We start from the raw sequence: 47,826 nt of genomic DNA on the forward strand, positions 1-47,826 counted from the left end.
AAATCGTTGAAGAATTTGCGAACACTTTAACATTAGGTCTTCGTCTTTACGGTAACATTTATGCAGGTGAGATTCTACTTGGCTTAATCGCAGGTTTAGCATCATCAGGTGCTGTTGGATTCATCGGAGCAATTGTTCCAATGATGGCATGGCAAGGTTTCTCTATTTTCATCGGCTTTATCCAAGCCTTTATCTTCACAATGTTAACAATGGTATACATGGCTCATAAAGTGAGCGATGACCATTAATATAAAGCATATATCTTATGCTTGAACCAAAAAAAACAAACAATTCCAAGGAGGAAATTTTCAAATGGGTTTATTAGCAGCAGCAATCGCAATCGGTCTAGGTGCACTTGGTGCAGGTATCGGTAACGGTCTTATCGTTTCAAAAACAGTAGAAGGTATCGCTCGCCAACCAGAAGCTCGTGGCGTTCTTCAAACTACAATGTTCATCGGGGTAGCATTAGTTGAAGCCCTACCAATCATCGCAGTAGTAATCGCATTCATCGTAATGAACAAATAATTCAGTTGTACACTGAATTCTAGTGGCGAAGCAGGAATCTCCAGATGAAACTTCGCCATTCATTTTGGAACTGATAAAAGCTATGTGTAAATATAGCTTTTTAAAATAGGTAGTTTTTCAAGTAATTAAATTATTATGTTGAAGTTAAAGCTCTTGAAGGGAGTGAAACAATCGTGTTTTTAGATTATCTTGTACTAGGCAGCGCTGAGCCAGGTTTCAATGGTGGCGATATCGCCGCAACATTAGTTATCTTCTTAGTGTTAATGCTATTACTTAAAAAGTTCGCTTGGGGTCCACTTATGGGCATCATGCAACAACGTGAAGAATTAGTAGCTAGTGAAATCGAAGCAGCTGAAAAAGCCCGCAAAGATTCTCACCAATATTTAGAAGAACAAAAGAGCCTTCTTAAAGAAGCTCGTACGGAAGCACAATCGATTGTTGAAGGCGCTAAGAAGCAAGGCGAAACGCAAAAAGAAGAAATTCTTACTGCAGCTCGCAATGAAGCAAACCGCTTAAAAGAATCGGCTTTACGTGAAATTGAGTCTGAAAAAGAAAAAGCTATTGCAGCTGTACGTGATGAAGTCGTTTCATTATCTGTACTTGCAGCATCTAAAGTCCTTAGCAAAGAGATTTCTGAGGCAGACAACCGTGCTCTAATTGAAGAGACGATTGCGAAGGCAGGGGAAGCTCGATGAGTAATTCAACTGTAGCAAAACGTTACGCACAAGCGCTTTTTCAATTAGCGCAACAAAAAAACATTCTTGCTGAAGTTGGAGCAAACTTAAACGAGCTAACAAAGGTTGTCAAAGAATCTCCTGATTTTTTAACACTTTTAAATGCTCCTAAGTTCTCTATCGAACGTAAGAAACAAATGGTAGCAGAAATCTTTGCAGGTGCAACTCCAGAGGTTGTACACACAGTTCAACTACTTGTTGAGAAAAAACGTGTAAACGAAGTGAAGCTTATTGCTAACGCATATGCTGAGCTTGCTGCACAGGCACAAGGTACTGCAGATGCAACAGTATTCTCTACTCGTGCACTTTCTGCTGAAGAAAGCGCTAATATTTCTACAACATTTGCGAAACTTGTAGGGAAACAATCATTAAACATTACAAACGAAATTGATCCATCACTTCTTGGTGGTATTCGTGTTCAAATCGGTAATCATATTTATGATAGCTCAGTAGCGAACAAGCTTGAGCGCCTAAAACGTGAATTAATCGGTTAATAATTTAGAAATGTGAGAGGTGACATACATGGGCATCAAGGCTGAAGAAATCAGCAGTCTGATTAAACAACAGATTGAGAATTATGAATCTGAACTTAAAGTAAGCGAAGTTGGTACAGTTATCCGTATTGGTGACGGTATCGCTCTTGCTCATGGCCTCGACAACGCCATGGCTGGAGAACTTCTAGAGTTCTCTAACGGTGTTATGGGTATGGCTCAAAACCTAGAAGAAGGTAACGTTGGTATCGTAATCTTAGGTCCATACGCTGACATCAAAGAAGGCGATGAAGTTCGTCGTACAGGTCGTATCATGGAAGTACCAGTTGGTGAAGAACTAATTGGCCGTGTTGTAAACCCACTTGGTCAACCAGTGGATGGACAAGGTCCAATCAACACAACAAAATCTCGTCCAATCGAAAGTCCAGCTTTCGGTGTAATGGCTCGTAAATCAGTACACGAACCACTACAAACTGGTATCAAAGCAATTGACGCTTTAGTACCAATCGGTCGTGGTCAACGTGAGTTAATCATCGGTGACCGTCAAGTAGGTAAAACATCTGTAGCAATCGATACAATCTTAAACCAAACTGGTGAAAATATGATTTGTATCTATGTTGCCATCGGTCAAAAAGAATCAACTGTACGTGGTGTAGTTGAAACGTTACGTAAGCACGGTGCATTAGATTATACAATCGTTGTAACTGCTGCTGCATCTCAACCAGCTCCATTACTATACTTAGCACCATTTGCTGGTGTTTCTATGGCAGAAGAATTCATGTTACAAGGTAAGCACGTATTAATCGTGTATGATGATCTTTCTAAACAAGCATCAGCTTACCGTGAACTTTCACTTCTTCTACGCCGTCCTCCAGGTCGTGAAGCATACCCTGGTGACGTTTTCTACTTACACAGCCGCTTACTTGAACGTGCTGCGAAGTTAAATGAAACATATCAAAATGGTTCTATTACAGCTCTTCCATTCGTTGAGACACAAGCTGGGGATATCTCTGCATACATCCCAACTAACGTAATCTCAATCACTGATGGACAAATCTTCTTACAATCTGACTTATTCAACTCAGGTGTACGTCCAGCGATTAACGCCGGTCTTTCTGTATCACGTGTAGGTGGATCTGCTCAAATTAAAGCGATGAAAAAAGTTGCGGGTACACTACGTCTTGACTTAGCTGCATTCCGTGAACTTGAATCATTTGCTCAATTCGGTTCTGATTTAGATAAAATCACACTGGCTAAACTTGAGCGTGGTAAACGTACGGTTGAAGTTCTTAAACAAGACCTAAACAAACCACTTAAAGTTGAAAAGCAAGTTGCTATCCTTTATGCATTAACTAAAGGTCACTTAGATGATATTCCAGTACAAGATATCGTTCGCTTTGAAGGTGAATTCTTAAGCTGGTTAGAAACAAACCACACAAACGTTTTAGATCACGTTCGTACTACAAAAGAACTTGCTCCTGATGCTGATTATGTAGCAGCTTTAACTGAGTTCAAAAAAACTTTCGCTAAATCAGAATAAGTTCGAGCTAGTCACTTGATTAAAAAACAAAAGGTGGTGAAATACCAGTGGTAAACTTACGCGAAATAAAAGGTCGTATTAATTCTACAAAGAGTACGAAACAAATTACGAAAGCGATGCAGATGGTTTCTTCTTCCAAGTTACGTCGTGCAGAGCAAAACGCTAAAGCGTACGTTCCTTACATGGAAAAAATCCAGGACGTAGTAGGCGCAATCGCTTCAGGGACAAAAGACAGTGGACATCCAATGTTAACTGCTCGTCCTGTTAAGAAAACAGCTTACTTAGTCATTGGTTCTGACCGTGGTCTTGCAGGTGCTTACAACTCAAGTATTCTACGTCAAGTACAACGTACAATTGACGAGCGTCATAAATCAAAAGACGAATACGTTATTTTAGCGGTAGGTCGTGTTGTTCGTGACTACTTTGTGAAACGTGATCATAATGTCGTCAGCGATGTTGTCGGTCTTCCGGACCAACCATCATTTGCTGATATTAAAGAAATCGCTCGTAAAGCTGTTGGTATGTTCACTGATGGTACGTATGATGAACTTTATATGTACTACAATCACTTTGTCAGCGCTATTGCTAGCGAAGTGACAGAGAAAAAACTTCTTCCATTAACGGATCTTGCACCTGCTAGCAGTAATGCTTCTTACGAATTTGAGCCATCTGGTGAAGCAATTCTTGAAGTGTTACTTCCACAATACGCGGAAAGCTTAGTTTACGGCGCATTATTAGATGGAAAAGCAAGTGAACATGCTTCTCGTATGACGGCTATGAAAAATGCAACTGATAACGCATCTGATCTTATTTCAGATCTTTCATTGCAATATAACCGTGCGCGTCAAGCGGCGATTACACAAGAAATTACAGAAATCGTTGGTGGAGCTGCAGCCTTAGAATAGGCCCAGCTTCCCAATGTCGTATAAGAATACGATAGGAGGATACACAGTAATGAATAAAGGACATGTTATTCAAGTAATGGGACCAGTTGTTGACGTAAAATTTAACAATGGCCAATTACCAGCAATCTATAACTCACTAACAGTTAAGATTGAACGTCCTAATGAAGAACCAACAATTCTTGCATTAGAAGTTGCTCTTCATTTAGGTGATGATTCTGTTCGTACAATTGCAATGTCATCTACTGATGGCTTACAACGTGGAGCAGAAGTAACAGACTCAGGAAAAGCTATCTCAGTACCAGTTGGTGAAGTTACTTTAGGTCGTGTATTCAACGTACTTGGAGAAGTAATCGACTTAGGTGAAGAGATTCCAGCTGATGTTCGTCGTGATTCAATTCACCGCGAAGCACCATCTTTCGATGAACTTTCAACTACAGTTGAAATTCTTGAAACAGGTATCAAAGTAGTAGACTTATTAGCACCATATATTAAAGGTGGTAAAATCGGTCTATTCGGTGGTGCCGGTGTAGGTAAAACTGTATTAATCCAAGAATTAATCAACAACATCGCACAAGAGCACTCAGGTATCTCTGTATTCGCTGGTGTAGGTGAGCGTACTCGTGAAGGGAACGACTTATTCTTCGAGATGAGCGATTCAGGCGTTATCAAGCAAACAGCGATGGTATTCGGTCAAATGAACGAACCACCAGGTGCACGTATGCGTGTAGCTTTAACTGGTCTTACAATGGCAGAATACTTCCGTGATGAGCAAGGTGCTGACGTACTTTTATTCATCGACAATATCTTCCGTTTCACACAAGCAGGTTCTGAGGTTTCTGCCCTATTAGGTCGTATGCCTTCTGCGGTAGGTTACCAACCAACACTTGCAACTGAAATGGGTAAATTACAAGAACGTATCACATCTACTAACAAAGGTTCTGTAACTTCTATTCAAGCGATCTATGTACCAGCCGATGACTATACTGACCCGGCTCCAGCTACAACTTTCGCCCATTTAGATGCAACTACTAACCTTGAGCGTAAATTATCAGAAATGGGTATCTACCCTGCGGTTGACCCATTAGCTTCGACTTCTCGTGCTTTATCACCAGAAATCGTAGGCGCTGAGCACTACGCAATCGCTACTGGTGTACAACGTACAATCCAACGTTACCGTGAATTACAAGATATCATTGCTATCTTAGGTATGGATGAATTATCTGATGAAGATAAACAAACAGTAGAACGTGCTCGTCGTATTCAATTCTTCTTATCTCAAAACTTCCACGTTGCGGAACAATTTACTGGTCAAAAAGGTTCTTATGTACCTGTTAAAGAAACTGTTCGCTCATTCAAGGAAATCCTTGATGGCAAATGGGATCACCTACCAGAAGATGCTTTCCGTCTAGTTGGTTCTATTGATGAAGTAGTTGAAAAAGCGAAAAGCATGGGCGTAGAGGTTTAATACTAGGGACGAGGAGGAAAAAATATGAAGACAGTTCTAGTCAATATTGTCACTCCCGACGGCCCAGTATACGATTCTGAAGTATCAATGGTAATCGCTAAAACAACTTCAGGTGAAATCGGTGTTCTTGCAGGCCATATTCCTATGGTTGCTCCACTTGCAATTGGTGCAGTGAAGCTTAAAAAAGAAAACGGTTCAACTGAGCTGGTAGCTTTAAGTGGTGGTTTCATTGAAGTTCGCCCTGAAAAAATCTCAATTTTAGCACCATCTGCTGAAATTGCTGAAAGCATAGATGTTAAACGTGCTAAAGAAGCCGTTAAACGTGCTGAAGGTCGTCTTCAAGGTAAACAAGATAACATTGATTTCAAACGTGCTGACCTAGCATTAAAACGTGCGTTGAATCGTATCAACGTTCATGAGGGTAATATCTAATTCAAATTTTAACGGGCAGATTCAACATCTGTCCGTTTTTTAACATTTTATATATACTGTTTGAGAGTATCGCTAGAGGAATTAATATGGAGGAAACAATATGGAAATATATGAGGCAATAGGGCAGGAAGCTTTAATAGGGATTTTATCGCATATATTTTTTATCGCTATTACTTTTTATGCGCTACAAGCGTTTATGCTAGATAAAATCTTTAAGAAGAATAAAGTTTTTCAAATCCAATTAATTTATATTTTATTGAGTATTGCGATAGGATCAGCCGTTTCTAACTTCTTTCTGCAAATTTCAAACTGGTCAGGGAAGCTTCCGTATTTATTTTAATAGCCCCTAATTACTGTCTTGATGTTAGTAATGGAATCTACATGTTTCACAGGGCTTTATAACAAAATTTATGTGGTCCTTTGAAATATGTATAAATAAGTTTTAAGAAATCCATAGATTTTGTTTTTTGTTCACATATCTTTGGGTTTATATTAGAAATTTACGCTTTTCTTCCGTGTTATTGGTCATTCACAAAAAAAAAAATCATGCGTACAATAAATAAATAGCAAAATATCAATAAATGACGTAAAATAGTGATTTGGATGCTTGAACGAGCGTAAGAAAAGTTGTACTATAAAGTTGTTTGTTTACTGAATATGACATTATACTTCTTTTTAAAATAAAATTTTGATAGATTAATAGATTGAATTCGGAGGGACATAGGGTGGAAAAAATAATAGTGACTGGCGGCCAAAAGCTACAGGGGAAAGTGCGCGTAGAGGGCGCAAAAAATGCGGTGTTACCAATCCTAGCAGCGGCTTTACTTGCCTCTAAAGGAGAAAATGTAATTAAAGAAGTCCCTAACTTAGCAGATGTCTTTACTATAAATGAAGTACTAAAAAGTCTAAATGCGGCAGTTACATATATACCTGAGGACAATACAGTATATATAGATACAACAAAAGAACTTTCTAGTGAAGCTCAATTTGAATTTGTCAGTAAAATGCGTGCATCGATTTTAGTGATGGGTTCTTTACTTGCTCGAAATGGCTATGCTCGTGTTGCTTTACCAGGGGGATGTGCAATCGGTTCCCGTCCAATTGAGTTACATTTAAAGGGCTTTGAAGCTATGGGAGCAAAAATCTCTTTTGGTCATGGATATGTAGAGGCGAAGGCAGAAGGACGTTTAAAAGGAGCAAATGTGTATTTAGACTTCCCTAGTGTTGGGGCAACAGAAAATATCATGACAGCTGCAGCCTTAGCGCAAGGAACAACTGTAATTGAAAATGCAGCGAAAGAGCCTGAAATTGTAGACCTTGCCAACTTCATTAATAGTATGGGTGGTCGTGTTATCGGTGCAGGTACGAATACGATTCGTATCGAAGGAGTCGATACATTATATGGAACAGAACATCATATTATTCCTGACCGTATTGAAGCTGGCACATTTATGGTTGCAGCAGCAATTACAAAAGGGGATGTAACGATTGAAAATGCTGTTCCTGAGCATATGACAGCATTAATTGCAAAGATGCGTGAAATGGGTGTAGAAATAACTGAGCTAGATGAAGGAATCCGTGTACGTGCTCCTAAAACATTAAAAGCTGTTGATATTAAAACTATGCCACATCCAGGTTTCCCGACAGATATGCAATCTCAAATGATGGCTTTGATGTTAACGGCTGAAGGTACGAGTATTATTACGGAAACGGTTTTTGAAAATCGTTTTATGCATGTTGAGGAGTTCCGTCGTATGAATGCCGGTGCTAAAATAGAAGGACGTTCTGTGTTTATCGAAGGGCCAGTAAACCTTCAGGGTGCTGAAGTAATGGCGACTGATTTACGAGCTGCGGCTGCACTAATTTTAGCAGGTCTTGTATCTGAAGGTGTGACTAGAGTTACAAAGCTTCATCACTTAGATCGCGGTTATGTCGATTTCCATGGCAAGCTGGCTGCACTTGGCGCACAGATTGAACGTGTACCACTTGAGGAAGTTGTCATTGAAGAGAAATCAACTGTTGAATTACCAACAAACTAAATAGATTTATAAACCCTTTGCTTAGGAGCAGAGGGTTTTTTCTTTGTTAAGGAAACTGTAGATTTTTTGCCTGTTGTTGGATGTAAATGAGCGCTTTGGCACGTTTGTTCTATATTAACGGAACGATTTCGAGATTTATCGGAACGATTTTATATTTTATTGGAAAGATTCTAATATTTATCGGAATGATTTTTGTTTCTATCGGAACAATTTTTAGTCATGACAAAACCATCTGTTGCTGTCGCTACGCTTTCGCACAAAAACCATCTGTTGTGTTTATATCGAGGCTTACTTCGCTAACGGCCACATATTTTGAAGAGTTCCAGCATATTATTCCTTATGAAAAAATGGATAATGAGTATAGGCATAATTTGTTTGATTGGAGCATTATATATGCTTCCTGTGGCATTTAGTGAGAGACGTACGGCTGAGGATTCGCCTTCAACAGCAGAGCAAGCTTGTGAAATATTCATAGAAGTGGAGGGACAACAGGAGAAAATCCCTTTAGAAACGTATGTGACTGGTGTAGTAGCTGCAGAAATGCCTGTGTCATTCAAAAAAGAAGCTTTAAAGGCGCAGGCTATTGCAGCAAGGACATACGCGTTGAAATCGACAAATTACGGTAAAATAGCTATCGCTCCTACTGTTGCTAGACAAGTTTTTTACGATAAGGAGCAAAGAAAAGCGAATTGGACTAGCAATTTCCCGGGGAATGAAAAGAAAATTGTCGAAGCTATTAACGAAACGAAAGGACAAGTTCTTCTATATAATAATGAATTAATTACGGCAATGTTTCACTCTACTAGCAATGGGAAAACAGAAAGTGCCTACGATTTTAGTGGCAATGATGTACCTTATTTACAAAGCGTTGCGAGTATGTCGGATCAATCATCACCAAAGTTTTCAGCGTTGAAAGAATGGACATTATCTGAATGGAATGCACAGTGGCCAATTAAATGGCAAGCAAGTGATTTCAATCGTGTTCAGTTCTTTTTAAATGATACAGGACGTGTTGAACGCATGCAGTTAGGTAAGAATGTGTGGTCAGGGCGAGAAGTTCGAACACTTTTGCAAATACCGTCAACGGATTTTAAAATTTCATATAATGCCACCGCTGGAAAAGTGCAAGTGAGCACGAAAGGATACGGGCATGGGGTGGGAATGAGTCAATATGGAGCAGAGGCTTTGGCAAGTGATGGGAAAACTGCTGCCGAAATTTTACACTATTATTATCAAGATATTGAAATAAAAAAGATAGATGCATGTTTAAAATAACTTCTAGTTGTTCACACTGCAATTAGAGGTGATGAAAATGAGAGAGGATAAAAATAGTAAAACTTCTCAAAATCAAGATGAAAAAGTTCAATTACAGAAGAAACCATGGTTTTGGCCAGCAGTTTACGCTGGTGGCGCTCTAATGCTAGCAGGTTTGTTACTTGGTTACAATAGTCTCGTATCAAAAGTAGAAGAGGCTCCGTTACCAAATGTAGCAGAAGTAGATTCAGGTCCTGTAGTTGAAACAAATGCAAAAACAGAAACAATGAAGTACCCATTCAAGGAAGCGAATCTTAGTAAGATTCAAGTTTCACAAGAGTTTTATGAAGTAGAGGCTAATGCAGAGTCGCGTGAAAAAGCACTAATGGTATTTAATCAAACATTTACGACATCTTCCGGTATTACTCTTTCTATGAATGGTGAAGAATTCGAAGTACTTGCTGCTTTAAGTGGTAAAGTAAAACAAGTAAAACTTGATGCATTTACAGGCAATAAAATTGTTATTGAGCATGCAGATGGTAAGGAAACACATTATAGCTCAGTAAAAGACATTGCTGTCAAAGAAGGCGATGAAGTAACACAAGGTCAAGTACTTGGAAAAGCGACTGACAATGAGTGGAACCAATCAGCTGGCGTTAACTTGCATTTTGAAGTACTAGAAAACGGGAAATATATTAATCCGAAGAAATTACTAGCCTTTTAATTTATTTCAGTAGAAGTCTCTCACCTCTATAGGTGGGGGACTTCTGCTGGTTTAAGCCACTTTTCAGCGGGTATCCGAACCGTGGCTTAATTGATGATAGGAAAATTCGTAGATTTCAAATATAGTAAATGATAATTTTACATTGAGAGAAACGAATACAAAAAAAATGCATAAAAAATCGGTATTTTATCGTGAAAATGTAAAACGTGTTCTGAATAGCTTTGTCCTCACATAAGGTGAAGAAATGCGCAGACGTGCATCTGATGCCATTTGTGAAATTGTGTGGAAAGGACGAAGAACGTGCACGAGCACATTCGGAAGCGCTGCATACGCCTCGGTGAATTATTGATTGAGACGCGTGAGACTGTGCGTGTCCTCGCGAAAATGACAGGTTATTCAAAAAGTACGGTACACAAAGATTTAACAGAGCGACTGCCAACAATTCATGAAGCATTAGCTGAGCAAGTAAAGGAAATACTCGCCTACCATAAGGCCGTACGTCATATTCGTGGAGGAGAGGCAACGAAAAACAAGTGGAAAGAAAGAGCGAGTCATGAATGATTCGTTCTTTTTTTGATGCAATGGACAAGCTAGATACATATTTCCTCGTAAAAGGCTACTCACAATAGTGTGTGATTGATTTCCGTTCAGAATGGGCTCGTCGGGCTAACACGATGTTAGTCATGAAGGCGTTATCACAGGACGTGATGCTGTTAGCCTTCGTTCCTCTATCGCTGATCTCCAAGGAGTCACCCACGTCTCCACTTCAATTAACTTATTCAACATAAATACGTTTAAAAAATGGCATCTCAAACTTTCGATTATGAACTAAATAAAAAAATACTAAAACGATTTCTTCTTTTCAATAAGTGTTCATATAATTGAAAGAATGCAGTTCTATTCACTAAAATTAGGTGTAATTACCAATAGGATATGATAAAATATTCTAGATAAACAGATAAAAATGAACGTTATGTAGTTGGAAATGGCGGGAAGGAGAAATTATAAAATGTTTTCGAAAGATATTGGCATTGACTTAGGAACCGCGAACGTATTAATACACGTTAAAGGTAAAGGAATCGTCTTAAATGAACCATCTGTTGTGGCGATTGATAAAAAAACAAATAAAGTATTAGCGGTGGGGGAAGAGGCTCGCCAAATGGTAGGGCGTACACCGGGTAATATTACTGCAATTCGTCCACTACGAGATGGAGTCATTGCAGATTTTGATGTTACAGAAGCCATGCTAAAACATTTCATCAACAAATTAAACGTCAAAGGATTTTTAGCTAAGCCACGTATTTTAATTTGCTGTCCAACAAACATTACTAGTGTTGAGCAAAAAGCTATCCGTGAAGCTGCAGAAAAATCAGGTGGAAAAAAAGTATACTTAGAAGAAGAACCAAAAGTTGCAGCTATTGGAGCAGGCATGGATATATTCCAACCTAGCGGCAATATGGTAGTTGATATTGGCGGCGGAACAACAGATATTGCAGTCCTATCAATGGGTGATATTGTTACGAGTGAGTCCATTAAAGTAGCAGGAGACATTTTTGATAATGATATTTTACAATATATTAAAAAAGAATATAAATTGCTAATTGGTGAACGTACTGCAGAAGCCATAAAAATTACTATCGGTACAGTCTTTAAAGGTAGCCGCAACGATTCAATGGACATTCGTGGCCGAGACATGGTGACAGGTCTACCACGTACAATAACGATTCACTCAGAGGAGATTGAACGTGCATTACATGAATCGGTTGCTATGATCGTCCAATCTGCAAAAAATGTTTTAGAAAAAACACCACCAGAGTTATCAGCTGATATAATTGATCGTGGGGTCATTATTACTGGCGGTGGTGCATTACTGCACGGTATGGACCAGCTATTAATCGAAGAGTTAAAGGTACCTGTGTTCATTGCAGAGCACCCTATGGATTGTGTAGCAATTGGTACAGGCATTATGCTTGAAAATATTGATCGAGTGCCCGCATCCTTATAAAAATACAATGAGGTGATTCCTTTGTTTAAAGGGTTTTATACAGTTGCAACTGGTATGATTGCACAACAAAGACGAACAGAATTACTAACCAATAATTTATCAAATGCGAATACACCAGGATTTAAAGCAGACCAATCAACAATTCGCTCATTTCCAGACATGCTCATGTCAAGTGTAGGAAAAACAAATGCATCTGCAAAGGAGCAAGCAGGCTCTCAATATATGAGCCAAGTTGGCGCATTAAATACAGGGATTTATATGCAAGAAACATTACCAAATTACATACAAGGCCAAATCTATAGCACTGATTTCCCGACAGATATGGCTTTGATCGATGGAAACTTACCGCAAAATGAAGATGGCACTAATGGATCTATTTTCTTCCGTTTAGCACATCCAGATGGTGGAGAAGCATATACACGCAACGGGAATTTTACATTAGATGGTCAAGGCTATTTAGTTAATCCACAGGGACTGTATGTGCTATCAGATAGAGGTCAGCGTATCCAGCTACCAAATGATGATTTCCGCTTAGATGAGAATGGGGCAATTTATGTTAATAATCAACAAGTAGCCCGTGTTGGCGTATCATTTGCAGCGAATCCGAACATGCTAAGTAAACAGGATAATGGCTTAATGCGAACAGAAAATGGTCAGAACTTACCGACAGCTTACGGTGCTAATGGCGTATCCTTTACATTGCGTCAAAATTATCTAGAGGGCTCAAACGTAGATTCTAGTCGTACAATGACTGATTTAATGACAGCATATCGCGCTTTCGAAGCTAACCAAAAAGTGTTACAGGCTTATGATCGCAGCATGGAAAAGGCTGCCAACGAAATCGGAAAAGTATAATAGGCGAACTGGAGGCGTTTGAACATGCTACGTACAATGATGACAGCAACAAACACAATGGGGCAATTACAAAATAAACTAGATACTATTAGTAATAACATTGCCAATAGCAATACAGTCGGTTATAAAACACAAGAAGCTACATTTAATGAACTGCTGTATCAGCAATTTAATAATGATAAGCAAGACCGTGCTGACCGACAATCACCTGTTGGTATCCGTTATGGCTCAGGTGCCATGCTTGGACAAATCCAATCAAATCAAAAGCAAGGCTCTTTACAAACAACAAATCGCGACCTTGATTTAGCTTTTACAAAATCAAAGCAATATTTCAATATTTTGATGCCAGAAGGTGAAAATGGCACAAAAACAGTGTATACTCGTCAAGGTGACTTTTATTTATCACCATTAAATAATGGAACAGTAATGGTTGTAACTGCAGATGGATATCCATTGGCAAACTCAGCAGGACAAGCTATTACATTACCGGATAATGTAAAAAGTTTTGCTATTAGTAATGGGGGCGTATTAGAGGCATCCTATCCAAACGGAGATATTATTCGTACTGATTTAGCAGTGACAGAGTTCCAAAAGCCACAGCTAATGGAGAAAATTTCTGGCTCCTATGTTGGATTGCCGAATAACCTAGCTCAGCTTGGCTATACACAAGCTGAAGTTGTCACTGAATTACAAGGAGCAAATCGTCAGCAAATTGGCATGCAGAGCGGTTCGCTAGAAATGTCGAATGTAGATCTTTCAAAGGAAATGACGGATTTAATTCAGACGCAGCGTTCTTATCAATTCAATGCAAGAGCTGTAACTTTAGCTGACCAAATGCTGGGGCTCATTAATGGTATTCGATAGTAAATCCGTTATTACTGTTTAGTAAGTAATGAAGAGGAGTACAATCTATGACAGACGATTCAAGTCGAGGTTCTATGCAAACAAAAGAAACCGATACGCCACCAGAAGAGAAGGAACACGGCTCAAATGGAGAGCAACGAGAGGTTCGATGGGTGCAAATACGGCTGATTCCGATTTGGCTACGCGTTGTACTTATTATCATCTTAGTTGTAGTTGCAGCAGTTTTAGGTGCAATGTTTGGCTATAGTGTAATTGGACAAGGTAAAGCCATGGACGTTTTCAAACCAGAAACATGGCAGCATATATTTGATATTATGAATGGTAAAGAATAAAATTATTCTTTACCATACTTTGTGTTTACATATAATATCTTCATTCAGTAGGTGTTGAACATCTACTGAATGAAGATATAGCCTCCGGACGCATTGTTTATCTGTAGCGAAAGGAAAGCGACAGCTACAATTACGCCAAGGCGAAATTGATATAAGGGGGAAAAGAAATGTTAACAGCAGAGCAAATTCAAGCAATTTTACCACATCGTTATCCTTTTTTATTCGTTGATCGTATCGTTGAATTAGAAGAAGGTAAGCGTGCAGTCGGTTTAAAAAATGTCTCTATGAACGAGGACTTTTTTAATGGGCATTTTCCGGGCTATCCAGTAATGCCTGGGGTTTTAATTGTAGAGGCGCTTGCACAAGTTGGTGGTGTAGCATTATTAAACGCAGATGAATTCAAAGGTCGTCTAGCTTTCTTGACGGGTATTGATAATTGTCGTTTCAAGCGCCAAGTAGTACCGGGAGACCAACTTCGATTAGAGGTAGAGTTCGTGAAACTACGTGGAGTAATGGGCAAAGGTCACGGTGTGGCGACAGTTGATGGAGAATTAGTATGTGAAGCGGATATTTTATTTGCCATTGGGCCAGAGCAACCAAAACAGGCTTAATTTGCAATTATAGGCTAAAAGTTATAAAATAATGATGTCGAATGATGTCTTTACACTGTTAATCTTTTAATAGTTTATCTTTAGTCTGCACTCTCGCTTCTATAGGTAGTGTAGTTAAAGAAATTACGGATTTAGAAAAATGCAATGGCGTATATGATTGTGTATTGAAATACATGTAATTTTAGTTTTGTTTTTAAAACGTAGGAGGATTAAATAGATGTATAAGGAATTGTCTTCAGGTGTTAAAATTAGCATTACGCGTTCGATTTCAACATCTTTTGAATCATACTTAGCAAGTATTGATTGGAAAGAAGAGCGTTTTTCTATGGAAGACTTCATTGCTAGCTGGCAAACTTATTTTCAAGAAAATGCCGCATGGATCGAAAAAATCCCAGCAGATGTTTTGATGAGTACTGAATTCCATGAAGAGATGGCGCATAAAATCGATGAAGTAATTGCAAAAATTTTAAATGAAGAACCAACAGCTAAGCAAATTGAAACAATCGAGGCATTGCAAAAAGAGCTAGCTACAAACTATGGCTACAATTGTAAAGCAGAAGCAGCCTACATTGAACAATTGTTAAAAGAAAAACAAAAATAGTTTGTACAAAAATCGGATAGTTCCCTCCTTTCCCGGGCAATCTATGTAAGATCACAAATGCACACGTTGTATTTGATGACATAGCACCGAAGAAAGGAGGTTTTTTCTTATGTGGAGAATGTCATTTTTGGCAATCATTCTTGCTACTGTATTTCTTGGAGGTTGTAACTGGGGAAACAAAGCAGTTGAAACAAGACCAGTGGAGAATGTTAAACACGACGTTCGCCGAGGTGTAGAAGACGTTGTAGAACCGACTCGAAGAAATGACGTTTACAATCGTGACGTAAATGGTGTTAACCGTAACACTGTTCTTCCTGAAGCTACAACTCCAGGCACTACTACAACTCCAGGCACTACTACTACACCAAGAACAACAACACCAGGTACAACAACAGTACCAGGAACAACAACAACACCAGGAACAAATGCTGATTTAAATGGTACAAACACTGTTCCAAATAACGGCGTTGTTAAAGAAAAGATTGTCGAAGAGAAAGTTACGCGATAATATGAAAAAGAGTGCTTCCAATTAATTGGAACACTCTTTTTTTCATTTTCGAATTCGTGAAAGGGGGAAATACCCGCGAAAGGAAGGTGAATACCCGCGAAAGGAAGGTGAGTACCCGCGAAAGGAAGGTGAATACCCGCGAAAGGGAGGTGAATACCCGCGAAAGGGAGGTGAATACCCGCGAAAGGGAGGTGAATACCCGCGAAAGGGAGGTGAATACCCGCGGAAGGGAGGTGAATACCCGCGAAGAGAGTGAATACCCGCGGAAAAAAGGTAAATACCCGCGGAAGAGAAGTGAATACCCGCGGAAGAGAAGTGAATACCCGCGAAGAGAGTGAATACCCGCGGAAGAGAGTGAATCCCCTCGCGAGAAGGAACAAACCCACTTAATATCTTCAAGAAGAGCGGAAAAATGGCTTCATATAGTCCACTAAATTTTCGGGTAATTGGTAAACACGATTTTTATAAGAACCTGTATAAGGAAATTGAAATTTTCTAAGTAAGCGATTTGCTGCATCACTGGAATGAATAGCGAAGAATTCACGTAACTGTTTATTGGTAATTGTTGATCCAACTAAGTATCGATAATCTTGTAAAGCTTCAGAAAAAATTTCTTCGCTTGCAAATTGACAGTACGAACATTTCCATATCCCGCGAGCATAATGCATTTGAGACTTGTATTGGCATTTCGGACAAAGTACGCCTTGGCGATATCTTGATGAATCAATAGAAGCTGGGATTTTCGATGACTGATGTCTACTAAGGAGCTGCTGAGCAATTTGAGTTAGCTGTTCATCGCTTAAAATGGCTTGTGTATATTTTCTAAAAAGGGAATGAAGATATTTTTGAAGTCCTGAAACATGGAAAATCGGAATTGTATTTGGATGACTTGCAATGATAGCAGAGGGATTAGCGATGATAACCGCACCCTCAATGGGGAGAGAATAGTTTTGGGAAATAACTTTAAGAAATTGCATATGTCGATGGGTCTGAGTAATTGCATTTGGAAATCCTTCAGCAGTACCATCTGGCTTTGTTCGAATACATTGATAAGTAATATCGTCAAAATCAAGACGTCCGGTAATATTTTTTATTTCAACAACTAGCATAAAATTACTGCAAATAAAAAGTGTATCGAGTTGATGTGAATGCTGTGCAGAATTCATCAGAATTAAATTATGTAACACTAAAAAAGTATAGGGACATACTAATTCAAGCCATTCACGGTCAACTTTCTTTTCACCAGCAAAGCCAGCATCGAATCTTCGAAATTGCCCAAGATAATAGCTAAAATCAGGGTCCTCTTCGAACAACCGCCTCTTTAAAGCCTCAAGCCACAATAATTTTAATGGCTTTTCCCTAATAGCAATATTCAAGTGTAGTTACCTCCTATAATTTTTAAATCGTATTTTACCTTAAAATCTCTACCTGTCCAATAAAAAAACGATGCAACTTTTTGCATCGTTCAATCAAGTTCAATCATTTTTGAGTTTTGGTCGTTCTTTCATATCATGCGTGAAGCGGTCCAATAACTTATCTAAAGTAACTCCTTCAGCTAGTAACTCGGCAAGTAATTGCTCGGCATATTTCGAGCGTTTTGTCTTTAGTGTCCCTTTTAAAAGGACAGAGATGTGCTCGCCAATTTCTTGAACTGTATGTACGACAACCTGGAAAGGAGCAGGCTCATTATCTGGAAATGAAATAACTGCACGTACATTAAAGACAGTAGCATTCGTTAAAAGTTCTTCGAAAGTTGAACGATATTGCCGGTCCATAAATAGTTCAAGAATCCAAGATTGATGGCTGTTTTCCTGGTTAATAATAATACCATCGACTAAAGGGAAAGGTTGCTTGCCATCTTTTGTGACAAGGTCAAAGGAAAGCATCTTAAATGTTTTCAATATGTAATATCCTCCTAAGTCGGTCATCTATTTTAGTATAACATATTCAACTAGCTATGTTTACGATAGGACCATTGCTGTGTTTTTGCACAATTTGCAAAAACAGCGAAATTGCATATTTCAACAATTAGCATTTGCCATTACAGCGAAAAGCATTCGGCCCAAAAATCATTCAATTATTGAAAAGTAAAAGCCTCAATATATCTAATTTATGATTAATAACTAAGGGAAATGATAAAAATCGACTTTTGCCAATACCGGATTATTTTTTGTAAGATGAGAGCAATCAAAAGCAAAGGAGGTGAATCAATGAATCAGGTCGGACTGGTCGGAAGATTAACAAAGGATCCAGTGTTACGACACTTATCTGAAAATCGCGTGCAAACACATTTTTCTCTAGCCATTAATCGCAATTACAAAAGCAATCGTGGGGAAGTGGATGCTGACTTTATTCTTTGTTCAGTTTGGGGAAGGCTTGCAGAGCATATCGTCAAATATTGCGGAAAAGGCTCATTAATTGGGGCAAATGGTCGTATTCAATCAAGATCATTTATAAATGAAGAAAGCACAAAGGTTTTTATAACAGAAGTAGTCGTAGAAGATGTCCGATTTTATCAGCTTAAGCCAAGGGATAGTGACGGGGCAATTATGCTGCCAAAGCCACCTGATGAGCAAGACGGCTTAAAGGATTTTGTGCTACCTGAGCCAGAAGTACAATTACCAGTAGTATAGCAGTTCCTCAATGGTACATACGGGGCAAGTGACAAGTGCTAAGTTGTCTGATCCGCCATTCTCCTTCTATTACTTGCACCGTAATCAATTTAGAAAGGAATGATGTATACCTTTCATAAACGTAGTTCATTGCTGAAGACCGCACAGCAATGAGCAATTTACACACAACTAAATATAAATATGAAGTAAGTAGGGAAGAAGTAACTGCAATATCCACTGAAATAAAAGAGCGCCAAGAACATTGTGCTCTTGGCGCATCTCTTCATTTTTAAAAATCTAGTTTCATTAAATCACGAAGTTCGTCATCTTCTAATTCAGTTAACCACTTGCTTGATTGAATTAGTTCTTCTGATAATGCAGATTTCTGGGCTAGCATTTTATCGATTTTTTCTTCGATAGTACCAATGGTAACAAACTTATGCACCTGCACAAATTGTGTTTGACCAATTCGATATGCACGGTCTGTCGCTTGATTTTCAACGGCAGGATTCCACCAGCGATCGGCGTGTAATACATGATTTGCAGCTGTTAAATTGAGCCCTGTTCCACCCGCTTTTAAGGAAAGGATAAATATTGGGAAATCTCCTGCCTGAAATGCCTCTACTAAGCGGTCACGCTGCTGCTTAGGCATTGCGCCAGTTAAGAACGGTGCATCAATATTATATAGTTCACTAAAACAATGCTGTAGTAATTGCCCCATTCCAATATATTGTGTGAAAATGAGGCACTGCTCGCCGTTGTCCACGATTTCTGTAGCCATTTGCACGATACTTTCTAATTTCGTAGAACGAGTTAGCATTGATTCGGCATCCTCGAAAGGTTCTTTTAAATACAAGGCAGGATGATTACATAATTGCTTTAACTTACTGAGCATCTTTAAGACGCGTCCCTTTTTTTGAAAGCCTGTTAATTGCTCCAACTGGTCGAGCGTCTCTAATATATATCCTTCATATAGAGATGCTTGCTCAGTTGTTAATGGGCAATACTCATGAGATTCTTGCTTATCCGGTAAGTTAAGCTGTAAGTGTGGGTCACGTTTTGTACGGCGAAGTAAAAATGGTTGTATTTTTGCACGTAGCTTCTGTTTATGTGACTCAGACTCATCTCGTTCTATCGGTAAAATAAATTCTTCATTAAAGCGACCGAAGCTACCTAAATAGCCTTTATGGATAAAATCAAAAATTGCCCATAGCTCCGATAAACGGTTTTCCACAGGTGTACCTGTCAAAGCAATATGATGAGCACCCTGTAATTTACGAATAGCCCTTGATTGTAGCGTTTGCATATTTTTAATATTTTGGGCTTCATCTAGTACAACTGCTGCCCATTCTACTTCTTGTAAAAACTCAGCATCCTGTGATACCGTGCCATAAGTAGATAAAATCACATGTGGTTTTTCTCTTTCTACTAGCTGTTTAAAAGCATCTTCCTTTGCTCGATTCGCCTGATAATGCGTATGCACAGTCAAGGAAGGGGCAAAACGAGCTAGTTCCTTTTGCCAGTTGCCTAGCACGGACGTAGGGCAAATAATGATAGATGGCTTTGTATCCCTAGTTGTTTCATTAAGATGAAGCAAATAAGAAATAAGCTGAACCGTTTTACCAAGACCCATATCATCGGCTAGGCACGCACCAAATCCTTGTTCGCGCATGAAAACAAGCCATTCAAAGCCCTCATGCTGATAAGGACGTAATTCTGCCTGCAAAGAGGTAGGAACCGGTACTGTAGGAAGTCCTTTTTTCTCCTGAAGCTGCTCCATATAGGATTTAAGCGATTTTTGCAATTCAAATGCAAAAATTGGATCATCTCGCATTGCATCATCGGCATCCTCTTCTTCAAGAGGTAAGGATAAATCCTCTGGTAGCTCACGAAATAGCAATTCACGAACAGTCCAGCTTTCATCATCTGCTTGCTGCATCAATGCACGCATTTCTTGCATCCAGTTTGCATCGACTCGAAACCATTCAGTACCAATACGGATGAATTCGCGTTTCTCATCCACAAGCTTTTTAAATTGCTCAGCTGAAATGGACTGTCCATTCATAGAAAACTGCCATTTGAACGTTAAAATATCGTCTAGTCCAGCAACCTTCTTTGTCGCTACATTGCCAGTACTTACGCGAACACGCATTTTGGATTGTTTTAAATCCTTTAGCCAAGCCGGTAAAACAACGTCAAAGCCGAGTGCCTGTAATCTTGCTAAATCTTCACGTAAAAATGTTCGAACTTGTAAATCCTCAAGCATAATTCGGATGAAAATATCGCTACGTAAATCTTCAACAGCAAGAAGATCTACAATTTGTTCTTGTTGTTGTTCAATAGCATCAGCATACATTTGCCACTTTGCCGGCAGAGCGTCAGCAATTGGTAGTGACTGCTTTCGTATAGCGGGCGTCCAGTAGTTTTTGGCTGTAGCCGTGCTAAGTACTGTTTCTAAAAGCCAAACATCTGAATCTTCCTCAGGCTCACTTAAGCGTAGGGAGACAGTAACTGCACCTGCCTGTCGTTCCTGCTCTAATGGCCAGCCACCACGCAAGAAAAATGGCATTAGCTTTGGTAAATCAGACAGTAAAAGACCAGCTTGTGCCAGTTTTTGCTGCACTGCCGTTTCTAATAAAACTGCATCTACACCGTCTATAGGGAATGTTAGCTCGGAAAAATCATCTGCAATATTTGCGTATGACCAGAGCGAGGATTCCTGCCAATACGTTTGTAAAGCAGACGCTTTTTCTAGCCATACCTGACTTTCTGCGTTTGCACCTTGCCATGCAATAAAAGGATGTACATAACGCTGTGAAAAAATATCAAGGAGCTCAGAGGTTGAAACGTCAATCGTACGTTCTGAACGATTGGTTAATAAACCATAGACATTCGCTTCATAGTTAAAAAATAATGAAGAAATGAGTGAGTCTGCATCCATTGCTGCACCATCAGCAGTAAATCCCTGTAACGTAAAATATCCTTCCTGTCCGGCATTAATACGAAGCTGTAGTTTTTTTGAAAACGGGGAAGGAGCATTTATAGTCATCATACTAAGTTTCCTTTCTCAATTTCTTCCTGTAATGCACGAAGTCGTTTATACTCTGCACGGATTGTTTGCATGTATGTTTCAAAATAAGCAGTTTTGCCAGCACGCTTTGCCGCACTGCGCATACTTTTCCAAATTCGTACAGCCTGCTTATAGTTCATACGTGATTTTTGTGTAATTTCAGTCATGGCATATAGATGATATAAGGGCAATACTGTTGCAGGCGCAACTTGAAGTACATCCTTTAATCCACACATTTCCAAATAAGAAAGGGAAGAGAGATTTAACTGATGGAGGGCTGCCCATTCACGATAACGTCCTTTTTTAATAAGAAAGAACGAAAACGGTTGAAGCCCATAAACACCAAATGCACTATATAATGTAGCTTCCTGTTCCTCCGTAAGCTGTATGTCTTCGTATAAAAGCTGAAATTGCCTTACGTATTGAGCACGTTTTACAACTGGCACAGTTTGCTGTAAAAAGACTTCGGTAAATGGTAGCATCGCACGTAAAATAATTGACTGGGCATGTGATTCACCAGCACGTTTCGCAAAAGTAGCCAGTTCAAATAGGTCCTGCATATGTTGTATATCAATATGTGCAATGCTTTCTTGTAATAAACTTTCTTTTTGTAGCAGCACATAAAATAGCAGTTTTAATGACTGTAAGGAAATCTCAGGTGAAGGATTCTCAAGCTTATTTATCAGTGCCAATTCCTGTTCACGACGCGGCTTTTCATAAAAAAGCACTGCCCAAAGCAACATATAAATTTGTAGTCGATCAGCAAATAATCCTTGTCGTTCCAATAAAAACTTCCTGACTAATTCCTGAATCGCATCATAAAATGGATCAGTAGCAAAAAGACGTGATCGACCCGTTAGTTCCGTCAATATACTCTCGAATGATTGAACACTTTGATCAATAAAATATTTCATATAAGGAGAGTCCAATGAATGTCCTTTTGTTTCATTTAAATGACGCCATATTGTATTAAAGATGGATAGCTCCATGAAAAGCTTATAAAGTGGCTGCCACTCGCGCTCGAAGGGCACATGCCGTTGAAGTCGCTCCAATGCATCTGTCCGTATTGCAGAAAGGCCATACCCTTCAAGAATACGCCCAGGTGGCAATAAACGTTTCATTACTTCATCGACCATCAATTTCCAGCTTTCTGGACTTCGTTCATCTGCTAATGATTTTAATTGCACTGATTTTTGAGCACGCCAAGCACTTGACCAATTTTGCACCGAATCAAAATACTGATAGAGGGCAAGCAATGCGCCAACCTGATGTCTACACCATTTCAGCTGAGGACAATTACAGCTCAACTCCTCTTTGGCAAAATCAATTTCTACAGAAGCAGGTCTGACATCCTGTACGCTTGCATATAATGTAGAACTCGCTCCATTAAAACGTTCAAAGACAACTGATTTGTTCCGTACTGAAAAAACAGCACGACGCACTAGCTCTTCGTCTTCAATAGAGGAAGGATGTAACGCCTGTTCAGCTTCATTTACTTTGGCAAGGATAAATTCTTGATGTTCCTTAGCTAATTGGGCAATAGACAATGCCATAACCTCACTCCTTTCATAATGTATAGCTAGTGGGCATTTAAGCATGAAGGAAAAAAGACTGTCCTTCCATTATACGATTAAAATGCGTACATGATAAGCTGAATGATTGAAAAGAAAAAAATCAAGGAGAAGATAGTTAACAAGATAATTGATATGTGTTAAAATCTGAATAATCAGATAAGTAGGGAGGGATGAAGGATGATGCAAGTTCAATATATGAAGCCATTTTACACAAAAATCACTGGAGACAAACTACGTCTCGTGTTTGCTTATCAATATTTCTCTATTTTAAAAGAGAATGAGATTTTCCATTTCATTCCCATCGAAGGTAAAGAGATGATTATCAACTTGAATACACAGCAAATCGAAAATATATCCGAGGTATTTGTTTTCCAGAAAGGGAATCGTTTTATCCGACTGCCATTATATCAATTATTATTAATTACCAATGTTCATGAGCATCTAACACCGATTCTTGAAAGCGCTACTCCAAAACCGCAGTTACCACTTGTTTCTTCAGTGACTGTTGGCGAAGTAGATCAGCTCATTACAGAACTGGAGCAGCAAAACATTGATTATTTAATCGACCAGGCATTACTAGATAATAATAAAGCTCTCTTTTTTGAACTGCTACAACAAAAGAACCATCAACTCGGAGGTTTCCAAAATTGAATACATGGTATTGCAATTAAGCACCTACTTTTCCTATGTGAGAAGAGGGTGCTTTTATATATCTCTAGGTCTAAAGTCTAAATTGTGTAAATGGGTTAGAAATCGTTACTATATAGAACCTACTAAATTAGAATACATTACCAAAATAAACTTAAAAGAATTTAACATAGACCGATATAAATAATAATGGGGTGATAAAATGATGCTTGGAAAATGGTCAGCAACGGGGTTATCAATATTAAATAATATGAATAGACATTCCGATGCTATGAGCAAGGCAATGCTTCGAATTTCTTCAGGTTATCGCATCAATAGTGCTGCGGATGATCCAGCGGGACTTGCAATTTCAGAAAAAATGCGTGCACAAATTCGCGGTTTGAACATGGCAGCGAAAAATATTCAAGACGGTATTTCACTCGTTCAAACAGCTGAAGGTGCACTAAATGAAGTACATGATATGATTCAGCGCATGCGCGAGCTCGCAGTCCAGGCGAGCAATGATACTTTAACAGATAGTGATCGTGAGAATCTCGATATGGAATTTCAGGAATTAAAAAAAGAAATTCAGCGCATCTCGAAGGACACTGAATTTAATACAAAGACATTACTAAATGGGGATTATGCTACAAACGGTATTAAAATTCAGGCAGGTGCCAACTCAGGTCAAAGCATCGAGCTATTCATTGGCGATATGGGTGCTGGAGCACTTGGCTTGGATGATACAACATCCATTGCAACTCGTGATGGTGCCAATAAAGCAATTTCCACAATGAACGATGCTTTAAAGCACGTATCAAACGAGCGCTCAAGACTAGGTGCCTACCAAAATCGCCTAGAGCACGCTTACAATGCGAACGTAAACACAGCAGAAAACCTACAAGAGGCCGAATCCCGCATTCGCGATGCAGATATCGCAAAAGAAATGATGAATATGGTAAAAGCCCAAATTCTCATGCAAGCAAGTCAATACGTACTAGCCATGCACATGCAACAAGCACAATCAATTCTACAATTACTCGAAAGCGGAACAAGGAATCCCCGATATTAAAGGTGATTCCTTTTTTAGTTGGGGTTAAATCACTGATAAAAAGTGAGGATCGCTGATAAAAGAGCGACAATCGCTGATAAGTAAGTGAACATCGCTGATAAAAGTACAGCAATCGCTGATAAAAAAGCGAAAGCCGCTGATAAGAGTGCAACAATCGCTGATAAAAAAATAAAGACCGCTGATTAAATACCAAAACCGCTGTTAAACATGCTATAATCGCTGGAAGGATCCGACAATAGCTGATAAACCAATTAAAAATTATATAGAAAAGGAGAGAATTGATTGATCATAAAACCCTTCGCACCATCTCCATTGACAAAAGGACTCCAAGCGCTTATGACTCGGTTACACCCCACGTACCCACAATATCAAAATCTTCAGCAGGAACTCAAAAATAACGAAGCGGGCGATTTTGGTGAGCAATATGTTATGAAGGAACTACAGTAAATAGCGCTGCTCAATGATTGCTACATTTTTCACAATGTAATACTTCCCTCTGTTCTTCCCATGCAAATTGATATTTTACTCATTGTCCCCAACGCTATTATTCTATTAGAAATTAAAAATATTCGAGGAACTGTACATTTTAAAAATGACCCACGCCAGCTCATTCGTACATCGGAATCTGGAGAGGTTCACGTTTTTACGCATCCTGAAATTCAGCTTGAACAGTATATTCAAGGGATGAAGCATTTCTTAGATACACAACATATTTCTATACCCATTTATGGAGCGGTTGTTTTTCCTTTCAATAATGTAAATATTCATCGAGAGGACGGGAGATTGCCGATTTTAATGGCAAAAGAGCTGCCGATATTTCTTCATAAACATTTAGAGAAAAGCAAAGAGACGACAATAATGGCAGAAATCAAAAGCATTATTTTGTCACATTTGCGGAACAAAACGCCATTTCCGCTTTGCCAATATTATAAAATTGATGTCTCGGCTTTGCGCCGGGGTGTTTATTGTGAGAACTGTGGTCAGTTTGGGATGGAGAAATTGCGCATGACTTGGTATTGTCAAAGTTGTAAATTTCAATGTAAAAACGCACATATACGAGCACTACTGGATTATCACATGCTAGTAGGAGATACAATATCGAACAGTGATTGTCGTGAGTTTTTGAATATAGAGAGTCAGTATGTAGCAAAACGGCTTTTACAAAAATTAAATTTATCAAGTACTGGGCCAGATCGAATTAGGAAGTACCATTTGTCCAGCTTATATTGGAGTTCGCCGCTAAAAGTGTGAATAGCGCCGCTAACCAAAGGAGGAACGCCGCCAAACCATCAAGTTGCGCCGCTAAGCAAGCAAAGAACGCCGCTAAAACCCGAAATTCCGCCGCTAACCAACAAAACTTTTGCTAATCAGACACAGAAAACAGCTTCAAAATAACAAATTGATTCACACTTTCACTTGAAAGATGTATACTATAATGCAGAACAAAAATGCATCATGCATTTATAAAACATCTAATATAACTACTCGTTTTTGAAAACGGAAGGAAGAATAGAGAATGACTAAATCAATTTGTGTCGTTGGACTTGGCTACATCGGTTTACCAACGGCTGTAATGTTTGCCAACCACGGCATAAAAGTACATGGGGTGGACGTAAACCCAGCGGCAGTAAAAAGTATTCAAGAGAAAAAGCTCCATATTGAAGAAAATGGATTGCAGGAGCGCCTGAATAAAGCAGTAGATGAAGGTTTCTTAACGGCGTCAACGACACCACAGGAAGCGGACGTGTTCATCGTGGCTGTTCCATCGCCAATTAATCCTGATAATACAGCGAATTTAGAATATGTACGTCAAGCTACGGCTTCGATCGTGCCATTCTTGAAAAAAGGTGACCTTGTCATTCTTGAATCGACAGTACCACCGAAAACTGTAGAGCACATTATGTTACCAGAATTAATCAAAGCAAATCTTGAATTTGGTGTAGATTTATTTGTAGCACATTCACCAGAACGTGTTATTCCTGGTCGTATTTTTGAAGAATTAGTAAACAACGACCGTATCGTTGGTGGGATTGATGACAAGTCTGCACAAATGACAAAAGAGCTTTATCAAACATTTGTGAATGGTACAATTCACCTTACAGATGCAACAACAGCTGAGTTAGTAAAAGTAATGGAAAACACTTACCGTGATGTAAACATTGCGTTTGCCAATGAGCTTGCAAAATTAGCAGAGAAGCTTGACGTAAACATTTGGGAAGCCATTAAATTTGCGAACTATCACCCACGTGTAAATGTTCACTTCCCAGGTCCTGGTGTAGGTGGTCACTGTATCGCGGTTGACCCTTGGTTCCTAGTTGAGTTAGGTGGCGAGACAGCACAAATTATTCACTTATCTCGTAATACAAATGACAGTATGCCAAGCTTCACAGCACAAAAAACACAAGCCATCTTAAATCAAAACAAAATTGCTGGTGGCAAAGTAGCTGTTCTTGGACTAGCCTTCAAAGGAAACGTAGATGACATGCGCGAAAGTCCATCTACTATCGTTATTGACGAGTTACAAAATCTTGGATTAGAAGTTATTTCATACGATCCACACATTAAAGAAAACAAACATGCTACACAAACACAAAGCTTAGAAGAAGCTACAAAAGATGCAGCTATCATTCTTGTTCTAACGGACCATAATGAATTCAAAGCATTAGAAGCTGCAGAAATTACAGTGAAGTCAAAAATCGTCTTCGATACGAAAAACTGCTTAAAACGTGATAATTGGGAAGAAGCAGGCTTCCAGTTCCACCTTTTAGGAGATGCGAAAAACCGATGAAAGAAACAGTACTTGGCATCAATGTCAATACAGAAGGCTACGATGAATTAATGGAGATGGCATTCGAGCGTATAGAAACAAAACAAAAGGCGCTCGTTGTTGCCATCAATCCAGAAAAAATTATCAAGGCAAAAGAAGACCCTGCTCTAAAGAAGCTGCTTAACGAAGCAGAATTTCAAATTCCAGATGGTATTGGTGTTATTCTTGCTTCCAAAATTCAAAAAGGGCAAATTCGTGAACGTGTTACAGGCGTCGATATGATGATGAAGCTTTGCGAGGAAGCGGCAAAACGTGGCAAGCCTATTTTCCTTTACGGAGGGAAACCAGGTATTGCGGATGCAGCAAAAGCAAAGCTAGAATCATTATTTCCTTCTATTAAAATAGTTGGCACACAGGACGGCTATGAAAAGGACGAACAGAAGGTACTGGACCGCATTAATGAAGCGCAGCCCGATCTACTTTTTGTCGCGATGGGCAGTCCAAAGCAAGAAAACTGGATTAATGCAAATCGCGATCAATTGCATCCAACCATTTATCAAGGTGTGGGTGGATCATTCGATGTGCTTGCAGGTACAGTTAAACGTGCACCAGAAATTTTCCAAAAATTTGGCCTTGAATGGTTTTATCGATTAATGAAAGAACCGAAGCGTATCAAGCGTCAAATCGCTCTTCCATTATTTTTATTGGAAGTGGCAAGGAAGAAACGTCAATAATTTTTAAAAATTGGTATTGTCGTTTTAAATTGAAAGTGTTAGACTGTAGGTGTATAGGAATTTCCTCTATGAAATAAATAGAATTCCCTGCAAGGAAACAACGGTTGGTAGCCCAAGCGAAAAAAGCTCAAGCATTTATATGCTTGAGCTTTTTTCGTTTTTTAAAATATGATTCTACACTTAGATCCCACAGTACATTCACCAGAATATCTTCAAATATTACGCCCCTTACAATTTCCATAGAACCAAAAAGAATTACCAATTTTTATACCAACTAAAATGGAATAGAAATATATAATTGTTTATTATTGTAAAATGATTGAACATTTAAGGTTCATATACCATATTATTGTTGGAAAAGATGTGTAATATCACTTGAAAAATCGTCTAAAATAGACGACAATGGTAAAAGAGAGTTGTATGCCCATGTTTTTCCGGAAATGAATTAGAAACTTTCCCAAAATATGATTGACAACTTTTAGGGATACAACTATACTTTTATGTGTAGTTGTTTATTTACTGCATTTCTATTGATTTGTAGTAGAGACATATTTTATGAACTTAGAGGAGGAAATTTTTCTATGGCTAACCAACCAAAGAAATACAAAAAATTCGTAGCAACAGCTGCTACAGCTACATTAGTAGCATCTGCAATCGTACCAGTTGCTTCTGCAGCAGGATTCACTGATATAGCAGACAGCACTCATAAAGAAGCGATTATCGCTCTTTCTGAAGCAGGTATCATCAATGGATATGCTGATGGCACATTCAAACCAAACCAAACTATTAACCGTGGTCAAGTAGTTAAATTATTAGGCCGTTGGTTAGAAACTGAAGGTTATGAAGCTCCAGCTGATTGGGCTACAAAACAATACTTCAACGATCTTCCATTAACAGCTGAAAAAGAACTATTAAAATATGCTGCACTTACTAAAGATGCAGGCGTATTTGCTGGTTCAAACGGCAACTTAAACTACACACAATCTATGCAACGTCAACAAATGGCAGTTGTTTTAGTGCGTGCTATCAACGAAATCTATGAAGTAGATCTAGTAAAAGAATACAAAGCTGAAAAATTCAAAAGCGAAATCTCTGACTTAGACAAAGCTTTCTCTGCTGAACAACGTGAAGCAATCACTGCTTTAGACTATGCTGAACTTACAGATGCAGCTAAACAAGCAAATAAAGCATTCAACCCAGCTAACTCAATTACTCGCGGTCAATTCGCTTCATTCTTAAACCGTACAATCAACCTTGATGTTGAAGTAGGTGTAGACGCTTCTGTTAAAGCTATCAACAGCACAACTGTTGAAGTAACATTTGAAGATACAGTTGATGTTGATAACGTAAAAGCTGAAAACTTCAAAATCGAAGGATTAGAAGTGAAAAGCGCAGCTGTTAAACAAACTAACAAAAAAGTTGTTGTTTTAACTACTGCAGCTCAAACTGCTGATAAAGAATACACTGTTTCTTACAAAGGTGAAGCAATCGGTAAATTCAAAGGTATCGCTTCTGTAATCCCAACATCTGTTAAAATGATTACACCATCTGTACAAGGTACAATTGGTAAAGAAGCAACAGTTAAAGCACAAGTTACTGTACCAGAAGGTCAATCTAAAGCTGGTATCCCTGTAACATTTAACATTGCTAACGATACTAACAACCAATTAAATCCAAAAATCGAAGTTGTTGCTTACACAAATGAAGAAGGTATTGCATCTTACTCTTACACTCGTTACTACAAATATAACGACCAAGTAACTGCTTACGCTTCTGAAAAATCTTCAGTATATGCTACTGGTAAAGTTTACTGGGCAGAAGGTTTAACTATTACTGAAGTAACAACAGGTAATGACTTAGCTAATGGTTCTAAGAAAGTTTACAAAATCAAAACTGATGCATACAACACTCAATATGTTGGTAACTCAACTACAGTTGATTACAAATATGTAAACGTAGCATTTGCAGAAAACGTTGATGTATCTCCTGATAAATTAGTTCGTGATGTGAAAGTTATCGATACTGGTGTTGTAGGTAACGCTGATTATCCATCTCAAGTAACTACTGGTGGCGTAAATGTTGTAAAAGTTAAAGTTAACAACGATGGTGAAGCAACATTCACTTTAACTGGTTCAAACGCTTCAGTTACTCCAGTTGTATTCGTAGATGATACTAAGGAAAAAAATGGTAAGTATACTACAACTGCATTACAAGCTTCTGCTCCAGCAGTTAAATTCTCACTTAACCATTCTTTAGGCTTAGGTGTTAAAGCTGAAGGCGTACAAAATGCAGCTGCAATTAACCTTAATAACCTAAACAACAAAGGTACTGGTGAAGGTGGTCGTGACTACACTGTTACAGTAACTGATAAAGATGGTAAAATTGCACCAGCTGGTACTAAAGCATACGTTACATTTGAAAAAGGTAACTACAGCACTGATAAAACTGTAACAATCGTAAGTGAAGACGGTAAGCGTAAAGCAACTGCTAATAAAGATACTTACTTTGAAATCGAAGTTAAAGGTACTAAAGGTGAAGCATCATTCACATTAATCGGTCAACGTGATGCATATGCTGCTCCAACAGTATTCCTTGAAAATGGTAAAGAACGTGGTTTAGATAAAGACGACCTACAAACTAAAGGCGAAACTACTTACTTCGTTGATGCGGTAATTGCAAACGCAACTTTAACAGTTAAAAACGCAGACGACAAAGAAGTAACAACTTTACCAACAACTCAAACTGCTAACTTCGAGTATCAATCAGTAGATCAAAACGGATTTGATTACTATGCAGGTACTGGAGTATACGAAGTAGCTTACCAAGTAACTGCTCAATTCGCTGATGTTACAGCTAATGGTACAACAGTTAAAGCTGGAACAACTGAAACTATTAAAGTTAACTCAGTAAATGGTAAAGCAACTCTTAAAGTTACATCTAATAATGTAGCATCAAATGTATCAGTTCAAGCTTCTGCTTCTCAAGTAAGCTTACCAAACAAAACTGCTACATTAGCATTCACAAAAGGTACTCAAGTACCAGATGTATACACTGGTGTTGTTTCTAAAATCAATACAGTTGACAACAAATTAACATTTGTTGGTTACGATGAAATCAAATATTCAACTACTAATCTAAAAAATGATCAAGGTGTTGTAATTTCTGAAGCTCGCTTCGAACAATTAGTATCTGACGCACTAGCTGCTAAGAGCACAGTAAAAGTTACTTCTGTTAAAAATACAGATGGTACTTATACTCTAGAAATTGAAAAAATTGAAGCACCTGTAGCTGGCGAAGGTAAAATTACAAATGCTGTACTTTCTGTAGATGGTACACAATTAACATTAACATTTGATAAAAACGTAGTAGCTTCTTCTGTTGAGAAGGATGACTTCACATTATCTGCAGGTACTGCTACAGTGGCATCAGTTAGTGGTTCTACAGTAGTATTAAATGTAAAAGATGTGGTTGCAGGTACTACAGTGGCTGTAAGTGCAGACAAAATTACATTTACTGATGGTACATCAAATTCTGCAATTGCACCATTTGCAATTACAGCTAACCCAGCAGCAAGTAAAATTTCTACTCTTACTACAACAAAAGTTAACCAAGCTGAAGTTACTAAAGTAGATGCTAAAGGTTCTGTAGTATTTGCTACTAAAACTGTTAATGCAGGTGTAGCTACTTCTGAAGCTAATCAAGCTGATTATAACGGAATTAAAATTGTATTCGAACAAGTTGCTGGTACTGCTGATGCAGTTGCATCATACAATAATGTTACAAAAACAATTACTGTAAAATTAAGTGAAATTCCAACAACTAATAATGATTTATCTACAATTAATGGAGTTGTTCAAGCAATTGCAACTTTTGGAACAATTGATTTCAGCAAAATTAGCTTAACTGGATCTGATTTCACATTTGCTGATGTTGCAACTCCTGCTACAATTGAAATTGCTGGCGGTGTTAATGCACGTACTGCACAAGCTGGTGAGTATACATTTACTATCGATACTAACTTAGTTGTAGGCGACAAAATTACTTTAAATGGTAAAACATATGTTGCTGGTACAGACGGCTTCGTAGTAGCTTCTACTAAAGAAGTAACAGCTGCTAATTTAGCTGCTAAGATTAAAGCTGCAGATACTCGTTTTGCTGATGCAGTTGCAGATGCAACAGGTAAAATTACTTTAACTGATAAAGAAATTAACAACGCAAAAGCACCTGAGTTAAAATGGAACTAATATAAATAAATCAAATTTAATTCAATTAGTTAAATCTAAATGAATATATTTGAAAATGGAAAAGGCTCTGTAGAGAGAAATCTCAACAGAGTCTTTTTTCGTTATAATTTAACTTATAATATAATCTTTAATTTTATTTTTTACCGAAATTGTTAGCGAATTCTTATTTATTAACTATTGAAAACAAGTAACTAAAAGGGATACTTGTTTAATTAAAATAATAAAAGCCTTCTTAGTTTCCAATTCCTTCCCATTGTTATCTTTTCTCTCGTCGTTATTTACTATATTTAAAATTTCATCACTATCAAACAAAATTAGTTTACAGATATATTCATCGCATTATTAGAATATTTTCATGAATAAGATTGGAATTTATTACGTGAGGCGACGTGATTATCTATGTGCTATATGCAAGGGATATTAGGAGAGAGTAAGAGCTGATGTATACACAGTTAGACTAACTAGGGTGCAAACAATGCCTATTTTTAAATCATGAAGAATAAAAATATAAAAGAAATTAACAAATGTTAGAATCCTGTACAGATAGCCCTGCTCACTATGTGAAAAATTAGATGAACAATAAACATGCTGTTTACTACTACTTCAGCAAATATTGAATGACCATTAAATGTAAAGGAATTATTCAATCACGATAGTGAAGTTGAATAGTCTGTACGGATAGATCATGAAGTAATATAAAATTAGTAATAAGAAATACATGAGTTCAATATAAACGAACCCCTACATTTTCATGAAAATCTTTATATGCAAATAAACATTATCTCTTGATATAAAAATAATAATAATTTACACACATCATACTATTAATAACAATAAATAGATAAATAATTAATAAGGTATTAACAATAATATGTTTACATATATATGTAGTGGGGAAATATGTTTTAACGCATATCGGGTATGATGACATCCCTGCATACGAAAATGATCTTATCTTTTGCATTTTAAAAAACTATCATTCTTAAAAATTGAAAGGAGAATTGACTAGATGTCAAAGAAGAATTGGAAGAAGCCTTTAAATACTTTTTTAGTAACAACTCTAGTCGCAAGTGTTGCCGCACCAATAGCACCTCTTTCTGTAAAAGCTGAAACAGTTGCAAAGGATTTAATCATTTCAGAGTATATTGAAGGGAGTTCTTTCAATAAAGCAATTGAAATATATAATGGTACAGGTGCCGTGGTTGATTTAAGTAATTATACTTTAGAGCTTCATACGAATGGAGAAGTTACCGCGAAAAATAAAGTGAGTCTGACAGGTACTCTAGAAAACGGAGCTACTTATGTTTTATATCATAAAGATGCAGCTCCCAACATTAAAGCAAAAGGAAATCTAGAAAACATAAACGTTATTAATTTTAATGGAAATGATCCAATCGTATTGAGGAAATCTGGTGAAATAGTCGATTCCATTGGACAAGTTGGTTCTTCAACAGATTTTGCTAAAGATGTAACTTTAGTAAGAAAGAGTTCAGTCTTGTCGGGTGATACAATTATTGATGATTCTTTTAACGCAGCATTGGAATGGAATTCATATCCGGTAGACGATTCATCCAATTTAGGCCAGCACGTGATGGATACCGATTCAGGTGAACCTGTTGATCCTGAAGCACCGACAGTTCTCTCAATTGGAGAGGCTCGGAATAAAGGGATAGGTGAAACGGTAACTATCAAAGGTAGAGTTGCAGCGGGCTTGAAAAATACGTTCTCTGTCCAAGATGAAACAGGTGGCATTGCCGTAAGACCGACTAGTCTAGCGATGTCTATCGGTGATGAAGTTATTTTAAAAGGTAAGTTAGTTGACTATCGTGGGTTGCTTCAATTAGATGGTGCTACAATCGTTAAAAAAGTTGAAAATGTCGGTGTACCTTCTCCAAAAGTAGTAACAGGTGCTCAAGTAAATGAAGATTGCGAATCACAGCTCGTAACCGTGAAAAATGTTACGCTTACTGATGTTCAGCAAGGGGCTGGATGGGCAAACTTTACGGCAAGTGACGGAACGAATTTCCTCGTGCGAGATGAAACAAATTCACTTGGCTTAATTGTTGGTACAAACTATGAATCTATCACTGGTATTGTTCAACAGTTCGATAAAGACTATCAAGTGATTCCGCGATCAAAAGCAGATATCGTAGTGGATAGTTCGGCATTAAAGCCTGCAAACGCATCTCCTGGAAGTGGAACGTTTGTTGGAAAAACAACAGTTACTTTAACAACACCGACAGCTGATGCAGAAATTTATTACACATTAGATGGCACACAGCCAACTGATAAAAGTCTTAAATATGAGATGCCAATTGAGATTAGAAAAAATACTACTTTAAAAACAATCGTTAAAGCGAAAGGTGGCACATTTAGCGATATAACTACATTTGATTATAGCATTACAGATCAATTACAAATTCATGATATTCAAGGTGCAGGGCATTCTTCTCCATTTGATGGTCAGACAGTTGAAGGAATTGAAGGAATCGTCACTTATTCATTTTCGTTAAATAATAATTGGTATTATACGATTCAAACACCAGATGAATTAGCTGATCATGATCCGAATACTTCTGAAGGAATATTTCTGTACAGTGGAAAGAAACCATGGCCAATAAAGGTAGGGGATTTAGTATCTGTTAAAGGTAAAGTAAGCGAATATGCTTACGATGGCTATGATGATAGGCAGCAAACAGATTTAAAAACAACACAAATTAATGTGCGTGACGATCAAGATGGAAAAGTAGAAGTCATTAAAAGTAGTGTAGCATTACCAAAAGCAATTGAAATTGATAAGTTAAAAATGTCTTTTAGTAAAATCGACAGCGATCAGCTTGAAATTTTTAACCCAACAATCGACGCTATTGACTTTTGGGAAAGTATCGAAGGCATGAGAGTAGAAGTTGGCAACGTGAAGGCGGTAGCACCACAGGAGCATGGAGATTTAGTAACAGTACTTGAGGATGAACCAACGAATACAATTCACGGTGGGGTATTGTATGAGAAGGAAAATGCAAATCCAAACAGAATCCAATTTAGATTAGAACCGAATGGAGCGGCACGTGATTTTGAGGTTGCTACGGGTGATAAATTTAAAGGGCCAATTACGGGAATTGTTGGCTATTCCTATCAAAACTTCAAAATCTATGCTTCTTTAGATGAGATGAAGGCAGCTTATGAAAAAGGAGATACATTACCAGAAACAACAAAGATAGAAAAGGCAGAAGATAAATTAACAATTGCCTCGTACAATTTGGAGAACTTCTCTAATAACAAAACTTCTACTACTGATGATAAAGCGAAAAAATTAGCAAGGGCAATTGGCATTGATATGGGCAGCCCTGATATTGTTGGTGTAACAGAGGTGCAGGATAATAACGGACCATCTCCTGGTGATTCAAAAGCGGATCAAAGTTATCAAAGATTAATTGACGCTATTAAAGGTGTAGGTGGTGTCGAGTATCAATATGTTAATATCGATCCAATTAACAATCAAGACGGTGGAGCACCAGATGCGAATATTCGAGTTGGCTTCCTTTATAACCCAGAGCGAGTGAAGCTGAAGGAAGGTATCCCAGCAGGAGATGCCACAACAGCCGTTGATTATAAAGATGGGAAATTAACATTGAACCCTGGTCGTATTGATCCAGCAAATGAAGCGTTTAAAAGTAGCCGCAAACCTTTAGCTACACAATTTGAATTCCAAGGTGAAGATGTCATTGTGATCGCAAATCATTGGAATTCAAAAACTGGAGATACTCCCTTATTTGGTGCGATTCAGCCTCCACAGTATGGGAGTGAAGTGCAACGTAAAAAAATCGCCAACATTGTTTATAATTTTGTTGGGGACATTAAATCGAAAAATCCAAATGCAAATATTGTTTCTTTAGGTGATTTCAATGATTATCAATTTGCGGATGCTCTTAAAATCCATGAAGGTCAATTGATGACAAATATGATTAATAAAGTGGATGCTTCAGATCGTTACACATATGTATTTCAAGGGAATTCACAAGTATTAGATCATATTTTAGTGTCAAACAATCTGGCAGAAAAAACGGATGTCGATATTCTTCATATTAATGCAGATTTTACGGACATGGCGGGTCGTGCAAGTGACCACGATCCTGTCATGGTTCAAATTGATGTTAATAAAGGTTCAACTGTTGAACCAATTCAGCCTGAAATAGTATATGACTATAAGAACTTCAAGAAGAACAAAGTGACAATAAATAAACCTAGTGTGGCAGTGCATTTAGATGCTCAATCTGTTATTCCAAAAGGTGTGTTCCTTAAAGGTGCCTATGCAGAGCTATATGGAGAAGGCTTTAAGACGACTGATGTTATCCTTAGTCCAGTTAAAGCAGGGATGATTATTGACTTAAAGGGAACTATCGTGAAAACAATCACTATTGAAGGTCCATATGTTAGTGAAATCAGAGGCGCTGAAAATATAGATATACAATCGATAATATATAAAAAGGGTGCAGCACCTGAGCAAATTAAATTTACTAATTCGAAAGGGGATCCCATTGTGGATCCTTCTTTGCGTTCTCCAGCCCCTTATCACGGTAAACTTTCTGTTCTTTTACAATGGCACAAGCAAGATACTGTAGATGAATATGAAAAACAAAGAAATGAAAGAATTTACGAAATCCAAGGCAATCGAAATCCGTTTATAGACCACCCTGAATGGGTAGAGAAGATTTGGTGATGGAGAGTTCTATTAATATGGTGATTTAAACTTGTGATATTATTTTCTTCCTTATTAATATTCCTGTAGAAGAGTGCTCAAAACGCCACTTCAAAGTTTAATTTGAAGTGGCGTTTGTTTATGCGAATTTTTATGAAGGAACTTTTCAGACAACAACTTGTAGATCACTCATTCGTTTCAACTCAGCCTCATGCTGGATTGAGCGGGCTGATAGTAGTTCAATAATGCGGTGCTGGCTTTCTTGAATAGCTACTAGTGGGTTTACTTTTTCGTTCGTTTCTAAAACAGCTTGTTTGATTTGTTGTTGCTCAAACGCTACTACTTCAAGACGATTTTCAACCGACTCAAGACGGCTTTCCACTGACTCAAGACAATTTTCAATTGAATCAAGATGTTGATTGATTTGCTTTAGTTCGCTTAAAACTTCCTCCATCGATTTCACCTCTCTTCTATTAAATGTATCTATTTTGTTAATCTATCTCTCTTTAATATAATTCCTCCCATTATAGCATAGAAAACTAGATTACAAGTATCACCATTGCATTCATCGACAAATTATGACAGACTTAAAAGAGATATAAAGATACTAGGAGAATGTTTAGTGATTAAAGAGTGGGATTTACTGCGTGTGGTAGCGTGTTTATCTATTTTACTATTGCACACTTCTTCGTGGATTATTATGGAGGTTGGGGCAATACCGGAGCAGACGTTTTATTTGTTTTTACGGATTGCGCTTTGTTATGCGACGCCGACGTTTATTTTGTTGTCTATTTTAATTTTGGCGAATCGTTATCAGGATAAAATACCGAGTAATTTTTGGTCGAATAGAATTCAATTTATTTTTCTACCTTATTTAATATGGGCGATGCTTGATTCAATACTTGTGGAGGTAATTTTCCGCAAGGGCTTATTATGGGATAAGTTTGTCCGTAATGTTGTTTATAGTGAGTTTGTAGGCTGGTTTGTTGTGGTCATTATGCAGCTATATGTAGTCTTTGTGTTGATGAAACGTTTTAAGTGGTCTATGGCTTGGTTTTTATCGTTATGTGTGCTGATTTCATTTATTCATCATTCAGTGATTGCATTGCCATATCCATTTTTTGAAGAGAATGTAATTATGTTTCGTGTACTCTTTACGGGCTGGCTTGGTTATTTTGCGATAGCATATGCGATGGGTGTGTATTATACGCAGATTGCTGCGCTTGCGAAAAAGTATCGTTATGCGACGATTGTGTTGTTCGTGTTATCTGCTGTCTTTTTATACGTACGTCTGCTGCTCGGTTATACAGAGACGCATTCGAGACGACTTGATTTAATACCGCTTGTCATTAGTATTGTTTTGATGGTAATTGCCTGGGGACAGTCAATACCTTCTACGAGAACAGTTCAATTGCTGAGCCGATATGCGTTTATGATCTATCTCATTCATTGGGAGGTTCTGCGTCTATCAACAGGATGGTTTGTGGACCATTTTAATAGTACGCTAGTCCGAGTGCCATTGCTCATGCTGTGGACGATAGTCGTTTGTATTACGGTGACGAAGTTGATTTCTATGCTTCCATTTAGTCAGTGGGTAGTTGGGAGAGTAAAAAAGCGTGCCACATAGGAAAAGCAGTGATTTCTTTAATGATAGAAATCACTGCTTTTTTGTGTTGCCGGTAATATAGTGAATTGCGCCGCTAAAGATTGAAGTATCTCCGCTAGCAAAGCAAACTCCGCCTCTAGAAGTCAATATATGCACCATCGCTACTCTGGCATCAATTTTAAATTGCGGTCATTGTAAGCGAGCACGACGTAGTCAGGGTGCATGCTTTGTAAATAAGGAATAATATCTTTATCCAAGTATCGTAAGTCTAAAATCGTCAGCTCTTTAAAGTGACTTGCTACATGAAATTGAATAGTGTTAAAGTATGAATCTTTAATAACGACGATATGTTTATCAATGTCATAATGTTTGTTGACGATTGTGAGTTCTGCAAAGTCTCGGCTATAAGCATCAGCATAGTTGACGACTGCATCAGGACTCATTTTTTTGGCACGGCCGTATACTGCGTCGTACGGAGCCGTGACTCCATCCTCAATTGTACCGTCGTAAATTGTAAATTGTGTTGCGAAAGAAGCAGGCTCGTTGTAACAAATCTGATCGTGGTTATTGACGGTCATATACAAAATTTTATTCCAGGAGCCAGCAAACTTATTCTTTAAGCAATAAGTATTAGCTTCCTCGTATGGAATTGGCTTAATGGATTCGCCGAGTCGTTCGCTCATTGTTTTCATTAGCGCCTGATAGCCTGAGTATGCACCGCGTATTGTCCAGTGATGATCGGTTTTGAAGAAGTTACGTTCAGCAGAAAAGTCGTTCTTCATTTCATCATAGAGACGAATATTGTCTACGCCTGCAGCAGTAACAAGCTCATGTAGGCGCACATTATTGGCAATTCCAGCGTCATCAGGCATATAGCTTGGGCTTGGCTCACGTGAGTAAGTCGCCTTTGCTGGTAGCGAGTAAAACGTAAATGGAATATTTTTTTCAGCTAGCCCTTCGCTTAGCTTTTGTAAATCAGAGGCGAAGGAAGCGAGCTCTTTATCAGATTTTGCTTCAGCGGGCTTGGAAATAATCCAACCGCTTTTATCATCAACTGCGTACTTATCGTTTAAGTAGGTTTTCCCCATTGCACGTTGGAAGTAAACATAGTTGCGCATCCAAGTATCACGTGCAGGAAATTGATCGGAAATATATGTTTCTACTTGCTTCGACCATGCCCCTGAAAAAATCTCATGTAGGCTTGGTGAAAGGTTTGCAGATTCTAACGGACGGTTCTCCATTTCAGATTGTGGACGATCCACCGTTAATACATGCACGACGAAGCCACCGAAAATGATGCAAAAAAAGGTTATTGGTAATAGATATATTTGTATTTTTGGCATGTTGTCCCACCTAGAATCTAAAGTAAATGAATGGATTATGTGTTGCGTTCACTAAAAACATTGTAATAAAGAGCAACAATGCCCCATAGTAAATTGTTTGTACAAGGCGTAGACTCCAATCAAATGATAGGGAAGTCGTCGCTTTTTGCTCGCTCCACGTTTGATAAAGTCTATAAATTGGCATAGCGAATATGATCGCGACTACAAAATACACGGCATAGTCCTTTACAAGCAAAATCGTTTCATAATTATATAGTGCCGCATCGGATAGCCCAAACAGCGTCTTGATAAATCCAAAGGCATATGTAAAGTCATTCGCTCTAAAGAATACCCAACCAATCATAACGATAATAAGAATATAAATATGGCGTAAGAAACGAGGTATGCGTTCCAACCATTTTAAAAGCACCCATTTTTCAAGGCAAATTAATATTCCGTAATAAAAACCCCATGCCATAAATGTCCAGCTCGCCCCGTGCCAAAAGCCCGTTAACGTCCAAACAATTAATAAGTTTCGATAAAGTTTCCATTCATGGCTAACACGGCTACCTCCAAGTGGGAAGTAGACATAATCTCTAAACCAACTGCTAAGCGAAATATGCCAACGACGCCAGAAGTCTGTTACGGACTGTGCAATGTACGGATAATTAAAGTTCTCTTCAAAATGGAAGCCGAAAATTCGTGCTAAACCAATGGCCATATCACTATAGCCAGAGAAGTCAAAATAGATTTGTAACGCGTAAGCTAAGATCCCTATCCAAGCTGTACCTGTTGTTAAATCTCCACCTGATATGCTGAAAACCTGGTCGGCGACTTCGCCCATCGGATTCGCAATCAGTACTTTTTTAGCTAAGCCCTGTACAAAGCGACGAGTACCAATCATCCAATCCTCAGCTGTAGAAAGACGCTTTTTAATTTGTTCGGCTACCGTTTGATAACGAACGATCGGTCCGGCCACAAGCTGTGGAAACAGTGTAATGAAAAGTGATAAATCTAAAAAATTGCGCTGCGCCTTTACGTCCTTTCGATAAACATCGATAACATAGCTAAGTGCTTGGAACGTGTAGAATGAAATACCGATCGGAAGCGGTACAGCCTCCCATTCAATTGGCTTGTCCAAGTAGTTATTAATAATGTCCACAAAAAAGCCGGCATATTTGTAATAGCCTAAGATGGCCAAGTTACTCGCAACAACAAGCCAAAGTAGCGCTTTTCGTTTGGACTGCGAAACTGTATTTTCAATGACGATCCCCAAAATATAGTTGAGCAAAATGGAAATCATCATTAATAGTACATACTTCGGTTCACCCCATGCATAAAAGAACAAGCTGGCCAAAAGTAGAATTGTGTTGCGTAACATCTTCGGAGAGATGAAATACACAATGAGCACTAATGGTAAAAAGACATATAAAAATATAAGGCTACTAAAAACCATTCCTTCAAATCCTCATCTCTAATAATTGTTTTATCCATTATTGTATTACGAAAGATCGCTGATAAAAAGCCAATAATCGCTGATAACCACGAGAAAATCGCTGATAAAAAGCCAATAATCGCCGATAACCCCACGAGATCGCTGATAAAAAGCCAATATCGTTTGTAAAATACCAAATATCGATGATCGCATCACTATAATTGCTGATTAAAAAGTGCCAATCACCATAAAATTTCTGAACGAAAAATTGCTTATGAAATCTTCCAAATAACTGATAATCTACAAAACTTATGGAAAATTTTAATATAATCAAGGAAATAGAAGAATAAATTACCTACCTTATTGTAACGTAAATTCACGAATTGTTCACTAATGGTTTTTAATCAATTATTGTTTAAAAGTCGAATTTTGTTGAATTTTGGATGGTAAAAATGACATGGGTAAGATGGTATATTTTCCTTGTGGCAGTAAGGTTTGTCTGTTAATTTTCAGGATGGTAGCAACAACAACATTTGCACAAAATATGGTTAAAAACCCTTTAGAATTAAGGTGTTACCACATTTTTCATTCCAGGTATTTCATTTTGAAATTTACCATCTCGTACTCTTATAATGAAGTCGTAGTACAAATATTGGCTAATTTATCTAGGAGGTAATTTCATATGAAACAAAAATATAGTAAATGGGTTGTAGGCGCAGCTTCAGCAGCCCTAGTAGCATCAGCAATCGTACCAGCAGCAAGCGCAGCAAGCTTTTCTGATATTGAAAACTCTGACCACAAGGACGCTATCTTAGCATTAGCAGACGCTAAAATCGTAGCAGGTTACCCAGATGGCACATTCAAACCGAATGCTGTTGTTACACGCGGTAATGTAACAAAGTTCTTAGGGAAATGGTTAGTGTCAGAAAATTACGAAATTCCTGCAGACTATGCAACAGAAGCTCGTTTCTCTGATTTACCAACAACAACACCTGACAAAGAGTTATTACAATATGCAGCACTTGTTAAAGATGCTGGCGTATTCAAAGGCTCAAATAACCAATTAATGCACACTAATAACATGAGCCGTGAGCAAATGGCAGTTGTTTTAGTACGTGCTATCAAAACTGTTTATAACGTAGATTTAGTAGCTGAATACAAAGATGCTGACTTCCAATCGGTTATCACTGATTTAGACAAAGCTACAGCTACAGAAAATCGTGAAGCAATCATCGCATTAGAATATGCTGAAATTACAAACGTTAAAAATGTACAACAGTTCAATCCTAAAAACTCATTAACACGTGGTCAATTTGCATCATTCTTAAGTCGTGCGATTGATAACGTTGGAGAAGCACCTTTAACTGTTAAAGAAGTTAAAGTTGTAGATGCAACAACATTAGAAGTAACACTTTCTGATGACAAAACACACACGGTAACATTACCAACTCCACTTCCAGAAAACAAAGAAACTAAAGTAGAGTTTGAAATCGATGGAAAAACTTATTCTGCTGAAGTTACATATAAAGTAGCTGAAGCTAAATTAGAATCAGTAAAAGCTATTAACGCTAAAACAATCGAAGTTAAATTCAATAAAGCTATAGAAGATACTTCTAAAGCTGCAGTTGAATTATTACGCGGTACTTTCAAACAAAACGTAACTCTTACTTGGTCTGAAGACAAAAAATCAGTTCAATTAGTAGGTGCTACAAACTTCCAAGCAGCTGACTACACTGTAAACGTATCTGGTTTAACTGAAAAAGTATTAACTAGCGATGTTAAAATTGAAGCTCAAAAAGTAACTTCAATTGAAATCTTAGACGAAGTAGCTGTAGTTGACAAAGCCGTTAAAACTGACGGTACTTTCGAAGCTGGTACTACTGCAACTGTTGGTTATGTAGTTAAAGATCAATATGGTACAGATATTACAAAAACAACTTCTTTAAAAACAAATGATAATGCTAACACAACTGTAGTTGCTGATTCAGCTAAAGGTGTAGTTAAATTATCAGGTGCTGTTGTTGACGGCAAAAAAATCGGTGATTTAGTACCAGTAGTATTATTTGATGCTGCTACAGGTACATCAGTTTCTAAAACTGTAAAATTATCTGCTGAATCTACAGTTTCTTCTATTGAAGTAGCTGGTGTTTATAACGCTAAAGGTGAAGAAGTAGCTTTAAATGATTCTTCTAAAGCTTCTGATGCATATATCGTATTAAATCTTAAAGATCAATATGGTAAAGAAATTACAGACGCTGCTAAAGCAACAGGTTTAGTTATTACAAACACAAACACTACAAACTTAGAAATCGCTAATACTGTTTCAAAAGTTAAAATTGGCGATAAAGATAAATTAGTAGTTGCATTATCATCTATCAAAAAAGCTGGTGATACTGATGTATTATTAATTTCAACAACTAACGGTCAAACAGCTAAATATACTGTTAAAGTTGCAGAAACTTCTACAACTAATGCAATCTCTGTTTCTCAACCAGAAATCGCTGTTGCTGAAGAATCTACATTAATCCCATTAACAGTTACTGATAAAGAAGGCAATGTAATCACTAACAAAAAAGTGTTAGCTGATGCTAACAAAGGTATTAAAGTTGGCGGTACTACAGTTGCTGAATCAGCTCTTGAAGTAAAAGATGGCCAAGTATACTACAAAACAACATTTGGAGCAGCTGGAACACAAGCATTAGTATTCCAAACTTCAACTTACAAAGTTGCTACTATTACTGTAGATGTAAAAGCAAAAGCAGTACCAACTGTTGTTCGTGGACTTAAAAAACCTTTAGTAATTTCAACTGCTAAATCTCCAGTTACAATTACAGCAAAAGACCACTTAATCATTGAAGACCAATACGGTCGTGAAATGAAAAACTCTGCTGAACCTGTAACAGTAACATTAGTTGGAACTTCAGATGTAGTATCAGTAAATGCAAATCAAGTAACTGCTCTTAAAAACGGTACTGCAACATTAAATGTGGCACTTGTAACTCCAAATGGCACAATTGATTCTGCTGTAGAAGTAAAAGTACAAGTAACTGATGGTACAGAATACAACGGTTATGAAATTGCTGAAATTGGTAAAACAAAAGCAGGAGCAGAAAAAGATATTACAGTTAACGGTTTACTAAACGGTGGTAAAGTAGCACTTGCTGACAGCGAATATACTGCGACAGTACAAGGTGGTAAAATTACTTCACCAACAGCTGTAACTGCAGGTAAAGTAAATATTGCTGACACAGCTTTAAACACAGATTCAGCTACACCAGCTAACAAAGTAGATACAGAGTTCACATTAAAAGTAACAATTAATGCTACTGGTGAAATCTTAGAACAAAAATTCGTTGTTTCAGCTGACGCTGAAAAAACGCAAGATTTCTTCTTTACAGCATCAGAAACAACAGCTGATTACCACCTAGCTAAAGCTATTACAGAAGCTACATTAGTTTCTGGTTCAACTGTAGCAAACTTAAAATCTACAGGTGATGCACCTGCAGTAGTAAACGTTGCAACTGTTGACCAATACGGTAACAAAGCAATCACAGCACTTGTTGCAGATACAGTTACAATCGTACCTGAAAAAGTAACAGATGTTAAAATTACTGGTAACGGTACTGCTGCTGCAACAGCTTCATTAAATACAGGTGTTAAAGAAGCTAAAGTAACTTTAAAAGTTAAAGTAGGTAACGCAACTAAAGAATTAAAAGTAACTATTGTTACTGCACCTTAATAAATAGCGTTACGCTATAAACTAGTTTACTAGTAACTTAGCCTTGTGATTAGATGAAACTTTTTGTTTCATTATGGTCACAAGGCTTTTTGATGGAGAGAAATCTCCGTAATTTTTTGTATATGTAATAAAGTTATAGCCCTAACATTTAATACAGATGGTAGGGCTATTTCTATTTGTAGTAAAACATGGAGAAAAGCTCAACAACACATTCTAGAATACATAACAATAATCACAGTTACATACAAAGCAGGCGCTTCTAAAACAATTGCGAATGTAACATTCAAGCTTATAAAAGAGGATAACACTGCAATCGAAGCAAGCTCTTACTCTAAATAATTCTCAGTTGTAAAAGATCCCACTTCTTATAAAGTAGAAGATATCAAACCTATCTTTGTAACTGAAAAAGTAATCCGCTGGGAAGAGCCGGGGTGAAGGATAGAAAGGCGAAGGTAGCGGAAAGAAAGGCCAGCGCGGATAGAATAGCAGAAATAACAGATATAACCTCGAACCGATGAACTTAGTAGACAGCAGCTAAAGGTATTAGATGAGACTTCATAGAATGCCTCGCCCCAACATTTGATATAGAACTAGAAAAATAAGATTTTTTATAGTAGAAGATTATGAAATATTTAGATTTCCTTAAACGTATTATAATAGTATGATAGACAAAATATGTTAAGGGGTTGAGCTGGTGAGAAAGCATACTTTATTTCAGGGGGCATTAGTTGCTGCTCTAGCGACAAGTGCTATTGTAGTAGTACCGACTGCGCAGGCAACAGATAAATTTTCTGATGTTGATTACACGAAGGAATACGGTGTAGCGGTAAAGAATTTAGCTGAACGCGGAATTATTAAAGGTTATGCAGATGGTACGTTTAAGCCATTCGCTGATGTGACGCGTGGACAGGCATCGAAGATTTTAGCAGGTCTTTTAGGGTTGGATACTAAAAATGTACGGGACCCACAATTTACTGATGTAAAGCCCAGCGATGAATATTATGGGGCAATTGCAGCCTTAGAAAACGAAGGGATTATCTCAGAGTTTGCAGATGGGAGCTTCGGTGTCAATCAAGCGATTACACGTGAACAATTAGCGCGAATGCTAACAACGGCATATCATTTAGAATCTATTGAAGTTGGTCAGACATTACCATTTAAGGATATTGAAAAATATTCGGATGCTTATTACGCAGTTGCTCCATTGTTTGAAAATAATATAACGAAGGGGATTACACCAACTACTTTTGGTTTAAAAGAGACTGTCAATCGTTCGCAGCTTGCGTTATTTATTCAACGTATTGAAGCTATGCAGGCTAAACGAGTTATTCAAACGTTTATTGCACAAGAGCTTACTTCAACTAATATTGATGCTTATTCTACTGACAATCTAGCACCAGATGGAGAGCATGAATTCTTCCGCTTTCTTCGAACAAATAACGATGTGAAGGTGGAGGCGTTAAGAGAGGGATCGGGCTATTTCATGCTTGTTGGCTACAATATCGATAATGAGGGAAATTATGAAATAGTCGACATGCAAAAATATAAAATTGATGTAACAAAAGTAGATGGAAAATTACAAATTAACTGTCAGCCAACAGATGAAGTGACACCAGGATCAGCGCTGTTTTTAGAGCAAGATTTAGGCTTTAATCCGAAAAATATTCAGCTAACTACAGCTGATGGACATGCTGTTAGTGATAAAGTTTTCAACTATAAGCCATATAAATTTGATGGTTGGGCGGAAGAAACGATTCCTAAGGGCGGTAACTATGAGCTAATGTTATCACAAGCAGGTGACTATATTGCGACTCTATCTGATAATAAAGGGCATTCGGTACGAGTAGGCATCCGTGCAAAATCTGATGCCTATGAATTGTATACAACAGCAGCAATTGAAAAAAGCAGTGCGTTCATTCCAAAAAGTGAAATTGGCTTTAATGTGAAAGATTTCAAAATTGAGCAATACACAGGTGCAATGCATGATCATAAAATAGTTGATGTCGAGCTTTCAGCAGATGGCGTCACTGTAAAAAGAGTCGGAAAGGGTAATGCTATGTTTTCTGTCCGTCTAAATGGAGAAAATGGTGAGAAACTATATGTACATGGCATGATCCACGATGTAAGTGGTATAACAGCAATGAATTATGAAATAGTGACTCAAGAACAAATGGAGAATTCATCATTTAATTAAGAAACCGATAGAACAGAGAACATCACCGGTAAACATCGAAGAATCGCTGATAAACCCAGGTAAATCGCTGGTAAACATCGAAGAATCGCTGATAAAACCAGATAAATCGCTGATAAACATCAAAAAATCGCTAACATCACAAAAACCTCCCCAATGAAGTGACCCCTAAAAGTTAGACACGGTTATTTCATTAGGCAGCTCGGGTAAAATGAGTTCGGTATTGCACCGGACTCATTTTTAATTTTGCCT

General features: G+C 37.9%; 39 protein-coding genes (1 of these 39 running past the window's edge). 32 read left to right on the forward strand and 7 right to left on the reverse strand.

The genetic code is table 11. The features are described from left to right. The 21 genes from atpB to ACIQLB_RS12295 all read left to right on the forward strand — a co-directional run. Positions 1-248 carry the 3' end of a F0F1 ATP synthase subunit A gene (gene atpB / locus ACIQLB_RS12195; protein ID WP_400725754.1) on the forward strand. 475 nt of this gene lie to the left of the window's left edge, so the window shows 248 of its 723 coding nt (coding positions 476-723); its start codon lies beyond the left edge, outside the window; its stop codon occupies positions 246-248. A 64-nt stretch (positions 249-312) separates the two neighbouring features. Next, positions 313-525: a F0F1 ATP synthase subunit C gene (gene atpE / locus ACIQLB_RS12200; RefSeq protein WP_049668022.1), complete on the forward strand. Its 213-nt coding sequence runs from the start codon at positions 313-315 to the stop codon at positions 523-525. 173 nt (positions 526-698) lie between these two features. Then, on the forward strand, positions 699-1,220 hold the full coding sequence (gene atpF / locus ACIQLB_RS12205) for a F0F1 ATP synthase subunit B (RefSeq protein WP_400725758.1): 522 nt from the start codon (positions 699-701) through the stop codon (positions 1,218-1,220). Continuing rightward, positions 1,217-1,753, forward strand: a complete 537-nt coding sequence (locus tag ACIQLB_RS12210) for a F0F1 ATP synthase subunit delta (protein ID WP_400725760.1) — start codon at positions 1,217-1,219, stop codon at positions 1,751-1,753. Before atpF ends, ACIQLB_RS12210 begins: the two co-directional genes overlap by 4 nt. Positions 1,754-1,781: 28 nt before the next feature. Beyond that, a complete protein-coding gene (gene atpA / locus ACIQLB_RS12215; protein ID WP_400725763.1) occupies positions 1,782-3,290 on the forward strand; it encodes a F0F1 ATP synthase subunit alpha in 1,509 nt (502 codons plus the stop codon). 47 nt (positions 3,291-3,337) lie between these two features. Then, positions 3,338-4,195 (forward strand): ATP synthase F1 subunit gamma, encoded by an 858-nt coding sequence (gene atpG / locus ACIQLB_RS12220; RefSeq protein ID WP_400725766.1) that lies wholly within the window; start codon positions 3,338-3,340, stop codon positions 4,193-4,195. Between the two features lie 49 nt (positions 4,196-4,244). Next, positions 4,245-5,660, forward strand: coding sequence for a F0F1 ATP synthase subunit beta (gene atpD, locus ACIQLB_RS12225; RefSeq protein ID WP_079559414.1), 1,416 nt, complete (start codon positions 4,245-4,247; stop codon positions 5,658-5,660). A gap of 24 nt (positions 5,661-5,684) precedes the next feature. Continuing rightward, positions 5,685-6,092, forward strand: a complete 408-nt coding sequence (locus tag ACIQLB_RS12230; RefSeq protein WP_268636088.1) for a F0F1 ATP synthase subunit epsilon — start codon at positions 5,685-5,687, stop codon at positions 6,090-6,092. Positions 6,093-6,192: 100 nt separating this feature from the next. After that, entirely contained in the window at positions 6,193-6,432 is a 240-nt protein-coding gene (locus ACIQLB_RS12235) for a DUF1146 family protein (protein ID WP_400725770.1), read from the forward strand. 385 nt (positions 6,433-6,817) lie between these two features. Next, on the forward strand, positions 6,818-8,131 hold the full coding sequence (gene murA / locus ACIQLB_RS12240; protein ID WP_400725773.1) for a UDP-N-acetylglucosamine 1-carboxyvinyltransferase: 1,314 nt from the start codon (positions 6,818-6,820) through the stop codon (positions 8,129-8,131). Between the two features lie 86 nt (positions 8,132-8,217). Beyond that, positions 8,218-8,544: a hypothetical protein gene (locus ACIQLB_RS12245; RefSeq protein WP_400725776.1), complete on the forward strand. Its 327-nt coding sequence runs from the start codon at positions 8,218-8,220 to the stop codon at positions 8,542-8,544. Continuing rightward, on the forward strand, positions 8,525-9,406 hold the full coding sequence (gene spoIID / locus ACIQLB_RS12250; protein WP_400725779.1) for a stage II sporulation protein D: 882 nt from the start codon (positions 8,525-8,527) through the stop codon (positions 9,404-9,406). The genes ACIQLB_RS12245 and spoIID overlap by 20 nt, the downstream gene beginning before the upstream one ends. Before the next feature lie 37 nt (positions 9,407-9,443). After that, the gene (locus tag ACIQLB_RS12255) at positions 9,444-10,109 is read left to right on the forward strand and encodes a peptidoglycan DD-metalloendopeptidase family protein (RefSeq protein ID WP_400725782.1); all 666 of its coding nucleotides are present in this window, start codon (positions 9,444-9,446) and stop codon (positions 10,107-10,109) included. Between the two features lie 300 nt (positions 10,110-10,409). Beyond that, entirely contained in the window at positions 10,410-10,670 is a 261-nt protein-coding gene (locus ACIQLB_RS12260) for a sporulation transcriptional regulator SpoIIID (protein WP_053484600.1), read from the forward strand. 448 nt (positions 10,671-11,118) lie between these two features. Continuing rightward, positions 11,119-12,114, forward strand: a complete 996-nt coding sequence (mreB, locus tag ACIQLB_RS12265; protein ID WP_400725786.1) for a rod shape-determining protein — start codon at positions 11,119-11,121, stop codon at positions 12,112-12,114. Between the two features lie 21 nt (positions 12,115-12,135). Next, entirely contained in the window at positions 12,136-12,969 is an 834-nt protein-coding gene (locus tag ACIQLB_RS12270; RefSeq protein WP_400725789.1) for a flagellar hook-basal body protein, read from the forward strand. A gap of 24 nt (positions 12,970-12,993) precedes the next feature. Next, positions 12,994-13,833: a flagellar hook-basal body protein gene (locus ACIQLB_RS12275; protein ID WP_400725792.1), complete on the forward strand. Its 840-nt coding sequence runs from the start codon at positions 12,994-12,996 to the stop codon at positions 13,831-13,833. Positions 13,834-13,880: 47 nt separating this feature from the next. Then, positions 13,881-14,165 carry a DNA-directed RNA polymerase subunit beta gene (locus ACIQLB_RS12280; RefSeq protein WP_400725795.1) on the forward strand — a complete coding sequence of 95 codons (285 nt, stop codon included), beginning with the start codon at positions 13,881-13,883 and terminating at the stop codon, positions 14,163-14,165. Positions 14,166-14,332: 167 nt separating this feature from the next. Beyond that, on the forward strand, positions 14,333-14,776 hold the full coding sequence (gene fabZ, locus ACIQLB_RS12285) for a 3-hydroxyacyl-ACP dehydratase FabZ (protein ID WP_053484429.1): 444 nt from the start codon (positions 14,333-14,335) through the stop codon (positions 14,774-14,776). Between the two features lie 217 nt (positions 14,777-14,993). After that, positions 14,994-15,377 (forward strand): hypothetical protein, encoded by a 384-nt coding sequence (locus tag ACIQLB_RS12290; RefSeq protein ID WP_400725798.1) that lies wholly within the window; start codon positions 14,994-14,996, stop codon positions 15,375-15,377. 109 nt (positions 15,378-15,486) lie between these two features. Further along, the gene (locus ACIQLB_RS12295) at positions 15,487-15,885 is read left to right on the forward strand and encodes a hypothetical protein (RefSeq protein WP_400725801.1); all 399 of its coding nucleotides are present in this window, start codon (positions 15,487-15,489) and stop codon (positions 15,883-15,885) included. Positions 15,886-16,280: 395 nt separating this feature from the next. Here ACIQLB_RS12295 and ACIQLB_RS12300 read toward each other — a convergent pair whose 3' ends face one another. Both ACIQLB_RS12300 and ACIQLB_RS12305 read right to left on the reverse strand, forming a co-directional pair. Then, positions 16,281-17,261: a nuclease-related domain-containing protein gene (locus tag ACIQLB_RS12300; RefSeq protein ID WP_400725804.1), complete on the reverse strand. Its 981-nt coding sequence runs from the start codon at positions 17,259-17,261 to the stop codon at positions 16,281-16,283. A 99-nt stretch (positions 17,262-17,360) separates the two neighbouring features. Next, on the reverse strand, positions 17,361-17,786 hold the full coding sequence (locus ACIQLB_RS12305) for a YwpF family protein (protein WP_400725807.1): 426 nt from the start codon (positions 17,784-17,786) through the stop codon (positions 17,361-17,363). Between the two features lie 309 nt (positions 17,787-18,095). On the opposite strand from ACIQLB_RS12305, the gene ACIQLB_RS12310 reads away from it, so the two are divergent. Beyond that, positions 18,096-18,518, forward strand: coding sequence for a single-stranded DNA-binding protein (locus ACIQLB_RS12310; protein ID WP_400725810.1), 423 nt, complete (start codon positions 18,096-18,098; stop codon positions 18,516-18,518). A 268-nt stretch (positions 18,519-18,786) separates the two neighbouring features. Here ACIQLB_RS12310 and ACIQLB_RS12315 read toward each other — a convergent pair whose 3' ends face one another. Further along, complete coding sequence (locus ACIQLB_RS12315) at positions 18,787-21,549, reverse strand: DEAD/DEAH box helicase (protein WP_400725813.1); 2,763 nt, start codon at positions 21,547-21,549, stop codon at positions 18,787-18,789. Continuing rightward, positions 21,546-23,120, reverse strand: a complete 1,575-nt coding sequence (locus ACIQLB_RS12320; RefSeq protein ID WP_400725815.1) for a hypothetical protein — start codon at positions 23,118-23,120, stop codon at positions 21,546-21,548. Before ACIQLB_RS12320 ends, ACIQLB_RS12315 begins: the two co-directional genes overlap by 4 nt. A gap of 198 nt (positions 23,121-23,318) precedes the next feature. Here ACIQLB_RS12320 and ACIQLB_RS12325 point away from each other — a divergent pair, with 198 nt between their 5' ends. The 7 genes from ACIQLB_RS12325 to ACIQLB_RS12355 all read left to right on the forward strand — a co-directional run bounded on the left by ACIQLB_RS12325 (position 23,319) and on the right by ACIQLB_RS12355 (position 37,302). Beyond that, positions 23,319-23,792: a transcriptional regulator gene (locus tag ACIQLB_RS12325; RefSeq protein ID WP_400725818.1), complete on the forward strand. Its 474-nt coding sequence runs from the start codon at positions 23,319-23,321 to the stop codon at positions 23,790-23,792. 202 nt (positions 23,793-23,994) lie between these two features. Further along, complete coding sequence (locus ACIQLB_RS12330) at positions 23,995-24,840, forward strand: flagellin N-terminal helical domain-containing protein (RefSeq protein ID WP_400725874.1); 846 nt, start codon at positions 23,995-23,997, stop codon at positions 24,838-24,840. A 471-nt stretch (positions 24,841-25,311) separates the two neighbouring features. Next, positions 25,312-26,091, forward strand: a complete 780-nt coding sequence (locus tag ACIQLB_RS12335; protein WP_400725876.1) for a nuclease-related domain-containing protein — start codon at positions 25,312-25,314, stop codon at positions 26,089-26,091. A 265-nt stretch (positions 26,092-26,356) separates the two neighbouring features. Beyond that, positions 26,357-27,628, forward strand: coding sequence for a nucleotide sugar dehydrogenase (locus tag ACIQLB_RS12340; RefSeq protein ID WP_400725821.1), 1,272 nt, complete (start codon positions 26,357-26,359; stop codon positions 27,626-27,628). Then, positions 27,625-28,341, forward strand: a complete 717-nt coding sequence (locus ACIQLB_RS12345) for a WecB/TagA/CpsF family glycosyltransferase (protein WP_400725824.1) — start codon at positions 27,625-27,627, stop codon at positions 28,339-28,341. Before ACIQLB_RS12340 ends, ACIQLB_RS12345 begins: the two co-directional genes overlap by 4 nt. 581 nt (positions 28,342-28,922) lie before the next feature. Further along, on the forward strand, positions 28,923-32,585 hold the full coding sequence (locus tag ACIQLB_RS12350; protein WP_400725827.1) for an S-layer homology domain-containing protein: 3,663 nt from the start codon (positions 28,923-28,925) through the stop codon (positions 32,583-32,585). 1,009 nt (positions 32,586-33,594) lie between these two features. Then, positions 33,595-37,302: a chitobiase/beta-hexosaminidase C-terminal domain-containing protein gene (locus ACIQLB_RS12355; RefSeq protein WP_400725829.1), complete on the forward strand. Its 3,708-nt coding sequence runs from the start codon at positions 33,595-33,597 to the stop codon at positions 37,300-37,302. Positions 37,303-37,447: 145 nt separating this feature from the next. On the opposite strand, the gene ACIQLB_RS12360 is transcribed toward ACIQLB_RS12355, so the two are convergent. After that, complete coding sequence (locus tag ACIQLB_RS12360) at positions 37,448-37,735, reverse strand: hypothetical protein (RefSeq protein WP_400725832.1); 288 nt, start codon at positions 37,733-37,735, stop codon at positions 37,448-37,450. Between the two features lie 168 nt (positions 37,736-37,903). Between ACIQLB_RS12360 and ACIQLB_RS12365 the strand changes: the two genes are divergently transcribed. After that, positions 37,904-38,908, forward strand: a complete 1,005-nt coding sequence (locus tag ACIQLB_RS12365) for an acyltransferase family protein (RefSeq protein ID WP_400725835.1) — start codon at positions 37,904-37,906, stop codon at positions 38,906-38,908. A 140-nt stretch (positions 38,909-39,048) separates the two neighbouring features. On the opposite strand, the gene ACIQLB_RS12370 is transcribed toward ACIQLB_RS12365, so the two are convergent. Together ACIQLB_RS12370 and ACIQLB_RS12375 are read right to left on the reverse strand one after the other, a co-directional pair. Beyond that, positions 39,049-40,230 (reverse strand): alginate O-acetyltransferase AlgX-related protein, encoded by a 1,182-nt coding sequence (locus tag ACIQLB_RS12370; RefSeq protein WP_400725838.1) that lies wholly within the window; start codon positions 40,228-40,230, stop codon positions 39,049-39,051. A 10-nt stretch (positions 40,231-40,240) separates the two neighbouring features. Then, positions 40,241-41,665 (reverse strand): MBOAT family O-acyltransferase, encoded by a 1,425-nt coding sequence (locus ACIQLB_RS12375; RefSeq protein WP_400725841.1) that lies wholly within the window; start codon positions 41,663-41,665, stop codon positions 40,241-40,243. Between the two features lie 661 nt (positions 41,666-42,326). Between ACIQLB_RS12375 and ACIQLB_RS12380 the strand changes: the two genes are divergently transcribed. Next, complete coding sequence (locus ACIQLB_RS12380; RefSeq protein ID WP_400725844.1) at positions 42,327-45,383, forward strand: S-layer homology domain-containing protein; 3,057 nt, start codon at positions 42,327-42,329, stop codon at positions 45,381-45,383. 694 nt (positions 45,384-46,077) lie between these two features. Beyond that, positions 46,078-47,577: an S-layer homology domain-containing protein gene (locus ACIQLB_RS12385; RefSeq protein WP_400725847.1), complete on the forward strand. Its 1,500-nt coding sequence runs from the start codon at positions 46,078-46,080 to the stop codon at positions 47,575-47,577. Positions 47,578-47,826 lie beyond the last annotated feature (249 nt).

The organism is Lysinibacillus sp. NPDC092081 (assembly GCF_044755845.1).
GTDB lineage: Bacteria > Bacillota > Bacilli > Bacillales_A > Planococcaceae > Lysinibacillus.

Coding starts and splice junctions, on each gene's coding strand:
- atpE (WP_049668022.1), top strand. CDS start 313: ATGGGTTTATTAGCAGCAGCAATCGCAATCGGTCTAGGTGCACTTGGT.
- ACIQLB_RS12210 (WP_400725760.1), top strand. CDS start 1,217: ATGAGTAATTCAACTGTAGCAAAACGTTACGCACAAGCGCTTTTTCAA.
- atpA (WP_400725763.1), top strand. CDS start 1,782: ATGGGCATCAAGGCTGAAGAAATCAGCAGTCTGATTAAACAACAGATT.
- atpD (WP_079559414.1), top strand. CDS start 4,245: ATGAATAAAGGACATGTTATTCAAGTAATGGGACCAGTTGTTGACGTA.
- ACIQLB_RS12230 (WP_268636088.1), top strand. CDS start 5,685: ATGAAGACAGTTCTAGTCAATATTGTCACTCCCGACGGCCCAGTATAC.
- ACIQLB_RS12235 (WP_400725770.1), top strand. CDS start 6,193: ATGGAAATATATGAGGCAATAGGGCAGGAAGCTTTAATAGGGATTTTA.
- ACIQLB_RS12245 (WP_400725776.1), top strand. CDS start 8,218: ATGAGCGCTTTGGCACGTTTGTTCTATATTAACGGAACGATTTCGAGA.
- spoIID (WP_400725779.1), top strand. CDS start 8,525: ATGCTTCCTGTGGCATTTAGTGAGAGACGTACGGCTGAGGATTCGCCT.
- ACIQLB_RS12255 (WP_400725782.1), top strand. CDS start 9,444: ATGAGAGAGGATAAAAATAGTAAAACTTCTCAAAATCAAGATGAAAAA.
- mreB (WP_400725786.1), top strand. CDS start 11,119: ATGTTTTCGAAAGATATTGGCATTGACTTAGGAACCGCGAACGTATTA.
- ACIQLB_RS12275 (WP_400725792.1), top strand. CDS start 12,994: ATGCTACGTACAATGATGACAGCAACAAACACAATGGGGCAATTACAA.
- ACIQLB_RS12280 (WP_400725795.1), top strand. CDS start 13,881: ATGACAGACGATTCAAGTCGAGGTTCTATGCAAACAAAAGAAACCGAT.
- fabZ (WP_053484429.1), top strand. CDS start 14,333: ATGTTAACAGCAGAGCAAATTCAAGCAATTTTACCACATCGTTATCCT.
- ACIQLB_RS12290 (WP_400725798.1), top strand. CDS start 14,994: ATGTATAAGGAATTGTCTTCAGGTGTTAAAATTAGCATTACGCGTTCG.
- ACIQLB_RS12295 (WP_400725801.1), top strand. CDS start 15,487: ATGTGGAGAATGTCATTTTTGGCAATCATTCTTGCTACTGTATTTCTT.
- ACIQLB_RS12310 (WP_400725810.1), top strand. CDS start 18,096: ATGAATCAGGTCGGACTGGTCGGAAGATTAACAAAGGATCCAGTGTTA.
- ACIQLB_RS12315 (WP_400725813.1), bottom strand. CDS start 21,549: ATGATGACTATAAATGCTCCTTCCCCGTTTTCAAAAAAACTACAGCTT.
- ACIQLB_RS12320 (WP_400725815.1), bottom strand. CDS start 23,120: ATGGCATTGTCTATTGCCCAATTAGCTAAGGAACATCAAGAATTTATC.
- ACIQLB_RS12325 (WP_400725818.1), top strand. CDS start 23,319: ATGATGCAAGTTCAATATATGAAGCCATTTTACACAAAAATCACTGGA.
- ACIQLB_RS12330 (WP_400725874.1), top strand. CDS start 23,995: ATGCTTGGAAAATGGTCAGCAACGGGGTTATCAATATTAAATAATATG.
- ACIQLB_RS12340 (WP_400725821.1), top strand. CDS start 26,357: ATGACTAAATCAATTTGTGTCGTTGGACTTGGCTACATCGGTTTACCA.
- ACIQLB_RS12345 (WP_400725824.1), top strand. CDS start 27,625: ATGAAAGAAACAGTACTTGGCATCAATGTCAATACAGAAGGCTACGAT.
- ACIQLB_RS12350 (WP_400725827.1), top strand. CDS start 28,923: ATGGCTAACCAACCAAAGAAATACAAAAAATTCGTAGCAACAGCTGCT.
- ACIQLB_RS12355 (WP_400725829.1), top strand. CDS start 33,595: ATGTCAAAGAAGAATTGGAAGAAGCCTTTAAATACTTTTTTAGTAACA.
- ACIQLB_RS12360 (WP_400725832.1), bottom strand. CDS start 37,735: ATGGAGGAAGTTTTAAGCGAACTAAAGCAAATCAATCAACATCTTGAT.
- ACIQLB_RS12370 (WP_400725838.1), bottom strand. CDS start 40,230: ATGCCAAAAATACAAATATATCTATTACCAATAACCTTTTTTTGCATC.
- ACIQLB_RS12375 (WP_400725841.1), bottom strand. CDS start 41,665: ATGGTTTTTAGTAGCCTTATATTTTTATATGTCTTTTTACCATTAGTG.
- ACIQLB_RS12380 (WP_400725844.1), top strand. CDS start 42,327: ATGAAACAAAAATATAGTAAATGGGTTGTAGGCGCAGCTTCAGCAGCC.